The 57,671-nt window shown below is 62.9% G+C and carries 47 protein-coding genes and 1 tRNA gene (1 of these 48 running past the window's edge); 18 read left to right on the top strand and 30 right to left on the bottom strand.

The features are described 5' to 3' along the window. The 8 genes from rfbA to AAAX34_RS07960 form a co-directional block, all read right to left on the bottom strand. Positions 1 to 635: the 5' portion of a glucose-1-phosphate thymidylyltransferase RfbA gene (gene rfbA / locus AAAX34_RS07995; protein ID WP_349110761.1), read on the bottom strand. The gene continues 265 nt to the left of window position 1, outside the view; 635 of the gene's 900 nt are visible here — the first part of the coding sequence; it begins with the start codon at positions 633 to 635; the stop codon falls past the left edge of the window. Between the two features lie 3 nt (positions 636 to 638). Further along, entirely contained in the window at positions 639 to 1,805 is a 1,167-nt protein-coding gene (locus tag AAAX34_RS07990) for a DUF1972 domain-containing protein (RefSeq protein WP_349110760.1), read from the bottom strand. Continuing rightward, the gene (locus AAAX34_RS07985) at positions 1,805 to 2,491 is read right to left on the bottom strand and encodes a sugar transferase (protein ID WP_349110759.1); all 687 of its coding nucleotides are present in this window, start codon (positions 2,489 to 2,491) and stop codon (positions 1,805 to 1,807) included. Before AAAX34_RS07985 ends, AAAX34_RS07990 begins: the two co-directional genes overlap by 1 nt. Positions 2,492 to 2,620: 129 nt before the next feature. Further along, complete coding sequence (locus AAAX34_RS07980; RefSeq protein WP_349110758.1) at positions 2,621 to 2,965, bottom strand: KOW motif-containing protein; 345 nt, start codon at positions 2,963 to 2,965, stop codon at positions 2,621 to 2,623. A gap of 63 nt (positions 2,966 to 3,028) precedes the next feature. Further along, positions 3,029 to 3,166 (bottom strand): hypothetical protein, encoded by a 138-nt coding sequence (locus tag AAAX34_RS07975; protein ID WP_349110757.1) that lies wholly within the window; start codon positions 3,164 to 3,166, stop codon positions 3,029 to 3,031. 778 nt (positions 3,167 to 3,944) lie between these two features. Further along, positions 3,945 to 4,020, bottom strand: a tRNA-Ala gene (locus AAAX34_RS07970). A gap of 69 nt (positions 4,021 to 4,089) precedes the next feature. Beyond that, positions 4,090 to 4,731 (bottom strand): thiamine diphosphokinase, encoded by a 642-nt coding sequence (locus tag AAAX34_RS07965; RefSeq protein WP_349110756.1) that lies wholly within the window; start codon positions 4,729 to 4,731, stop codon positions 4,090 to 4,092. Between the two features lie 9 nt (positions 4,732 to 4,740). Then, entirely contained in the window at positions 4,741 to 5,430 is a 690-nt protein-coding gene (locus tag AAAX34_RS07960) for an HAD family phosphatase (RefSeq protein ID WP_349110754.1), read from the bottom strand. A 454-nt stretch (positions 5,431 to 5,884) separates the two neighbouring features. Between AAAX34_RS07960 and glgB the strand changes: the two genes are divergently transcribed. The 7 genes from glgB (at position 5,885) to AAAX34_RS07925 (ending at position 19,356) form a co-directional block, all read left to right on the top strand. Continuing rightward, positions 5,885 to 8,020 carry a 1,4-alpha-glucan branching protein GlgB gene (glgB, locus tag AAAX34_RS07955; RefSeq protein WP_349110764.1) on the top strand — a complete coding sequence of 712 codons (2,136 nt, stop codon included), beginning with the start codon at positions 5,885 to 5,887 and terminating at the stop codon, positions 8,018 to 8,020. Between the two features lie 94 nt (positions 8,021 to 8,114). Next, the gene (locus AAAX34_RS07950; RefSeq protein WP_349110753.1) at positions 8,115 to 10,541 is read left to right on the top strand and encodes a glycogen/starch/alpha-glucan phosphorylase; all 2,427 of its coding nucleotides are present in this window, start codon (positions 8,115 to 8,117) and stop codon (positions 10,539 to 10,541) included. Positions 10,542 to 10,648: 107 nt separating this feature from the next. Further along, positions 10,649 to 11,797: a glucose-1-phosphate adenylyltransferase gene (locus AAAX34_RS07945; RefSeq protein WP_349110751.1), complete on the top strand. Its 1,149-nt coding sequence runs from the start codon at positions 10,649 to 10,651 to the stop codon at positions 11,795 to 11,797. A gap of 4 nt (positions 11,798 to 11,801) precedes the next feature. Beyond that, positions 11,802 to 12,929: a glucose-1-phosphate adenylyltransferase subunit GlgD gene (glgD, locus tag AAAX34_RS07940; RefSeq protein ID WP_349110750.1), complete on the top strand. Its 1,128-nt coding sequence runs from the start codon at positions 11,802 to 11,804 to the stop codon at positions 12,927 to 12,929. Positions 12,930 to 13,018: 89 nt separating this feature from the next. After that, a complete protein-coding gene (gene glgA, locus AAAX34_RS07935; RefSeq protein ID WP_349110748.1) occupies positions 13,019 to 15,304 on the top strand; it encodes a glycogen synthase GlgA in 2,286 nt (761 codons plus the stop codon). A 430-nt stretch (positions 15,305 to 15,734) separates the two neighbouring features. Next, positions 15,735 to 19,031, top strand: a complete 3,297-nt coding sequence (locus tag AAAX34_RS07930) for a 4-alpha-glucanotransferase (protein ID WP_349110747.1) — start codon at positions 15,735 to 15,737, stop codon at positions 19,029 to 19,031. Between the two features lie 88 nt (positions 19,032 to 19,119). Further along, the gene (locus AAAX34_RS07925) at positions 19,120 to 19,356 is read left to right on the top strand and encodes an FmdB family zinc ribbon protein (RefSeq protein ID WP_099431722.1); all 237 of its coding nucleotides are present in this window, start codon (positions 19,120 to 19,122) and stop codon (positions 19,354 to 19,356) included. 61 nt (positions 19,357 to 19,417) lie between these two features. Here the strand turns inward: AAAX34_RS07925 and AAAX34_RS07920 are convergent, their stop codons facing one another. The 5 genes from AAAX34_RS07920 to gltX all read right to left on the bottom strand — a co-directional run bounded on the left by AAAX34_RS07920 (position 19,418) and on the right by gltX (position 26,642). Next, entirely contained in the window at positions 19,418 to 20,821 is a 1,404-nt protein-coding gene (locus AAAX34_RS07920; RefSeq protein ID WP_349110745.1) for a transcription antitermination factor NusB, read from the bottom strand. Next, a complete protein-coding gene (gene fmt / locus AAAX34_RS07915; RefSeq protein ID WP_349110744.1) occupies positions 20,818 to 21,738 on the bottom strand; it encodes a methionyl-tRNA formyltransferase in 921 nt (306 codons plus the stop codon). The genes AAAX34_RS07920 and fmt overlap by 4 nt, the downstream gene beginning before the upstream one ends. Positions 21,739 to 22,068: 330 nt before the next feature. Beyond that, positions 22,069 to 22,605, bottom strand: a complete 537-nt coding sequence (gene def, locus AAAX34_RS07910) for a peptide deformylase (protein ID WP_349110742.1) — start codon at positions 22,603 to 22,605, stop codon at positions 22,069 to 22,071. A gap of 18 nt (positions 22,606 to 22,623) precedes the next feature. Beyond that, a complete protein-coding gene (gene priA, locus AAAX34_RS07905; protein WP_349110741.1) occupies positions 22,624 to 25,077 on the bottom strand; it encodes a primosomal protein N' in 2,454 nt (817 codons plus the stop codon). Positions 25,078 to 25,166: 89 nt separating this feature from the next. Further along, positions 25,167 to 26,642: a glutamate--tRNA ligase gene (gltX, locus tag AAAX34_RS07900; RefSeq protein ID WP_117746308.1), complete on the bottom strand. Its 1,476-nt coding sequence runs from the start codon at positions 26,640 to 26,642 to the stop codon at positions 25,167 to 25,169. Between the two features lie 283 nt (positions 26,643 to 26,925). On the opposite strand from gltX, the gene metK reads away from it, so the two are divergent. The 6 genes from metK to AAAX34_RS07870 all read left to right on the top strand — a co-directional run bounded on the left by metK (position 26,926) and on the right by AAAX34_RS07870 (position 35,593). After that, entirely contained in the window at positions 26,926 to 28,206 is a 1,281-nt protein-coding gene (gene metK, locus AAAX34_RS07895; RefSeq protein WP_349110740.1) for a methionine adenosyltransferase, read from the top strand. A 343-nt stretch (positions 28,207 to 28,549) separates the two neighbouring features. Beyond that, a complete protein-coding gene (gene sdaAA / locus AAAX34_RS07890; protein WP_343000813.1) occupies positions 28,550 to 30,157 on the top strand; it encodes an L-serine ammonia-lyase, iron-sulfur-dependent, subunit alpha in 1,608 nt (535 codons plus the stop codon). Positions 30,158 to 30,306: 149 nt separating this feature from the next. Beyond that, entirely contained in the window at positions 30,307 to 32,040 is a 1,734-nt protein-coding gene (locus AAAX34_RS07885) for a L,D-transpeptidase (RefSeq protein ID WP_349110738.1), read from the top strand. 132 nt (positions 32,041 to 32,172) lie between these two features. Beyond that, entirely contained in the window at positions 32,173 to 33,609 is a 1,437-nt protein-coding gene (locus AAAX34_RS07880) for an efflux RND transporter periplasmic adaptor subunit (RefSeq protein ID WP_349110736.1), read from the top strand. Beyond that, positions 33,609 to 34,382 (top strand): ABC transporter ATP-binding protein, encoded by a 774-nt coding sequence (locus tag AAAX34_RS07875; protein WP_349110735.1) that lies wholly within the window; start codon positions 33,609 to 33,611, stop codon positions 34,380 to 34,382. The genes AAAX34_RS07880 and AAAX34_RS07875 overlap by 1 nt, the downstream gene beginning before the upstream one ends. Then, on the top strand, positions 34,379 to 35,593 hold the full coding sequence (locus AAAX34_RS07870) for an ABC transporter permease (RefSeq protein ID WP_349110733.1): 1,215 nt from the start codon (positions 34,379 to 34,381) through the stop codon (positions 35,591 to 35,593). Before AAAX34_RS07875 ends, AAAX34_RS07870 begins: the two co-directional genes overlap by 4 nt. Before the next feature lie 211 nt (positions 35,594 to 35,804). Here the strand turns inward: AAAX34_RS07870 and cobK are convergent, their stop codons facing one another. From cobK to cobM, 17 genes are read right to left on the bottom strand one after another with little or no spacing between them, the layout of a single operon-like run. Beyond that, positions 35,805 to 36,578, bottom strand: a complete 774-nt coding sequence (gene cobK / locus AAAX34_RS07865; protein ID WP_195544696.1) for a precorrin-6A reductase — start codon at positions 36,576 to 36,578, stop codon at positions 35,805 to 35,807. Next, positions 36,575 to 37,216, bottom strand: a complete 642-nt coding sequence (locus tag AAAX34_RS07860; protein ID WP_195544695.1) for a precorrin-8X methylmutase — start codon at positions 37,214 to 37,216, stop codon at positions 36,575 to 36,577. Before AAAX34_RS07860 ends, cobK begins: the two co-directional genes overlap by 4 nt. Further along, positions 37,217 to 37,732 carry a cob(I)yrinic acid a,c-diamide adenosyltransferase gene (locus AAAX34_RS07855; RefSeq protein ID WP_035138235.1) on the bottom strand — a complete coding sequence of 172 codons (516 nt, stop codon included), beginning with the start codon at positions 37,730 to 37,732 and terminating at the stop codon, positions 37,217 to 37,219. Beyond that, complete coding sequence (locus AAAX34_RS07850; RefSeq protein ID WP_346976484.1) at positions 37,729 to 39,228, bottom strand: cobyric acid synthase; 1,500 nt, start codon at positions 39,226 to 39,228, stop codon at positions 37,729 to 37,731. The genes AAAX34_RS07855 and AAAX34_RS07850 overlap by 4 nt, the downstream gene beginning before the upstream one ends. After that, positions 39,221 to 40,444: a threonine-phosphate decarboxylase gene (locus AAAX34_RS07845; RefSeq protein WP_250787121.1), complete on the bottom strand. Its 1,224-nt coding sequence runs from the start codon at positions 40,442 to 40,444 to the stop codon at positions 39,221 to 39,223. Before AAAX34_RS07845 ends, AAAX34_RS07850 begins: the two co-directional genes overlap by 8 nt. Then, positions 40,441 to 41,415, bottom strand: a complete 975-nt coding sequence (gene cbiB, locus AAAX34_RS07840) for an adenosylcobinamide-phosphate synthase CbiB (RefSeq protein WP_250787120.1) — start codon at positions 41,413 to 41,415, stop codon at positions 40,441 to 40,443. Before cbiB ends, AAAX34_RS07845 begins: the two co-directional genes overlap by 4 nt. Continuing rightward, positions 41,415 to 42,416: a histidine phosphatase family protein gene (locus tag AAAX34_RS07835; RefSeq protein WP_250787119.1), complete on the bottom strand. Its 1,002-nt coding sequence runs from the start codon at positions 42,414 to 42,416 to the stop codon at positions 41,415 to 41,417. The genes cbiB and AAAX34_RS07835 overlap by 1 nt, the downstream gene beginning before the upstream one ends. Further along, positions 42,413 to 43,180: an adenosylcobinamide-GDP ribazoletransferase gene (locus AAAX34_RS07830; protein ID WP_035138233.1), complete on the bottom strand. Its 768-nt coding sequence runs from the start codon at positions 43,178 to 43,180 to the stop codon at positions 42,413 to 42,415. The genes AAAX34_RS07835 and AAAX34_RS07830 overlap by 4 nt, the downstream gene beginning before the upstream one ends. Next, positions 43,177 to 43,725 carry a bifunctional adenosylcobinamide kinase/adenosylcobinamide-phosphate guanylyltransferase gene (locus AAAX34_RS07825; RefSeq protein ID WP_035138231.1) on the bottom strand — a complete coding sequence of 183 codons (549 nt, stop codon included), beginning with the start codon at positions 43,723 to 43,725 and terminating at the stop codon, positions 43,177 to 43,179. Before AAAX34_RS07825 ends, AAAX34_RS07830 begins: the two co-directional genes overlap by 4 nt. Beyond that, positions 43,722 to 44,864: a nicotinate-nucleotide--dimethylbenzimidazole phosphoribosyltransferase gene (locus AAAX34_RS07820; protein ID WP_349110731.1), complete on the bottom strand. Its 1,143-nt coding sequence runs from the start codon at positions 44,862 to 44,864 to the stop codon at positions 43,722 to 43,724. Before AAAX34_RS07820 ends, AAAX34_RS07825 begins: the two co-directional genes overlap by 4 nt. Continuing rightward, the gene (locus AAAX34_RS07815) at positions 44,857 to 46,239 is read right to left on the bottom strand and encodes a cobyrinate a,c-diamide synthase (RefSeq protein ID WP_233504586.1); all 1,383 of its coding nucleotides are present in this window, start codon (positions 46,237 to 46,239) and stop codon (positions 44,857 to 44,859) included. The genes AAAX34_RS07820 and AAAX34_RS07815 overlap by 8 nt, the downstream gene beginning before the upstream one ends. Beyond that, positions 46,236 to 47,585: a precorrin-6y C5,15-methyltransferase (decarboxylating) subunit CbiE gene (cbiE, locus tag AAAX34_RS07810; RefSeq protein ID WP_349110729.1), complete on the bottom strand. Its 1,350-nt coding sequence runs from the start codon at positions 47,583 to 47,585 to the stop codon at positions 46,236 to 46,238. The genes AAAX34_RS07815 and cbiE overlap by 4 nt, the downstream gene beginning before the upstream one ends. Beyond that, positions 47,573 to 48,316 (bottom strand): precorrin-3B C(17)-methyltransferase, encoded by a 744-nt coding sequence (gene cobJ, locus AAAX34_RS07805; RefSeq protein ID WP_117769633.1) that lies wholly within the window; start codon positions 48,314 to 48,316, stop codon positions 47,573 to 47,575. Before cobJ ends, cbiE begins: the two co-directional genes overlap by 13 nt. Continuing rightward, positions 48,316 to 49,407, bottom strand: coding sequence for a cobalamin biosynthesis protein (locus tag AAAX34_RS07800; RefSeq protein ID WP_233506150.1), 1,092 nt, complete (start codon positions 49,405 to 49,407; stop codon positions 48,316 to 48,318). The genes cobJ and AAAX34_RS07800 overlap by 1 nt, the downstream gene beginning before the upstream one ends. Positions 49,408 to 49,449: 42 nt before the next feature. Beyond that, positions 49,450 to 49,683 (bottom strand): hypothetical protein, encoded by a 234-nt coding sequence (locus tag AAAX34_RS07795; RefSeq protein WP_199576891.1) that lies wholly within the window; start codon positions 49,681 to 49,683, stop codon positions 49,450 to 49,452. After that, positions 49,676 to 50,860 carry a cobalt-precorrin-5B (C(1))-methyltransferase CbiD gene (gene cbiD, locus AAAX34_RS07790; protein ID WP_316365785.1) on the bottom strand — a complete coding sequence of 395 codons (1,185 nt, stop codon included), beginning with the start codon at positions 50,858 to 50,860 and terminating at the stop codon, positions 49,676 to 49,678. Before cbiD ends, AAAX34_RS07795 begins: the two co-directional genes overlap by 8 nt. Position 50,861: 1 nt before the next feature. Next, entirely contained in the window at positions 50,862 to 51,653 is a 792-nt protein-coding gene (gene cobM / locus AAAX34_RS07785; RefSeq protein ID WP_138112457.1) for a precorrin-4 C(11)-methyltransferase, read from the bottom strand. A gap of 458 nt (positions 51,654 to 52,111) precedes the next feature. On the opposite strand from cobM, the gene AAAX34_RS07780 reads away from it, so the two are divergent. The 5 genes from AAAX34_RS07780 to AAAX34_RS07760 all read left to right on the top strand — a co-directional run bounded on the left by AAAX34_RS07780 (position 52,112) and on the right by AAAX34_RS07760 (position 57,574). After that, complete coding sequence (locus AAAX34_RS07780; RefSeq protein ID WP_117837190.1) at positions 52,112 to 53,038, top strand: sirohydrochlorin cobaltochelatase; 927 nt, start codon at positions 52,112 to 52,114, stop codon at positions 53,036 to 53,038. Between the two features lie 145 nt (positions 53,039 to 53,183). Beyond that, a complete protein-coding gene (locus tag AAAX34_RS07775; protein ID WP_035138217.1) occupies positions 53,184 to 53,717 on the top strand; it encodes a hypothetical protein in 534 nt (177 codons plus the stop codon). A gap of 4 nt (positions 53,718 to 53,721) precedes the next feature. After that, positions 53,722 to 55,293 (top strand): ABC transporter substrate-binding protein, encoded by a 1,572-nt coding sequence (locus tag AAAX34_RS07770; RefSeq protein WP_349110727.1) that lies wholly within the window; start codon positions 53,722 to 53,724, stop codon positions 55,291 to 55,293. A 4-nt stretch (positions 55,294 to 55,297) separates the two neighbouring features. Continuing rightward, positions 55,298 to 56,338 (top strand): iron ABC transporter permease, encoded by a 1,041-nt coding sequence (locus AAAX34_RS07765; RefSeq protein ID WP_349110726.1) that lies wholly within the window; start codon positions 55,298 to 55,300, stop codon positions 56,336 to 56,338. Next, positions 56,339 to 57,574 carry an ABC transporter ATP-binding protein gene (locus AAAX34_RS07760; RefSeq protein ID WP_349110725.1) on the top strand — a complete coding sequence of 412 codons (1,236 nt, stop codon included), beginning with the start codon at positions 56,339 to 56,341 and terminating at the stop codon, positions 57,572 to 57,574. The last annotated feature ends 97 nt before the right edge of the window (positions 57,575 to 57,671 follow it).

Below are 57,671 nucleotides of genomic sequence, written 5' to 3'. Positions count from 1 at the left end.
AGCGTCCCCTCCTCCAGGTACATCTGGTTGAGCGTGGTGATCTCCAGCTCGCCTCGGGCCGAGGGCTGCACCCTATGCGCCTTGGCGGCCACGTCGCCCGGGTAGAAATAAAGGCCGGTGACGGCGTAGGAGCTCTTGGGCTCGGCGGGCTTCTCCTCGATGGAGACGGCCCTCCCCTCGCCGTCGAACTCGACGACGCCGAAGCGCTCGGGGTCGTCGACGTGGTAGCCGAAGACCGTGGCGCGGCCCGACTCTGCGTTCTGCACGGCGCGCGTAAGGTGGCGCGACAGGCCGTTGCCGTAGAAGATGTTGTCGCCGAGCACGAGGGCGCACGGCTCGCCGGCGATGAACTCCTCGCCGATGGTGAAGGCCTGCGCCAGGCCGTCCGGCGAGGGCTGCTCGGCGTAGGAGAGGTTCACGCCGTAGCGCGAGCCGTCCCCGAGCAGACGCTCGAAGTTGGGCAGGTCGGTCGACGTGGAGATGACCAGGATGTCCCGGATGCCCGCCAGCATGAGGGTGGATAGCGGGTAGTAGATCATGGGCTTGTCGTAGACCGGCAGCAGCTGCTTGGAGGTCACGAGCGTGAGCGGGTACAGGCGCGTGCCGGACCCGCCTGCGAGGATGATGCCTTTCACTGGTTATCTCCTTCCGAGGAAAAGGTCTTCGTAGCTGTCAGTGATGGACCGCCACGAATACCGGTCGCGGATAACGGAGGTCGATGGCGTATCGAGCTCCTCGATCGACTTCCAATCCATCACGTCGGCGCTATTGATAAGTTCAGCCAAGTCTCCGGATTCCTTGCTCCAATACAGGGCCGAGTCCTCAGCGACCTCGCGGTTGAAACCGACGTCGAGAAGGAGGTTGAGGCGCGTGGACGCCAGCGCCTCCAGGAGGCTCGGGTTGGTGCCGCCGACCTCATGGCCGTGGAAGTAGCCGTAAGCCTGCTCGCGGATCTTCTTCAGGAGCTCCTGGTCGTAGACGGTCCCGACGAACTTGATGCGAGGATCGGACTTGAAGTGCGTCTTCCGCTCGAGCTCCGCGAGGAAGGAGTCGTCCACTCCCGTCACGAGCGCAAAGTCGCGCTTGGAGTCGGAAGCCATGAACTCCCGGATCATGGTCTCGTAGTTGTTCTCGGGCACGAAGCGTCCCACGACCAGGTAGTAGCCGAAGGGCTCGAGGCTCTTCTCGGAGAGCCATCCAGTGAACTTGGGGTCGTCGTCCGCGAGCGCTGAGTGCCTGATGTCGGCCCCGTAGGCGATGAAGGTCGTCTCGGGGTGCAGGTCGGCATACTCCCCTCGAATGTACTTCTCGATGTTCTTGGAGTCGCACACCATCAGGTCGGCGTGCTTGACCATCCCGCGCTCCGAGACTTTCCAGTACCTGCGGACGGGCGCGCTCCACTTGGCGCGCTTCCACTCGTGGCCGTCGGGGTTCACGAAGACCTTGCCACCAAGGGCGTGGATCCTCTTTACGTACTTTCCGAAAAACGGTCCGATGCGACAGGCCAGCACGTAGACGATGGGGTGCTCGACACGGTTATTCTCGATATAGGCGGTGCACCACTTGAGGGCGTCTATGTCGTAGAAGATCGCCCTAGCGGCTCCGACGGGCCTGCGTAGTACCTTGAAGCAATGCGCTCCGTTGTGCTCGAACTCGCCGACCTCCTCGGCGGAGTCCACAGCGCACGCCACGTGGTACTTGATGTCGGGCAATACCTGATTCTCGGTCAGTTTCTCCACGAACGTCTCGTAGCCGCCGTAGTTTGCCGGAATTCCCTTGGATCCGATGATGAAAACATGCTGCATTAGTACGCATCGCTCCCGTTAAAGACCTCCAGAACCGTTAGGAGGATGATCTTGAAGTCCGTGATGACTCCGCGCTTGGCTATGTATTCGAGGTCCCGGCGGACCATGCCGTCGAAACCGGTGGAGTTGCGCTCCGTAACCTGCCAGAGCCCCGTAATACCTGGTTTCACTGCTAGCCTCTGCAGGTCGTACTCGGTGTACTCAGCTACCTCATTCGGCAGCGGCGGACGCGGGCCCACCACGGACATCTGGCCCAGAAACACGTTCAGGAACTGTGGGAACTCGTCAATGGAGTGCTTGCGGATGAACTTGCCGATCCTGGTAACGCGCGGGTCCTCCTTCATCTTGAACATGGCACCGGCGATCTCGTTCTGCTCCTTGAGATCTGCCAGGCGCTCGTCGGCGTCCTTGTACATGGAGCGGAACTTCCACATGCGGAAGGTGGACAGGCTGCCATCGCGGTGGGTCTGGCCCACGCGGATCTGGCTGTAGAAGGGGTTGCCCTCGCTCTCAAGGCGGATGGCCGCGGCAAGCACAAGGCTGGGAACGGCGATGACGGCCAGCACGCAGCCGCTGAACACGACGTCAAAGGCGCGCTTGACGGCGCGGTAGACCAAGCGCGAACGATCCCAGTCCATGATGGACTGCATGGCCTTGTAGCGGCCGGCGCCCTCTCGTCGGTCCATGGCCTGAGCAATAAGCGCTGCCCCCGCAGGCGCATCCGTTGCAAATTGAGTTTTATCCGACACGTTTTCTTCCAAGACTTCGTCCCCGGGTCGGGGATCCTCCCTGTTCTGTGTAGCGATCGCCTTCAATTAGGCGATCGCCTTTTTAAGGTTGCGCATGACGCGCTGCTCGGCCGAAAGCACGGCAAGGCCAACGCGCGTAGTTACGCGTCGACCGCAAAGGTCGAGCTCCAAATAAGCAGTGCTCTTGCGTCTGTTAATGGTTTTGATAAGGCCTTCGTGGCCCAACAGTGGACCTGCCGTCACTATGACCTGGTCACCGTCTTTTAGGGCCTCGCTCATGGGCACTACGCGGTCTCCCCTATGCGTAAAGCCGCCAATAAGCTGGACCTCTTCTTTTGCCAGCGGCACAAACTGACCGTCCTGGGATAACACACGGGCAAAGTCGTCCATACGCAGCAGATACTGCTGCACGGTACGGGGATCTGCCGTATCGCAGATAAGATAACCGGGAAAGAGCGGCTTGGTCGTATTGACCTATTCGCCGTGTACTTTAATCTCGGTTTGAAATTGGGGATAAAAGAGCTCCTGCATGGCGCTCGCCGGCACCATGCGCTCGATGCGCTCGCGCATTACGTCTTCGCGACCGTTAATGACCTGGATCACATACCACACGAGCACCACCCCCTTGTCGTCTTACGTGTGGCTCAAGGGGTTTGGGTATGGCTTCGCCAGGGCGCTCATGCGCGAAGGCGCTCAATATTCAAACCCTGAGCCCAGTCAGACAAGCACGTGGCTCTGCCCCACCGTGAACGGCATGTATGAGTGCAGTTGCTAGAGTCGCGGACGTGTATCGCATAAAAGAACGCGACCCCAGCTGGCTGCGTGCAATCCAGTCAAGCGGGTACAAAACTGAATCGCACGCAAACAGCTGGAAGACTGCTACGTTTTGGCATGCAATCCACTAATTATTTGCACTAGGGAATTAACTCAACACAAATAAACAACGACGCATGACTTCTTTATTGGAGCTCGTGGTGTTTCTGGCACCGCCGTTACGGCCGGATGCTGATCGACCCTGCGTTTTGCGACTTGCTGGAGCCGCGAGCACAGTTGAACTCATGTAACGTTAGGTATCCTAGCACAAGCTGGTAGCGAAACTGATTTGGCTTGTGGTGGTCAACATATCGTTCATTTAGCGTGTTCAAGGGGGTTGTTTTGGGATGTTGTTCACATTGGCGCAGGATATTGGGGTGCTAGCGGAGGTTATGGATGCTCCTGAAGCCCGAATTGACCAGCGAGGCGTACTGGTAATTGCGTTTGTCCAACAAACTATGTACAGAGATGGGAAATAAATTGTGCAACTTTTTGTTGGTGTGGATTGGGTTTATGGCGCGATGTGTATTGGCATGAAAAAAGGCCTTCGGAATTCCGAAGGCCTTTGCATTCACGATGGTGGAGACGAGGGGGATCGAACCCCTGACCTCTTGACTGCCAGTCAAGCGCTCTCCCAGCTGAGCTACGCCCCCGTGACGTGGAGATACTATAGGGGAAGTTGGCGTGACGTGCAAGGACTTTTTTGGTCAGATTCTAAATGCCTAACGATATAGGTAAGCGATGGCGGTGCCGGTGTGGACTTGGATCGTGGCTGTTGACCTGACGACGTTGCTAATGCCCGTATCGGCCAACAGGCCCAAGGGACTGTGATCTAGCTCCCATTCTAGGCCGTGCTCGCTTACAACCGTCCCAGGGGCTATAGCGATTATGGAGAACGTCTGCCCCTCGGCACCTTCGATGATCCAGGATTCGCCTGCGTGAAGGAAGCGAGCGACCACCTTGTCCTCGACAATCCAGACAGGGGCAACCTCGTAGCCCGCGAGCAGCCCCAGCACGGACAGCGCCATGTCCGGACGGCCACCCGTGGCGCAGGTCGCAACCACTTCGGCACCCGGCCAGCGACGGCGGATGGAATCGAGCGCCAACGCAAGATCGGTATAGTCCTTGTACGGGTTGTGGCGCTCAACTTCAAAGTCGGTGGCGGCATCGACCAGCGCACGACCCACATCGCTCACCGTGTCGGCATCCCCCACATAAACGTCGCAGCTCAGTCCCGCGCCCAGCAGTGCGTCGAGGCCGCGGTCCACGGCGACAACGTGGTCGCACTCCCCTGCTAGCCTACGCAACAGATCCGCGCTCGCTACCACGGGCGAGCCGCAGGCCACTAATACCTTGCAAGCCACAGCTCTCGCCTATCCCTCAAACGAAAGAACGCGGGCCAGATCTAGCTCCTCGTAGCTGTCGATAAAGATATCGCAGTTGGCGCGCACATCGTCGCGCTTCATACGGCCGTGCGGGTCATAAATACCCACACGCTTAAAGCCGGCGGAGCCAGAGCTCTTTAGGCCAAAGACGGCATCCTCAAACACCCATGCGCGCTCAAACTTGTGCCCATGGCGCTCCTCCAGGCGGCGCAGCGCAAGCTCGTATACGTCGGGGAATTGCTTGGAGCGTCCCGCCTCGCCCGTCGTGGTAACAAACTCCATGTAAGCGTCGAGCCCCGCACCTGCGAGCGCAGACTGCACCAGCTCGGCCGGCGTGGACGTAGCCACGCACATGGCAATGCCCGCTGCCTTCGCCTGCTCCAAAAATGCCAGGAGCCCCTCGCGCGGCGGCACCTTGGAGTAGCCATCGATCAGAATGTCACTCAGCTCGCGATAGAGCTCCTCGCCATTCGCGCCAATGCCCCACGTGTCGTGGTAGGCCTGGCATTCGTCCTCGAGCGAAAGATGCTCAAACTGGGCAAAATCGTCGACCGTCACGTCGACACCGTGGCGGTGCAATAATTCGGGCTGAGCATAGGCCCAAACGGGGGTGCTATTTACCAGCGTGCCGTCGCAATCGAAAATAAAAGCAACCTTGGGAGCGGCGGTATGGGACATAAACGAACCTTTCGATATCAAATGGTAAACATCCTGCTAAAAACGTTTTACCAAACGTCAGCCAAACAATTTTGAAACCCAAATTGGTAAAACTGTCAAGAGTTTTACCACGGCAATTCTGTCAGTGGTATAAACATGTCGCTTACCGATTAAACGCCCCAGCAAATCCGCTTTCGTCCATAAAACTAACGCACAGGTGTTATCGTAGTTTCTGCCGAAAGTTCCACCGAGCACGCGAGGTGGAACGAATCACAGAAACTTCGCCGTCCCTTCGATTCGTGCAGCCTTGGACCTTTCGCATCTAGTCACCAAGGCAACACGCTGCCGCGTCATGATGGGATCAAACGTGAGCGATACAAAGCTAAAGCCAACGGCTAAAAAGCCCGCAACCCGCAAACCGGCTCCGCACGCACCGGAGCTCTCCAAGGACGATATCTACCTGTTTGGCATTGGTATGTGGGAGCGCAGCTGGGAAAAGATGGGCGCGCATCCCGACACGCAGCAGCGCACGCGCGGCTGGCGCTTTTGCGTTTGGGCGCCCGACGTAAAGAGTGTCCATGTCATTGGCGAATTTAACGACTGGGATGAGGAAGCCAACCCGCTGGTGCCCGTGCATACGAGCGCTATTTGGGAAGGCTTTATTCCTGGTGCCGAGCAGGGCCAGCTCTATAAATACCTTATCGAGACCAACGAGGGCGAAAAGCTCTACAAGGCCGATCCATACGCCTTTAAGGCCGAGTGCCCTCCGGGTACTGCGAGCGTGCTGTGGACACTCGATGGCTACAAGTGGAACGACGCCGCATGGCTCAAGCGCCGCGCCGACCACAACCACATGTCGCAGCCGCTTAACATCTACGAGGTGCATATTGGCTCGTGGAAGCGCCACGGTGACGCGCCGCAGGGCGAGCCCGACGAGTACGGCAACTACCCCGGTCCCATGGATCCCTTCCCCGCGCAGCGCGGCGAGTTCTACACCTACGACGACCTGTCGGTCGAGCTCGTGGACTACGTGCGCGATATGGGCTATACGCATATCGAGGTCATGCCGCTTATGGAGCATCCCTTCGATGGCTCATGGGGCTACCAGACGACCGGCTACTACGCCGCCACGTCGCGCTACGGCAACCCGCAGCAGCTCATGCACTTTATCGATGCGTGCCACGAGGCGGGTATCGGCGTGATCATGGACTGGGTGCCCGGCGGTTTTTGCGCCGATTCCCACGGCCTTGCCACCTTTAACGGCCACATGCTGTTTGAGCACGAGATTCATCCCAACTGGGGCACGCACAAGTTTGACTTCGCCCGCGGCGAGGTCCGCTCCTTCCTGGTCTCAAACGTGCTGTATTGGCTCGAGAACTTCCATGTGGACGGCATCCGCATGGACGGCGTTTCCAGCATGCTGTACCTCAACTTTGGCATCGACGATCCCGGCCAAAAGAAATTCAATAAGTACGGTACCGAGGAAGACTTGGACGCCAGCGCGTTTATCCGCCAGGTCAACTGCGCCGTGGAGGCGCACTACCCCGACGTGATGATGATGGCCGAGGAGTCCACCGCGTGGCCGCTCGTGACCTACCCGCCGCAGGACGGCGGCCTGGGCTTCCACTACAAGTGGGACATGGGCTGGATGAACGACACCCTGCACTACATGCAGACCGATTTTCCGTGGCGCCCCGGCAACCACGGGTTGCTCACGTTCTCTATCATGTACGCCTTTACCGAGAACTTTATCTGCCCGCTGAGCCACGACGAGGTCGTTCACGGCAAGTGTTCGCTGATCGGCCGCATGCCGGGCGACTGGTGGCGCCAGTTTGCCGGCCTGCGCACGCTGGCCTTCTATCAGATGACGCACCCCGGTGCCAAGCTCAACTTTATGGGCAACGAGATCGGCCAGTTTATTGAGTGGCGCTACTACGAGTCCATCCAGTGGTTCCTGACCGAGGAGTACGAGACCCACCGTCATCATCAGGCGTTTATCAAGGCGCTCAACCACCTGTACACCGCCGAGCCCGCCCTGTACGAGCGCGGCTACACCGACGACGGCTTTACCTGGATCGACGCGGACAACTCCAAGCAGTCCATCGTGAGCTTTGTGCGTCAGGGCGAGGACGTCGATGACGACTTGGTGATCCTCATCAACTTTGACCCGGCAAGCTACGAGAGCTTCCGCGTGGGCGTACCGCGTGAGGGTGACTGGGAGGTCATCTTCGATTCTGACCGTCCTGAGTTTGGCGGCAGCGGCTATGCCGGCGAGGAGCCTTACACCTGCTCGAGTGAGCCCTATCCCTGGAACGGGCAGATGGACTCCATTGAGATTAAGGTGCCCGGCCTGGCAGGCGTGGTGCTTAAGCGCCGCGGCCCCAGCAGCTATAAGCCGCCCGTGGTCGATGAGCCCAAGAAGGCGACGCGCAAGCGTGCGTCCTCTGTGAAGCCCAAGCCCGCGGCCGCCAAGAAGGCTCCGGCTAAGGCGAAAGCTGCCAAGCGCGCTGCCAAGGCTTCGGCCAAGACCACGGCCAAGAAGGCAACCACCAAAAAGGCTGCTCCCAAGGCCAAGACAGCTGCTGTTAAGGCTCCTGCCAAGAAAGCGTAACAAAGGCGTTACCACTGTAATTACCCGCCCCGCGGGGGCGTAGGATACATGTCATAACCGTTCCGGGAGATACATCCCCGGGGGAAAGGAACGTATGAATAAGATCTTCGAAAACAAGCAGGAGTTTACCGAGCTCTATCGCGATGCCGTTATGAGCATCAGCGGCAAGAGTGTCGAGGCCGCCAGCGACCTCGACCGCTTTAACGCCCTGGCCAAGCTTGTGGCCGAGAAGGCACGCACCGTTGCCACCAAGAGCGACGCCCGCGCGGCCGCCGAGGGCAAGAAGCGCGTGTACTACTTCTCGATCGAGTTTTTGATCGGCCGCCTGCTCGACAACTATCTGCTCAACTTTGGCGTGCGCGACATGGTCGCCGAGGCGCTCGACGACATGGGTTTCGACCTGTCCGTCATCGAGAACCAGGAGCCCGATCCGGCGCTGGGCAACGGTGGCCTGGGCCGTCTGGCCGCATGCTTTCTGGATTCCATGGCAGCCGAGGGTATTGCCGGCTACGGCAACGGCATGCGCTACCGCTACGGCCTGTTTAAGCAGGAGATCGTCAACGGCAGCCAGGTCGAGGCTACCGACGAGTGGCTCACCCACGGCTATCCCTGGGAGGTCCGCCGTCAGGACAAGGCCGTGACCATTAAGTTTGGTGGCCATGTTGAGGGCTTTGAGGAGAACGGCCGCACGTTCTACCGCACGGTGGACACGCAGGACATCCTGGCCGTCCCCTACGACATCCCCGTTGTGGGCTATGCCGGCGAGACTGTCAACAAGCTGCGCGTCTGGGCTGCCGAGCCGGTCGAGGAGCACTTCGATCTGGAGGCCTTCAACCGCGGCGACTACGCCCTGGCCGATGCCGAGCGTGCCGAGGCCGAGGCCATCAGCGCCATCCTCTACCCCAACGACGCCGGTGAGCACGGCCGTCTGCTGCGCCTGAAGCAGGAGTACCTGTTCGTCTCGGCCGGCATCTACAGCCTGCTCGACACCTTTGAGAAGGAACACGGCGCTAACTGGGAGCTGCTGCCGCAGTTTGTGGCCATCCACACCAACGATACCCACCCCGCCATGTGCGGCCCCGAGCTCATGCGTATCCTCATCGACGAGAAGAAGCTCGAGTGGGATGACGCCTGGAATATCGTGACGCAGGTCGTGAGCTACACCAACCACACCATCCTGCCCGAAGCCCTGGAGAAGTGGCCCATTGGCACGTTCTCCAAACTCCTCCCCCGCGTGTACCAGATCATCGACGAGATCAGCCGTCGTTGGCACGAGTCGTTCGACACTACGCAGGAGGGCTGGCAAGAGCGTTTGCGCCAGACCGCCATCCTGTGGGACGGCGAGATTCGCATGGCCAACCTGTCCGTGATCTGCAGCCACAGCGTCAACGGCGTGGCCAAGATCCACTCTGACATCATCAAGAACATCGTGCTTAAGGACTTCTATGCCTTAACGCCCGAGAAGTTCAACAACAAGACCAACGGCATCTCGCACCGTCGCTTCTTTGCCGAGGCCAACCCCACCTACGCTAAGCTCGTGACCGAGGCCATTGGCGATGGCTGGCTCAAGAACGCCTTTGAGCTGGAAAAGCTCAAAGAGTTCCAGAACGACACCGAGTTCCTGAAGGCCGTGGGTACCTCCAAGCGCGCAAACAAGGAACGTCTGGCCGCCTACGTCAAGGCCGAGACCGGTCTGGTCATCGACCCCAACACCGTCTTCGATGTTCAGGTGAAGCGCTTCCACGCCTACAAGCGACAGCTCATGAACATCATGAAGGTAATGGACATCTACAACCGTCGCATCGCCAATCCCAACTTCCACGTGACGCCGACGACCTTCATCTTTAGCGGCAAGGCTGCCTCGAGCTACACCTTTGCCAAGGAGACCATCCGCCTCATTAACTCCGTGGCCGACGTCATCAACAACGACCCACGCGTCAACGAGGTCATGAAGGTCTGCTTTATCCCCAACTTCCGCGTGAGCAACGCCCAGCTCATCTACCCTGCCGCCGAGATCTCGGAGCAGATTTCCACGGCCGGCAAGGAGGCCTCGGGCACGTCCAACATGAAGCTCATGATGAACGGCGCCATTACGCTGGGCACCCTCGACGGCGCCAACATCGAGATCGCCGACCTGGCCGGTCGCGAGAACGAGGCCATCTTTGGCCTGACCGCTCCCGAGGTCGAGGAGCTCTGGGCATCCAACAGCTACTTTGCATGGGATACCCTCAACGGCGACCGCGAGCGCCTGGGCCGCGTGATGGACGAGCTCAAGGACAACACCTTTGCGGGTCTTTCGGGTAACTTCGAGAGCATTTACAACGAGCTCATGAACAACAACGACCTCGACCTGGTCATGGCCGATTTCCGCAGCTACGTGGATGCATGGGAAAAGCTTACCGGCAGCTACGGCGACCAGGAGACCTGGAACCGCAAGGCCCTGCTCAACACCGCCTCGAGCGGCTGGTTCTCGAGCGACCGCACCATTCGCGAGTACCGCGACGAGATCTGGCACGCGTAAAGGCCGCGAGCTCCCTTATGCCAGCACGGCATTACTCGACGGGCGCAACGTTGCGCTGCGCCCGTCGCTAATGGGTTTAAGAACATCGATGACAGAAGGAGAAATCGATGAGTAAGAAAGAATGTATCGCGATGCTCCTCGCAGGAGGACAGGGCAGCCGATTGGGGGCACTCACCCAAAAGATCGCCAAGCCGGCGGTTAGCTTTGGTGGCAAGTTCCGCATTATCGACTTCTCGCTCTCCAACTGCTCCAACTCGGGCATCGACACGGTGGGCGTTCTGACGCAGTATCGCCCCTACCTGCTGCATGCTTATGTGGGCTCCGGCGAGGCATGGGATCTGGACAGCCGCGACGGCGGTGTGTCGATCCTGCCGCCGTACGAGACGCAGACCGGTGGCGCCTGGTATGCGGGCACGGCCGACGCCATTACGCAGAACCTGGACTACATCAAGGCCAACGACCCCAAGTACGTCCTGATTCTTTCGGGCGATCACCTGTATCGCATGGACTACCGCAAGATGCTCAAGACGCACATTGAGAACAACGCCGACCTCACGGTGAGCGTTATGCCCGTGCCGTGGGAGGAGGCCAGTCGCTTTGGTATCCTGACCACTGACCCCGAGGACGGCCGCATCACCAAGTTCACCGAGAAGCCCGATAAGCCCGATTCGAACCTCGCGTCCATGGGCATCTACATCTTCTCGGCCGACGTGCTGATCGAGGCGCTCGAGGAGGACGCTCTGGACCAGCGCTCGAGCCACGACTTTGGCAAGGACATCATCCCCAAGCTGCTCGGCGAGGGCAAGCGCCTGTACAGCTACGAGTTCCACGGCTTTTGGAAGGATGTCGGCACCATCGCCAGCTTCCACGAGACCTCGATGGACCTGCTGGGCAACAACCCCGAGTTCGATCTGTTCGACAAGCACTTCCCCATCATGTCCAACATCACCACGCGTCCGCCGCACTACATTGGACCGGACGGCCGTCTGGACGACTGCCTGGTCTCCAACGGCTGCAAGATCTACGGCACCGCTCGCCACTCGATCCTTTCGACCGACGTCATCATCGAGGAGCGCGCCGTGGTAGAGGACTCCGTGCTGCTGCCGGGTGCGCACGTTAAGAGCGGCGCGCACATCTGCCGCGCTATTTTGGGCGAGAACTCCACGGTCGAAGAGGGCGTGAAGCTCGGCTCTGTCGATACCACCAAGGATGCGGCCGTCGTTGGAAATGACGTCGTTATCGGGAAGGGGGAATGATCCGATGATCAATCGCAAGGCCATCGGTTATATCACCGCTAACTACTCTTCGACCTACGGCAGCGTACTGCTCAAGGACCGCCCCATCGCGTCCGTCCCGTTTTTGGGCCGCTACCGCCTGATCGACTTCCCGCTGTCCAACATGATGAATGCCGGCATCAAGACCGTCGGCGTCGTCATGCCGGGTAACTACCGCTCGCTGATCGACCACGTGGGCTCGGGCAAGGACTGGGGCCTGGACCGCAAGAAGGGCGGCCTGTTCATGGTGCCCGGCAATGCGTATGGCACCACCAAGGGCGGCATGCGCTTCCTGCTTCGCGACATCATCTCCAACAAGACGCTGTTCCAGCGCTCGGACAAGCCCTATGTCGTGATGATGGGCACCAACATCATCTTTAACATGGACCTCAACACCATCATCGACGCGCACGAGAACTCCGGTGCCCAGATGACCGTGGTGTACTGCAAGGCCACGCACAACGTCGATGACGAGACCAAACTCGAAATTAACGAGAACGGCCGCCTGACGGGCGTGAGCGCCGGCGTCGTGTACGGCGACAACGCCTCTATGGACTGCTGCATCGTCAACCGCGAGACGCTGCTCGAGATCATCGACCACTACCAGGCCGCCGACTATCTGGACCTGCTCGAGGCACTCCAGGGCGACTTTGGCAACATCGACGTTTGCAGCTACGAGTACAAGGGCGAGGTCGTGGGCGTGTTTAGCGAGAAGTCGCTGTATCGCCGCAGCATGGACCTGCTCGACCAGACCGTGGCCGACCAGCTCTTTGACCCCGAGCGCCCGATTCTGACCAAGGCTCACGACGTGCCGCCTTCGCGCTATGCGACCGGCAGCCACGCGTGCAACTCGATCATCTCGGCCGGCTGCATCATCAAGGGCACCGTGCGCAACTCGATCCTGTCGCGTGGCGTCGTGGTCGAGGAAGGCGCCTCGGTGACGAACTCGATCATCAACCAGAGCTGCGTCATCAAGAGCGGCGCCCGCGTTGAGAATGCCATCCTGGACAAGAACAACGTGGTTCCCACCAACACCGAGCTTCGCGGCACGCGCGAGAACATTCTGGTGCTGGGAAAGGCCCCGTTAACTTCTGATATCACCAACGCGAGCTAGCTTTGGCACCGCAACATCGCTCGTGACACGTAGAATAGCCGCCCGGTTTGCGCCAGGCGGCTATTCTCGAATTGCAACAGGGAGACAATATGGCTGATTCCAGCAAAAAGATGCAGATCGTGTTTGCCTCGGCCGAGTGCGCGCCGTTTGTGAAGACCGGTGGCCTGGGCGACGTAGCGGGCTCGCTACCTGCGGCGCTTGTGCGCGCCGGCGCCGAAGTCATCGTGATGGTGCCCAAGTACGCCACCATCAAGGACGAGTACAAGGCGCAGATGGAGCACTTCTCCGACTTTTACGTGAGCCTGGGCTGGCGTAACGAGTACTGCGGTCTCGAGAAGCTCGAGCACGACGGCGTCACCTATATGTTCATCGACAACGAGCGCTACTTTGCGCGCGACTATCCGTACGGCTTCTTTGACGACGGCGAGCGCTTTGCGTTCTTCTCCAAGGCCATCACCGAGAGCCTGCAGCACCTGCCGGCCGGCTTTGAGTGCGACATCCTGCACTGCAACGACTGGCAGACGGCGCTGGCGCCCGTGTTTTTGCGCGAGTTCTACCAGGGCCTGCCGCTGTACGACCGCGTTAAGACCGTCTTCTCGATTCACAACGTGGCGTTCCAGGGCCAGTTTAGCGACACCGTGATGGAGGACATCCTGGGTGTGGCGCATATTCCGGCGGCCGCCTCGCAGCTGCGTTGCGACGCCTGCAGCATTAACTACATGCTGGGCGCGCTGCACTATGCCGATGCCATCACCACCGTGAGCCCCACCTACGCGGGCGAGATCCAAACGCCCGAGTTTGGCGAAGGCCTGGACGGCGTGCTGCGCGAGCGTTCCTACGCGCTGCAGGGTATCCTCAACGGTATTGATGTGGCGGGCTTTGACCCGGCGACCGACAAGCGCATTGCAGCCAACTACACGGTTGACGACCGTTCCGGCAAGGCCGTGTGCAAGGCCAAGCTGCAGGAGGAGCTGGGCCTCGAGGTTCGCGACGACCGTCCGCTCATGGTGATGGTCACGCGCCTGACACGCCAGAAGGGCATGGACCTGGTCATGTACGCGCTCGACCGCATCCTGTCCGGCGGCGTGCAGGTGGCCGTGCTGGGTACCGGCGACCGCGATTACGAGGACGGCCTGCGCTACTTCCAGGACAAGTACCCCGGCACCATGGCCGCACGCATCGAGTTCGATCCGGCGCTGTCGCAGCGCATGTATGCCGCCGCCGACATGTTCCTGATGCCGTCGAAGTTTGAGCCCTGCGGCCTGTCGCAGATCATCGCCATGCGCTACGGCACCCTGCCCATCGTGCGCGAGACCGGTGGCCTGAAGGACACCGTGCAGCCGTACAACGAGTTTACCGGCGAGGGCACGGGCTTCTCGTTTACCAACTTTAACGGCGACGAGATGGGCGACGCGGTGTTCCGCGCAGCACGCCTGTTCTGGGACAACCGCGATGCCTGGAACCAGCTGGTCACGCAGGCCATGAGTCAGGACTTTAGCTGGACGCGCTCGGCCGACAAGTATCTGGACCTGTACTTCTTTATGCACCCGGAGATTGAGAGGCCGGTGGCGGTTGTCGAGGAGCCTGAGGCTGTTGCTGAGCCGGTGGCCGCTGAGGAGCCCAAGGCCGAAGAGAAGCCGGTTGAGGCTAAGCCCGCAAAGGCCGAGCCTGAGGTGAAGCCCGCAGCAAAGCCTGCGGCTAAGAAGACCACGACTCGCAAGACGACCGCTAAGAAGCCCACTGCGACTAAGGCAGCGGCAACCAAGACCACCGTTGCCAAGGCAACGACCACGCGTAAGCGTACCACCGCAGCTGCCAAGAAGGCCGCCGAGGCCGAGGCTGCTCCCGAGGTAAAGGCCGACGCCACCGAGGATAAGCCTGCGGTAAAGACTCCGGCCAAGACCGCTGCCAAGAAGAGGACCGCGACCACCAAGAAGGCAACGGCAGCCAAGAAGACCACGACAACGAAGTCGACGACCAAAGCCGCCACGACCAAGGCAGCCGCAAAACCGGTCGCCAAGCTTGAGGAGACGTCCGCCGAGTCCAAGGCCGAGGCAACCGTCGAGGGCAAGCCGGCCGCCAAGACCACCACACGCAAGCGCACTACAACGACGACCAAAAAGACCACGACCACAGCTGCTGCTCCCGAGGGGGAGGCTAAGGTCGAGGACAAGCCCGCAGTAAAGGCCAAGCCGGCCCCGAAGGCATCCGAGACCAAGTCCGCTGCCGTCAAAGAGGAACCCAAGGCCGAGGTAAAGGCCAAGACCGAGCCCGCCAAGGAGACGCCGGTCTCCCCCGCCGCCGCAACCGAGAAAAAGACGCCGTCGAAGAAAACATCCGTCCGCAAGGCAACGGCCACCCGCAAGCGCCGCTAATCCGGACGATTAAAACTTAATCCTTAACGCAAAAGAGGGCGCCCCAACCAGGCGCCCTCTTCTTGGTTGAACTTCTCTATTAAAAAGAGGGCCGGTTTACTACGACAAAATGGCTCCTGCCGACCACGGAGATTAATATACGAAATTGGCAACACCTCTACCTGCGGTTTTAATATCACCAAAATGACCGTGGCTGAGATCTTTCAATTTGTCGTAGTAAACCGAAGTACTTTTGTTTGACTACAAATAGTATCGGTATAGGCGTTTTCGAATATCGCTATAATTTGGATGGTAAAACGATTTTCTAGGACAACCGTTCGCCGATGGTAAACGGATGTTGTTTATACAGCCTGTGTACAACAGATATACTTACATCCTGTGCGTAAAGCCATGGCCCGCAGGCCATGATTCTATTGAACTGGACCGTACTATGAGATTGATACACAACAGCCGTCTACCGCAGTTTCGCACTCCGTTTGGCGCTGTGACCACTGGAACTATCCTTTCACTCTCCGTGATTCTGGAGGATGCCGATCCAGCGCAGGCAACGCTTACGCTGCGCACCTGGGTCGATGAGATCGGCGAATCTCGATATCCCATGACGCACGAAGGCGACGGCATATTTACCGTAGAGATCGAGTGCGCCGAGCCTTGTCTTATCTGGTACAGCTTTATCTGCAATATCGAGGGCCAGCCCGAGGTTCGCCTGGGTGCACCGCAGGGCCGCACCGGCGGCGAGGGCGTAACCTACGACTACGCCGAGGTGCCGTCGTTCCAGGTCACCGTCTACAAGCACCGCGAAGTTCGACCCGAGTGGTACGAGCACGGCATGGTCTACCAGATCTTCCCCGATCGCTACGCCCGCGACGAGCACTGGCGCGAGCGCACGCTGGCTCAGGTCGAAAAGCCGCGCAACGGAATCCAACGCCGCATGATCGAGGACTGGAACGAACCGCCCGTATACGAGCGCGCCGAGGACGGCTCCATCAAAACCTGGGACTTTTACGGCGGATCGCTCAAGGGCATCCAAGAAGACCTGCCTCGTATCGCCGAGCTGGGCTTTACAGCCATCTACCTCAACCCCATTTTCGAAGCCGCGAGCAACCACCGCTACGACACGGCCGATTACAGCAAGATCGACCCGATTCTGGGCACCGAGCAGGACTTTACGGAGCTGTGCGAGGCGGCCGAGAAGCTCGGCATTTCCATCATCCTGGACGGTGTGTTCAACCACACGGGCGACGATTCGATCTACTTCAACCGCTACGGTAACTACCCCGGCGTGGGCGCATGGCAAAGCGAAGATTCGCCGTGGCGCGATGCGTTCTATTTCCACGAGGACGGCTCGTACGACTGCTGGTGGGGCGTGGGCAATATGCCCGCCATCAATGAGAGCTCCGAGCTGGTGCGCGAGCGACTCCTGGGGAAGGACGGTATCATACGCAAATGGCTGCGCGCCGGCGCTCACGGCTGGCGCCTAGATGTGGCCGACGAGCTTTCTGACGACTTCCTGGCCGAGATCAAAAAGGCCGTACTCGCCGAGAAGCCCGACGCACTGCTGCTCGGCGAGGTCTGGGAAGACGCCTCCAACAAGATCAGCTATGGCCACCTGCGTCGTTACCTGCAGGGATCCGAGCTTGACTCGGCTATGGATTATCCCTTCCGCGACATGGTCATCGGCTTTTTGATGGGCTATAAGAACGCCTACCAGGCAGCCGAGGATATCGAAACCCTGCGCGAGAATTATCCTCGCGAGGCCCTGTCCTGCGCACTCAACCTGCTGTCGAGCCACGACCGTCCGCGTATCATCTCGGTGCTCGGCGGCGGCCCCGACGAGTCACAGCTACCCGAGTGCGAGCGCAGCAAGTGGCGCCTGGACGAAAACTCAATGGGCCTGGCCAAAAGCCGTTTTTGGCTTGCAACGCTCATGCAGATGACGTTCCCCGGCGTGCCCTCGATTTACTATGGCGACGAGTACGGCCTTGAGGGCCTGACGGATCCGGGCAATCGCCGCACGCTGCCTTTAAAGGAAGACCTGCACGACTTCGATACACTCGCCATCCTTAAAAACGCCTCGGCCGTGCGCCGCGCCCTGCCGTTTATGGTTGACGGCGAGATCAAGGCCTTCGCGCTCAACGACGAGGTACTCGCCTATACGCGCACCGGTAAAGACGGTGAAGCCGCGACGGTTATCATCAACCGCAGCCTGCGCAATTCGCACTGTGTGACGATTCCGGCGCTCGGCGAATGTGCGAGCGACGTGATCAGCGGCCACGAGTGCGAAATCCACAACGGTACCGTCACGCTCGATTTGTATCCGCTGGGGTCATCGATCATCTATCACCACGCCGAGCAGCGTCTGCAAGAGCCGCTCGATCACGGCGCGGGCGTCGTTTGCCACATCACCTCGGTACCGACTGACGATGGCAAGCCGGGTACGATCGGCGCACCCACGCGTCGCTTTATCGACCATCTGGCCGCCATGGGCATGCGCTACTGGCAGGTCCTGCCCGTCAACCCGACGGATTTCTTCCGCTCCCCCTATGCCGGGCCCTCGGCTTTTGCGGGCAATATCGACCTACTGCCCGAGAGCCACGAGGAGCTGGCCGCCGACTTCGCCGTCTGGAAGACCCGCGGCGGCGAGGATGCCGATCCGCTGTACACCGCGTTTAAACATCGCAATGCCGATTGGCTCGAGAAGTACTGCGTCTACATGGCCGTTAAGAAGTACTTTGAGGGCGAGTCGCGGCACGATTGGCCGGCGGATGTCGCGCGCTACAACGAGCATCTGATCGACGACAAGCGCTTCCACGACGAGGCCGAGCTTCAGGCGTACATGCAGTACCGCTTTGACCTGGCTTGGTGCGAGCTCATGAACTACGCGCACAAGAAGGGCATCGAGGTTATCGGCGATATTCCCATGTACGTGTCCGACGATTCGGCCGACGCGTGGAGCGAGCCCGAAAACTTCTGGCTGTCCGACACCGGTAAGGCGATTGAGATTTCGGGCGCGCCGCCCGACAACTTTGCGCCCGAGGGCCAGGTGTGGGGAAACCCCACCTTCCGCTGGGATCACATGAAGGAAAACGGCTATAGCTGGTGGATGGATCGCCTGCGTCGTGCGTTTTCGCTCTACGACCGCGTACGCCTGGATCACTTCCTGGGCTTCCACAGCTACTTTAGCATCCCTGCCGGCAAGGCCTGTGCCGACGGCCGCTGGCTGGCTGGCCCGGGCAAGGACCTGTTCCAGACCGCCTACGACGAGCTGGGTCCGCTTAACTTTATCGCCGAGGACCTAGGCTATTTGACGCCCGGTGTTCGCGCGATGGCTTCGACCTGTGGCTTCCCTGGCATGGACGTGCTGGAGTTCAGCGATTACGACGTTCGTTGCGGTGTGCATCCCACGCCTGGCAAGATTCTGTACACCTCGACGCACGATACGTCGACGCTGGCCGGTTGGTGCACGCATTCCTTTGCGGGCGGCGATGAGCCGAGTGGCGTTGAGGTGGCGGCCAAGCTAATGGGCGACGCGCTGGCAAGCGACGCTCCCCTGGTGATGATGCCGCTGCAGGATCTCCTGGGGCTTGGCGACGACGCGCGCATGAACGTACCGGGCGTGGCCACGGGCAACTGGACCTGGCAGGCTGACGAGGCCGACGTTGCGGCCGCCGAGGGCAAAACTGCGCAGCTCCTGCGCAACACCCATAGATTCTGGGGCGAGGCGTGATAAAACGCCCGATATAGGGTACAGTTACAGACGTTTGAATTTTTGCGGGCAGAGCGATCTGCCCGCTTTGTGCTGAAAAGGAAGTATTATGGCACGCTACGATTACAAGTGCTCGAGCTGCGGCAACGTGTTTGAGGTTGAGCACCCCATGTCCGAGAGTCCCGAGGTCGTGTGCCCCAGCTGCGGTGCCCCAGCCGCCAAGACGTTTTCGGCCAGCGGTATTAAGTTCGAAGGCAGCGGTTTCTACAACACCGACCAGCGAAGCGGCGGCTCCAGCACCAGCGCCACCAGCGGCTGCTGCGCCAACTGTCCGCATAGCCACTAGTGACAAGCGGCCCCGCGATCAAGCCCGATCGCGGGGCTATTTCTTTGCGCTATGAGTAGCTCTATGAGTTGCGGACCAGTCTGGCGCAGAAGTGGCCGTCGTAGGAATCCGCGTTTACCGGCACGCTTTGGAAGAGGCCTCGGTCGTTTTGGCGGACGGCTACCAACTTCTTGGCCTGCGCGAAATCGGGCAGTTGCAGAATCTGTGCATCGGAAAGCGGCGCCACGGTAAAGCCTGCACCCTCGGGAGAGGCCAAGAAGGCATCCACAACCTGCGTGTTCTCTTCATCAAACACCGAGCACGTCGCGTACATGAGTTCACCGCCCACAGCCACGCGCGCGGCGGCTTCCTTGAGCATCGTCAACTGCAACTTGGGCAGCTCAACCGTCACATCGTTTTCGGTCAGACGCCACGGAATCTCGGGATGACGACGCATGGTCCCTGTACCCGAGCACGGGGCATCGATAAAAACTGTATCGAACAGGGCAGGTTTGCCAAGCATGGCATCAAAAGACGTCAGCACCTCGTCGAGCTCGCAGGCATCGCCCGAGACCGTGCGAACACCCTTAATATCAGCCTTGTGCAGGCGCGCGAGATTCTGATCACATTTACGATCATGCAGGTCGAGCGCGGTATGCTGGTGCTCGTACCCAGCACGTTTGGCCTGACACATCATCACATAGGTCTTGGTTCCGCGACCGGCACCAATCTCCAGGCAGTGCCCGGGACGGGTCGCCGCGGTAGCGATGAGCTGGGCGTTAAGGTCCGAGGCAACGGCAGCAGCGCGCTCAAACACGCCGGACGCAACCGTGACCTGCGCATCGACCGGTGCATGGCAGCCCGGGAACACGGGCGCAACAAGCTGCGAGATATACGGGTCGGGTTTGGTCGCAAAGGCGTTCTCGTGCAAAGCGAGCGGCGCAGGTGCCAAGTTGCCGGCAAAGTTGAGCGCGCCCTCGGGTGTGTCGAACGATGCCATAATGCGAGCACAAAGCCAACGCGGCAGACCCATCAGGCGCGACAGGCGAACAAGACGACGTTCGGACTCATCGGCATCCGCGGCGGCGCCAAAATCCTCGACGTTGTCCGCAACCTTATGCAGCACGGCATTGGCCAAACCGGCGGCCGATTTAGCTCCGCAGCGAACCAGCTCAACGCCCTGACTTACGGCAACGCGACCCGGCGTATGCAGATAGAGCATCTCGAAGGCCGAGATACGAAGTGCCATGCGCACACGAGGAGCGACCTTTTTTGGCTTATCGAGAAACTGGTCGAGCAGCTCATCCAAAATGCCCTGGGTGGCCGCAACGCCAAGTGCCAAACGAGCGGCAAAAGCAGAATCGCGCTGGTCAATGGCTTTGGCCGAAGCACGGGACGAGAGCACGTCGCGCGCGTACATGCCGCGGCGATCGGCCTCCATCAAAACATCAAGCGCGAGCTTGCGCGCGGGAGACAGCTTACTCATGAAAGAACACCCCACGTAAGATCGGCACCCTGCAGGCCGGCAGCCCAGGCAGAAGCAGCCATAGCACGCTTGCCATCGGGCTTAACCTCGAGCAGCTCAACTGCACCATCGGAAAGTCCCAGGTATACACGCTTGTCCTTGACGGCAACAGCGCCTTCGCCAAGCGACACATCAGCCGGCTCAGCATCGAGCACGCGAACTGACTTGCCGGCAATCACACAACGGGCAGGCGCGGTATCGGACGAGGCAAGCACATGACGCACGCAATCAAGCACCGCCATCTGAGGATCCAGACGCATCTTCTGCTTAGAAATCTTGGCGGCGTGAGTGACGAGCGACTCATCCTGTTCAGTCCACACGGCGGTACCATCGGCAAGCAAAGGAAGCGTATCGGCAAGCAGTTTGCCGCCAAGCTCAGCAAGCTCCATGGTCAGTGCCTCGGCATGCTTACCGGCAACCGACGTGGAAGCCTGAGCACAATAAGCACCAGTATCCACGCCATGCCCGATGCGCATAATGGAAACGCCAGCAACCTCGTCACCAGCGAGAATCGCACGCTGAATAGGAGCAGCCCCACGCCAACGAGGCAGCAGCGAAGCATGAACATTCACAATGCCGAGCGGTGCCATATGCAGCACCTCATCGGGCAAAATGCAGCCATAAGCAGCCACACAGAAAATGTCAGCCTGGGCAGCCTGAAGCGTCTCAACAACCTCAGGCGTCATACGATTAGCCTCAACAACCGGCAGGCCAAGCTCGAGCGCCTTGGCCTTAACAGGAGACGGCACAAGCTTCTTACCACGCCCGCGAACAGCATCAGGACGAGTAACAACAAGCGCAATCTCATTCCCAGCCTCGACGAGCGAAGTCAACGAAGGCACAGCAAAATCAGGCGTACCCATAAACACAATACGCATAAAGAACGTCTCCCCTCAACCAAAGCCGAGACGGCTACAAATAACAGCGGAAAGCCAAGTCACCAGCCCATCCGCAATAACAATTCAACAAGAACAAATATACCCAAAACCAAAGAAAGAGCCGCAATAAAAGCAGCTCTTCCAACAAAGCAATTATCAGCGAAGACGCCCATCCCTGGCCCGACGGCACCCGGGCGAAAAGGAGAGCGACAACGTAGTCCCTGGGATGGGGCCCACACATATCGTCCCGCGCGCAGTTTCGCAGCAAAGCGAGAATGTTTGAGCACGGGATGATATGTGTGGGCCCCATCCCAGGGACGGACAATTAACCTATTCAGTCTCGCCCGGTCGAGCGCCGCGGGCCAGCGCGTCCTGGTACTCCTTGACTGCCTTGAGCCTCTGCATTGGGTTCAGTCGCTCGAACATGGTGTTGCCGTGCAGGTGATCGATCTCATGCTGCAGGCACACGCAGAACAGGTCGCCCGAGGCCTCGTAGCGAATCAGGTTGGCGTCCAAGTCGTACGCCTCGACAACGACATGGTCAGGACGCTCAATCTCGCAGCTAATGCCGGGGATGGACAGGCAGCCCTCGCTAAAGGGCACCAGATGGTCGCTCTGCTCCACGATCACGGGGTTAATGAGCACGTACGGGTCGTAGTCGCTCTTGTCGCTGTAGCCGCAGTCGATGGTGACGAGCTGAATGAGCTCGCCAATCTGCGGGGCAGCCAGGCCGCAGCCGCCGTTCTCGAACATCATCTTCTTCATCTTCTCGGCAAGCGCCTCGATCGCCGGGGTGATCTCCTCGATGACGGCGCACTCCTGGCGCAGACGAGGGTCGGGCGACAGTACGATTCCGTTGGCTTCCATGGCCATCCTTTCGGGTTGTTACATCAAATCATAGGCATCGACGTCAACGCTCACGCTCACGCCGCGCATGGAGCCCGCCTCTTTGAGGCAGGCGTCGATATCATCAGAGACATGGTACCCCACAGGCGACTTCACAAGCAGATGGAAGCGGTAACGGTCCTTGGCTCTCTCGATTACACATGAAGCCGGGCCCAGCACCTGCGGCACGGCACTCCCCGCCCGCAAAAAGTCTGGCGCGGCAGCATGCCAGCGGCGCTTGAGGAGCTTTGCGATGCGCGCGATGTAGTCCTGCGCGTCGTCTCGGTTCGCCGACCACACCAAGATGTTGACCAGGCGAACAAACGGCGGGTACACCGCGTCGCGGCGCTGATCCAGGTCGTAGTCGGTAAAGATCGAACGGTCATGCTCAGCGACGGCGCGGATGACCGGGTCCTCGGGCAGGTAGGTCTGGATGACGACCTCGCCGGGGCGATCACCACGACCGGCACGGCCGGCGACTTGCTCCAGCAGATCGTAGGCGCGCTCCCCTGCGCGAAAGTCGGGCAGCTTGAGGGCGAAGTCGGCATTGACCACGCCTACCAGCGTGACCTCGGGAAAATCGAGACCCTTTGCGATCATTTGGGTGCCCAGCAACACGGCGCAATCGGCCGCATCGAACTGCTCGAGCAGCTTTTTGTGCGCATCCTTGCCGCGCGTGGAATCGGCATCCATGCGAATAATGGCGACGTCCTCGGGAAGCATCTGGTGCAGTGCGTCCTCGATTTGCTGCGTACCTAGACCCATTTTTGCCAGATAGCGGCTGCCGCACTTGGGGCAACGGCTCGTGGGCGCGGGATAGGGCTGCACGCGCCAAGACGAACCGCATGTGTGACACTGCAGCGCGTGCGTGCGCTCGTGATACGTAAGCGCGGTGGAGCAGTGGTTGCAGGTGGGGACGCAGCCGCACTCGCGGCACATCAGGAACGGCGCAAAGCCACGGCGGTTGTGCAACAGCACGGCCTTTTCGCGGCGCTCAACCACGCGCTCCAGGCCTTCCATCAGCGGTTTTGAGAACATAGAGCGGCTGCCGTGCGAGAACTCGCGGCGCAGGTCGGCAATGCGGACTGTCGGCAGCACGGCGTGTCCCGGGCGCTCGGGCATCTCGACGCGCGTCCAGGTGGCACCGTTATACGTGCCACGGCGGCAACGGTCGAGGGCCTCGGCAGAAGGCGTGGCGGAGCCCAACACGAGCGGGCAGCGGTAGCGTCGCGCCATCTCGGCCGCCACCTCGCGCGCGTGGTAGCGCGGGCTGGAACCCTGCTTGTAACTGGTCTCGTGCTCCTCGTCGATGATGATGAGGCCCAAGTCGCTGAGCGGGCAAAAGAGCGCCGAGCGGGCGCCGACAACCACGCGGGCCGCACCGCTGGCGACCATATCCCACTGGTCCAGGCGCTCGCCAGCCGAAAGGCGCGAATGGAACACGGCAACCGTCTCGCCAAAGCGCGAGCGGAAGCGACCGACGGTTTGGGCCGTCAACGAGATCTCGGGCACAAGCACGCACGCCGAGCGGCCGGCCGCGAGCACGCGCTCGATGGCAGAGAGGTAGACCTCGGTTTTACCAGATCCGGTGACGCCGTCGACAAGAACCACGTCGCCGTGGGCGTCAAGGCAGGCGCGCTCAATTTGCGCAAGCGCCTGCTGCTGGCCGTTCGTGAGCGCGACCGGCGCCTTGCCGCTTGCCGAGGACAGCGTGGTCCGCTCGCAGCAGCCACGCCAGGCTCGGCGCTCCTCCACCAGCACAACTCCGCGTTTTTCGAGCGCCTTGATGGTCGCCGACATGCTGTTATAAAGCAGGTTGAGGTCGCGCGTCGTGACCGGTCCGCACTGGAGCGCCTCGATGAGCTGACGCTGGCGGACCGCCGTCTTGGGAGGCGTATAGTCGAAGCCCTCGGGTGTGAGCATGACCCAACGGTTTTGGATAGGCTTGACGGCGGGGCGCTCAACCGTCCACACGCCGTCATCGCCCTTGACCACGCGCGGGCTTCCACCCGGTGGCAAGAACAGGCGCAGGCACTCGGAAAGCGTCGCGACATACTCGCGGCTCATCCAGCGTGCGATACGGGCGGCCTCTGCGGTAAAGAGTGGCTTGCTGAGGATAGCCTCGAGAGGCTTGATACGCGCGGGATCGAGGGCGTTGTTGCCTTGCAGGTCGCCCAGCTCAAACGCAATGTCGACGATGTAGCCCGCGGCAGCACGGTTACCAAAGTGGACCAGGACCGTGGATCCGATCTGCGCCTCGTCGGCAAGGAGTTGAGGAATGCCATAAGCAAACGGCTCGGACAGCGCACGCGTCGGGATGTCGAGAACCACGCTCGCATAGGCGGCGATGGGCTCAGGTGCAGGCTCGGGCTTGGCCTGCTCGACCGTGCGGCCGTCCTTTACGGGAGCCTGCTCAGGTTCAGGTGAACCAAACAGCGACAGTTGCTCGGCCATGGTCCCTGTACCTCCCATCCCATACGTCTACAGAAACAAGAGCCCCGCTCGGGGTGAACGGGGCTCGGATACATACGTTTGCGCAGCGATTACAGCGCCATCGTGCGGGCGCGGTCGATGCGCGCCAGGCAGTCGTCGCGACCGACGAGCGCCATGGTCTCGCCCAGCGGAGGGCTCACCATATTGCCGCAGACGGCGACGCGCACGGCCTGGAACACCACGCGCTTCTTAAGGTCCATCTGTTCGGGCAGCGGCTCAAGTGCGGCGTCGATGTTGGCGGCCGTCCACTCGGTAACACCCTCGAGCGCGGCCTTGGCGGCGTCCAGAATGGCACCCATGCCCTCCTTGGCCAGGCCCTTGTTGACGGACTTCTCGTCATACTCGAGCGTCTCGGCCGTGGCAAAGATGGGAGCGGCGACGGTCACGGCGTCGGCCGGCATCTTGGTGCGCGGCTTGACGATGGCGGCAAGTGCGTCGATCCAGTCCTCGCCGTACTCGACATTACCCTCGATAAGACCCGCCTCGTGCAGCTCGGGAACCATGATCTCGTCGGCAAACTGAGCATCGGACATGCCGTTGATGTACTCGGCATTGACCCAGTCGAGCTTCTTGGGGTCGAAGGTCGCCGGGTTCTTGGAGATGCGGTCGAGCGAGAACTTGCTTGCCAGGACATCGCGCGGGATGATGGTGGTCTCGCCGTCGAGCGACCAGCCGAGCAGCGCCAGGTAGTTGACGAAGGCGTCGGACAGGTAGCCGGCGTCGCGATACTCCTCCACCGAGGTGGCGCCGTGGCGCTTGGAGAGCTTTTTGCCGTCGGCGCCCAGGATCATGGAGATGTGGGCGAACGTGGGCACGGGCGCGCCGAGGGCCTCGTAGACCATGACCTGGCGCGGGGTGTTGGACAGGTGGTCGTCGCCGCGGATGACATGGGTGATCTTCATCATGGCGTCGTCGACGACGGTCGCGAAGTTGTACGTGGGCGTGCCGTCGGAGCGGAAGATGACAAAGTCGTCGAGCTCCTTGGCGTCGAAGGTTACCTCGCCGTGGACGGCGTCGTGGATGACGACGTCGCCGCGGTCCTCGGGCACCTTGATGCGCAGGACGTAGGACTCGCCGGCCTCGATGCGGCGGCGGGCCTCTTCGGGATCAAGATCGCGGCAACGGCGCTGATAGCCCTGGAAGGGGTCCTTGCGCTCCTGCGCGGCCTTGCGGTCGGCGTCGAGCTGCTCCTTGGTGCAGAAGCAGGGATAGGCCTTGCCCTCGTCCCAAAGCTTCTGGGCGGCCTGCTTGTACAGGTCCAGGCGCTCGGTCTGGGCGTAGGGGCCAAAGTCGCCGCCCACCTCGGGACCCTCGTCCCAGTCCAGGCCCAGCCAACGCATGGCGCGCAGGATGATCTGCGTGTTCTCGTCGGTGGAGCGGGTGGGGTCGGTGTCGTCGATGCGCAGGATGAACGTGCCGCCGTTTGCGCGGGCGAAAGCCCAGTTATAGATAGCGGTGCGGGCGCCGCCGATGTGCAGCTTGCCCGTCGGTGAGGGTGCAAAGCGGACGCGAACGTCTGATGCCATGGAAATCTCCTCGATTGCAGGATGGATGTCTAACCGCACCAGTATAAAGCATCAAAGCAACCTCCGCACAAAGGGCACCGACCTACTCATTGGGGACAGACTTAAATGACCATTCTTTGGACAACCTGTCGGCACTTAGGCAAGGCTGGTCATTTATGTCTGTCCCCAATGAGTAGGTGCGGAAAGGGTGTGAATGTTTGATTTACGCGCTATGATGTGCCCTTGCATAGAGAGCCCGGCGGAATGGTAACGGTCGCCGGGACACGTTTTTGAAAGGACAATCATGTCAGAAGAACTTCGTTCCATCCCGCCCCAACACGGGTCCTTTGTTTTTACGTCGGAGTCGGTGACCGAAGGTCATCCCGATAAGATCGCTGACCAGATCAGCGACGCCGTCCTCGACGCAATCCTCGCCAAAGAAATAGAGCTCCAGGAGCAGGGCTACATCGCCCCCAACGGCGTGCCTGCCAACGTGGAGAACGTCCGCTGCGCCTGCGAGACCCTCGTGACCACCGGCACCGTCATCGTCGCCGGCGAGATTCGCACCCAGGCCTACGTAGACGTTCAGGAAATCGCCCGTGGCGTTATCCGCCGCATTGGCTACAACCGTGCCAAGTTCGGTTTTGACTGCGACACCTGCGGCGTCATGAGCCTCATCCACGAGCAGTCGCCCGATATCGCCCAAGGCGTTGACGAGTCCTTCGAGACCCAGACCGGCGCTACCACCGACCCGATCGACCTGATCGGTGCCGGCGACCAGGGCATGATGTTCGGATATGCCTCCAACGAGACCAAGACCCTCATGCCCATGCCGCACTACCTGGCAAGCCGCCTGGCCGAGCGCCTGGCCGCCGTGCGCCACGACGGTACCCTGCCCTATCTGCGTCCCGACGGCAAGACCCAGGTCACCGTGCGCTACGAGGAAGGCAAGCCCGTCGAGGTCACGACCATCGTCATCTCCACGCAGCACGCTGCCGAGATCGAGGACATGGGCAAGATCAAGGCCGACCTCATCGAGCACGTCATCACCCCGGTCATGGCCGCTGAGAACATGCCGTGGGATAACGCGGACATCTACGTGAACCCCACCGGTCGCTTTGTCGTGGGCGGCCCCATGGGCGACACGGGCCTCACCGGCCGCAAGATCATCGTCGACACCTACGGCGGCTACGGTCGTCACGGCGGCGGTGCCTTTAGCGGAAAGGACTGCACCAAGGTTGACCGCTCCGCCGCGTATGCCGCGCGCTGGGTCGCCAAGAACGTGGTCGCCGCCGGTCTGGCCGACCGCTGCGAAGTCGAGCTTGCCTACGCCATCGGCGTTTCCAAGCCCCTCTCAATCATGGTCGACACCTTCGGTACCGCGCATGTTGCCGAGGACAAGATCGTCGAGGCCGTAGAGAAGACCTTCGACCTGCGCCCAGGTGCCATCATCCGCGACCTAGACCTGCGTCGCCCCATCTACGAAAAGACGGCAGCCTACGGTCACTTCGGCCGCGAAGACCCCGACTTCACCTGGGAGAAAACCGACCGAGTCGAAGAACTCAAAGCAGCCTGCGGCCTGTAAGCTAACTCGAAAAGCTACAGCCAAATAACAACGCACCAAAAGAAGTACCGGCCCCAACCGGTACTTCTTTTTTATTTAAAGGTGGTGAAGATGAGCCTACCTGGGACATGGAATAAATCACAGGCCTATAAATTTTGCAGCAGAGCGACTCCAACCATGTATCCTAAGTTCCGAGGGCTTTAGTATTTGGTCGATCGCGAGTTCCGCACGAGCCGGAGGCCACTTAATGTGGCCTCCGTGCGAGCAGGACTGTCCGAGCAGGCGACCAAATACTAAAGCCCTCGGAACGGCGGGACAGAGTATGCCCCGCCCCTCGGGACGACGGGATAGATAAGGAGCATCCATGGCAGGCAAGCCGCAAACACTAGCTACGACCTCGGCATTCGAGATCTTGGGCCCCGTCATGGTCGGCCCCAGCTCATCGCACACCGCCGGCGCCCTCCGCTGCGCCCAAGTTGCCGCCAGCCTGTTGGAAGGTCGCATCACCAAGGTCACCTTTGGCCTGTGGAACTCCTTCGCCCACACCTACCGCGGCCACGGCACCGACCGTGCGCTCGTCGCGGGCATACTGGGCCTCGACACCGATGACGAGAACATCAAGCAGGCCTTCGACCTCGCACGCGAGCAGGGCCTCGAATATCACTTTGACATCAAGGGCGACGACGCGTCCATCCACCCCAACACCGTCGACATTGACATGGTCGACGACACGGGCGCCACGGCACAGGTCCGCGGCGAGAGCCTGGGCGGCGGCAAGATGCGCATCAGCCGCATTAACGGCGTCGGCGTCGACATCTCGGGCATGTATTCCACGCTCTTCGTGGCGCACAAGGACGTCCCCGGTGTACTCGCCGCGCTCACCAACCTGCTCGCCTACGCCCATGTAAACATCGCCTTCTGCCGCACCTACCGCACCGAAGTGGGCGGCCAGGCCTACTCCGTCTTTGAGACCGACGGCGCGCCCGACGACACCGTCGTCCCCATGCTGCGCAAGCTCGACAATGTCGATTACGCAACGTTTATCGAACTCCCCGGTTCTGCCTCGTCGCTCTCCCCCGGCGTCTCGGCCAAGGAAATCTTCGACGACGGCGAGCAGTTGCTCGATGCGTGTGAGGAACTGGGGCTCAGCATCGGCGCCGTCATGGCCGTTCGCGAGGCGCGTCTGACCGGCGAGGCCCACGCCGTCGCTGCCATGCGCCGCGTGCTCGACGTCATGCGCGAGGAGACCACGGCCCCCATCGCCAATCCGCAGCGTTCGCTCGGCGGGCTTATCGGCGGCGAGGCCAAGCTTGTCGAAGCCACCGGCCGCAACGATTTGAGCGCAAGCCTGATGGGCCCCGTTCAGACCGATGCCGTGGCCCGCGCGATGGCCGTGCTCGAACGCTCCGCCACCATGGGCGTGATCGTCGCCGCCCCCACGGCAGGCTCAGCGGGTGTTGTGCCCGGCTGCGTGCTTGCACTCGCCGATCGCCTGCAGCTCGACGACGAGCAGGTCATGGACGCGCTCTACTGCGCAGCCGCCATCGGCCTCAACCTCACCACGAGCGCCTGCGTCGCCGGCGCCGAGGGCGGATGCCAGGCCGAGGTGGGAAGCGCCGCCGCCATGGCAGCCGCCGCGCTGGTGCAGATGCTCGGCGGCACGCCCGAGCAGGCGCTCGACGCCAGTTCCATCGCGCTGAGTAACCTGCTGGGCCTCGTTTGTGACCCCGTCGGTGGCCTCGTGGAGGTGCCCTGCCAAAACCGCAACGCCATCGGCGTAGCAGCGGCCTTTAGCTCGGCACAACTCGCCCTCGCAGGCATTAAGAGCTTGGTGCCGTTTGACCAGATGGCACATGTAATGCTCTCGGTGGGCCACGCGTTGCCAGCCACGCTGCGCGAGACGGCAAAGGGCGGCATCGCGCAGGCTCCGGCCGCACTTTCGGCCTGTGCAAAATGCGGTGTGTGCGGATAGCGACTAAGAACGACTCAAAGGTGGGACATTTGTCCCAGCTCTTTCGAATGCCACCGTTTCCGTACCACAAACAGCAGGGCAATCGCTATAATGCAAGCCCAGTAAAAACACGATGAACCGCAAGGCGAAAATCGAAGGATATGCATACGATGTCGCAAAACGATCGAACTCAACTGATTCCCGATCCGCAGCAGCCGAGCAGGCACACCGGCGGCGTTCAGTCGCCGCGTCCTATCACGCCGAGCCACGGTCAGCAGCGTAGTGCAGCAAACGCTTCCCAACGCCCGAACCAACAGCGACAGCAGCGTCAACAACGTCAGCAGCGCCAGGCAAACGGCAATGCGCCCAAGCAGCCCCACACGCACGCTCGAGGCGATCGTGGCCCCGCGCGCAAACCCGCCGAGAACAATAAGTCGGGCAAAAAGACGACGCTCTTTGTCGTCCTGGGTCTAATCGTCATTGTCTATATCGTAGGCGTCGTAGCATTTTCGCAGGTAGCCTACCCCAACACCACCATCGCCGGCGTCGACGTCTCGTTCTCCAACGCTTCGTCTGCCGCCACCAAGGTCAATTCGGCATGGAAGCACTATAAGCTCGCCGTGACAGGCGATGACTTTAGCTGGACCTATCAGCCCGAGTCCGATGAACCCATCGTCGATGGCGAAGCTGCCGCAAAAGAGATCATCAACCACAACGAAGCCTTTATTTGGCCGGTCCGCCTTGTGGAATCCTTAAGCGGCAAGACCAAAACAACCGCTACCTCCAACGAAGTCGATCTTGATCAAGACGTCGACCTGTCCATGCTCTCCGACACCTTTGACCAAAAGAAGTTTGAGAAGGATCTGGGCGCCGCCATCAACGAGTTTAACGAGGGCCGTTCGGGCACGTTCGAGGCCAATAGCTCCTATGACGAACAGGCCGGCAAGTTTACCGTCGAGAAGGCGCGCTCCAACGAAAAACTCAACCGCGAGCATGCCATTAAATATGCCGAGCTCGAGCTTGCCTCGCTGGCCGAAACCGTAGATCTTTCCAAGCTTGGCAACGATGCCTATGAGCCGCTCAATGGAACGCTGACCGATGATCAGATTCAGGCTGCATGTGATGCCGCCAACAACTTCCTGGGCGTCAACGTGACCCTTAAACTCAACGGCGAGGATGCCGGAAAGGTTGATGGCAGCTCCGTGTTGCAGTGGATCAGCTTTGCCGATCCGGCCAACCCCACGCTCGATACGTCGCAGATCAGTAGCTGGGCAGCCGAGCTCGCCAACGGCTTTAATACCGTGGGCTCCACTCGCTGGTGGACGCGCGCCGATGGCAAGCAGTGCGCCGTCGAAGGCGGTGACTTTGGTTGGTCCATCGACAGCAGCTCGCTCGCCAAGCAGGTCGAAGACGCTATTAACAACAAGCAGACCGGCGAGATCGAGATCAAGTACTCCCAGAAGGCCGACACCTTTACCGCAAAGGGAGAGCCCGACTGGAAGGCATACATCGACGTCGACCTGTCCGAGCAGCACGCGCGCTACTATGACGAGAACGCCAATATCGTGTGGGAGGCCAACTTTATTTCCGGCAAACCGGGCGAAGACGCCACCCCCGAGGGCGTGTGGCAGATCAACAGCAACGACGGCGGCAGCACCCTGATCGGAGCCAAGGACCCCGAGACCGGTAAGCCCAAATACGAGAGCCCGGTGAGCTACTGGATGCCGTTCGAGGGCAATATGATCGGCTTCCACGATGCCACCTGGCAAAACGACAAGAGCTTTGATAATGCCGAGTCGTACAAGTGGTGCGGCAGCCACGGCTGCATCAACCTGCGCCTGGCCGATGCAAAGGCACTGCACGATTGCATCAAAGTCGGCCTGTGCGTGGTTGTCCACTCGTAGTGCAACGCGCGCATTCCTACAACATGGAGCTGCTGCGACCAATCTAACAGTTCCGAAAGAAACCGTCCCATGCGCCCGCCCCAACCGGTGGGCGCATATAATTATCGAGGTTCTTTCTATAAAGGAGACGCTATGCCGAATGTCCCCACCATCACCCCGGGCCCGGATGATAACGAGAACACGCCCGAAGGTGCCACCGAAACGATTCCTCTGATTACAAACGTACATGCCGATAAGCAGAACAGACGCACGAACGATACGGCCGAGATTTCCGATGAAGAGGCATATGCCAAGCTCAAGGCAAAACGTGCCGAACGTCGACGCAAAAAGCTCATCCGACGCGGCATTGCGGCCGGCGTCGTGGCCGCCATTGTGCTCATCGCCGTTGTCGTGACCTTAGCCATCAACGCACGGCCCGCAGGCAACAACGGGCCGGTGACCGACATGGTGACCGAGGGCACGTTTACCACAACGGTCGAGGCAAAAGGCCAGCTCAAACCCATTTCGTCCTCAGTGGTCTCCCCTTCTGTCGACGGCACGGTCGATTCTATCAACGTGCAGGCAGGCCAATCCGTCAACGAGGGCGACGTGCTTATGACCATTAAAAACGACGAGCTCGATCGCAACGTTGCCGAGGCGCAACGTGCAGTTGCAGCCGCTCAGGAAGACCTCGCCAACGCGCAGAAAGCCGCAGCTGCCGCGCAGGCCACCCCAACGACGGACGTCGAGGGAGCTTCCGCAGCGGCTGGCGTCTCCGCCGCATCAGCGGACACGAACGCCGTATCGGCCGCGCAGCGCAGCCTCGCATCAGCCCAGGCAAACCTCGACCAGGCGAACGCCAAGGCCTCCAGTCGCACGGTCACGGCCCCGAGCTCGGGTAGCATCGTGGAGCTCAATGCCAAAGTGGGCGCCACGGTAACAGGCGGCATGATCATGGGCGAAAGCGATACGAGTGGCGGCAAGCAGTGCATGCAGATCGCCGACCTATCTAAGATGAAGGTGACCGTGCAGGTGGGCGAAAAGGACATCGCCAAGATCGCTGTTGGGCAGAGCGCCAACGTCACGTATCCCGCGTTTCCCGATATCGTGAGCCAGGGCACCGTCACGGCTATCGCGTCGGTGGCAAACTCCGACGCCGCCAACGGAGGCGGCGGCAGCGTAACCTTTAACGTCGACATTCTCATCGAGGCGCCCGACGCGCGCCTGAAGCCGGGCATGACGGCCGAGGTATCGGTGGTGACCGAGCAGCTCGACGACGTGGTAATGGTGCCGACGATGGCACTCATGACCGAAGACGGCGAACACTATTACGTCAACGTGGCGACTGATGACGAGGGCAAGCAAACCCGTCGCGTGAAGGTGACCGTCGTGACGCAAAACGACAACGAAGCCGTAGTCGGCAAGACACAGGTCAAGCGCGACGACCAGGGCAACGAGATCAATCCCAACGTGCCGGTTACCAAGCTGCGCGATGGCGACACCCTCGTCATGGACACCGGAGCGGACGCAACGGCTGACGGCGGCTACGGCGCGGATTCGGGCAGTATGTCTGCCGACGAGGGCATGTAATGCGTCCCGTTATCGACATCCGCAACGTGCACCGCATCTTTGAGAGCGAGGCAGGTTGCGCCCACATCCTGCATAACGTGAGCCTGGCGGTAGATCCCGGCGAGTTCGTCGCCATTACCGGCCCCTCGGGCTCGGGAAAATCAACGCTCATGAACATCCTAGGCTGTCTGGATAAGCCGACGGCGGGCGACTATTACCTGCAAGGGCTCAACGTGGCCGAGCTTGACGATGACGAGCTCACCGAAGTTCGCGCTCTGAGCATTGGCTTTGTCTTTCAGAGCTTCAACCTGCTGCCGCGCCTGTCGGTTATCGAAAACGTCATGCTGCCGCTGGCCTACACCAATGTGCCCCGTAGCCAGCGCAAAATGCGCGCCGTGCACGCGCTGCAGGCCGTCACGCTACCGGTCGACCACTGGGACCACCGCATATCCGAGCTCTCGGGCGGCCAGATGCAGCGCGTCGCAATCGCGCGTGCCCTCGTCAATGACCCGCCCATCATCCTAGCCGATGAGCCAACGGGAAACCTGGACTCCGCTACTGGAGCGCTTGTGATGGAGACCTTCCATAAGCTCCAGAAGCGCGGCAAAACCATCGTGCTTATCACACATGACCCCGGCATCGCCGCCGAGGCTGACCGTGCCGTGACCATCCGCGACGGTCGCATTCACGACGGCGCGTATATTCCACATGCACCGCGGACCCTACGCAGCGCTGTAGATAACCTGCCCATGATTTCCGCCTCCGCCAACCCGCCGAAAGGAGTGGTGGCATGAACGCCCGCGATCTCATCCAGGAAGCCCTTCACTCGCTCGAAGCCAACAAGGGGCGCAGCCTGCTCACCATCCTGGGCATTGTCATCGGCATCGCCTCGGTTATCGCCATGACGTCGCTCATCGGCGGCATCCAAAACAGCCTGGTCAACAGTCTGGGCCTCAATGCGGCACGCATGGTGCAAATCTATTCGTCGCAAGAAATCACCGAGTCGGACATCGAGAAGCTTCAAAAACTGGTGCCGCAGATAGAGCAGATCGGCATTGTCGACAGCGCGTACACCGAGTACAAGACCGGCGATAAAAGCTATACCGTCATGGCACAGGGTGTCGATAGCGACATGCTCGACGCCGTGGGGGCCAGCAAGCTCGTTGCGGGGCGCACCTATTCCCAGGCCGAGTCCCAATCAGGCTCGCGCGTGGCGCTCATCAGCCGCGGCGGCGCCGATCAGCTTTACGGCAACGAACAGGATGCGCTGGGGAAAACCATCAAGGTGTCCAACGGCGAGGTGCAGATTGTAGGTGTGATTGATGGCGGCAACGACTCCATGGGCTCGCTCACGCTGTATATGCCGCGCGAAACCATCTCAGGCCTGTTTGGCGACGAAAATCCTTCATTCCCCAGCGTGACGGCTCTTGCCGCCGAGGGCACAGACATGGATGAGCTCTGCAAAACCATCGAGTCCAAGGTGCGCGCGATGAAGGGCATCGAGGAGGAGGACGAGTACGACAGTGTATCGGCGACCTCCATGAAAAGCGCCATCGATGCACTCAACTCCTTTATGGGCGCGTTCTCGCTCATCATGGGCGCTGTCGCCAGCATCTCGCTGCTTGTCGGCGGTATCGGCATTATGAATATGATGCTCACCAACGTGACTGAGCGCATCCGTGAGATCGGCATTCGCCGTGCCCTGGGCGCAAGTCGTCGCGATATCACCGCGCAGTTTTTGGCCGAGTCCTCGGCGCTGTGCGTCACCGGCGGACTGTTGGGTGTCCTGATTGGCTATCTGCTGGCATGGGGACTCACGTTCTTTGCCGCAAGCTCGGGCATCATGAGCGAGTTTGGAGCTACCGGGACGATCACGCCAAGCTTCTCCATTACAACAGTATTGATCGCGTTTGCCGTATCGGTCGGCATCGGCGTAATCTTTGGCTTCTACCCCGCTCGCCGTGCAGCAAAGCTCGACCCGGTGGAATGCCTACGCTACCAGTAAGCCACCACCAACAAGTTGCGGTGAATTAGGGACTGAATATGCTATTTAGCAGCAAAAACAGACGCTATTTCACCGCAACTTATTGAAGGGCTGCTTGCGCCAGTTCCGTGCGTCGTCCTCGAGCGATTGGCGGATGACAGGCTTGTACGGGTCGAGCTTGCTCGGGGCGCTCCTCCTCGCAGGCGGGAGGGCACGCATGCGCGGCGAGCGCCTAGCGCGCGAACTCCCGTAAGAGCGCGTCTTCCACTTCCCTAAGCGAAAGGGCCCCGCCTCCCTCGGCGGGACGGGCGACCACGATACAGCGCGCTCCCACGTCGCGCGCGGAGGCGATCTTCTCGGCCGTGCCGCCTACGGTTCCCGAGTCCTTGGTCACAAGCCACTGGGCGCCCACCTGCCGAAGCATCGCCTCGTTGAGCTCGCGGGTGAAGGGCCCCTGCATGCCGATGACGTGCGACGGCGAAAACCCCGCGTCGATGCACTTCGTTATAGCACCGGGCAGAGGGAGCACACGCACGAAGAAGCGCTCCGCGAAATCGGCGACGCGCGTGTAGGGAGCAAGCTCCTTGCTCCCCGTCGTGAGAAGCGCGCGACCCGGGTTCTCGGAGAGAAAGCGCGCCGCGCAGGCGATCGACGCGACCGACACGACGCCTTTGGGCAGCACCTCGACCGGGCGCGCAAGGCGCAGGCATCGTGCACCCACGGCGAGCGAAGCGGCCCGGATGTTGCCGCTTGCGAGCGTAGCGAAGGGGTGCGTGGCGTCGACGACGATGCGCGCGCCGGAAAGCTCACGCTCCATGTCGGCCTCGTCGAGCCTGCCCGCATGCACCTCGATGCCCGGAAGCTCGCCCAAAAGCTCGCCTCCGTACTCGGTTGCCGCGTAGGCACGGGCGGGGATTCCCGCCCCGCTCGCCCATTCGCACAGGAGGCGGCCCTCGGTGGTGCCGGCGAAGATGCGCAGCGCCGGCGCGGATGCGGGGGCCGTCACTTCGGGCCGCCTGGGCGCGTGATCTGGTAGAGCAGCGCGTTCATAATGGCGGCCGCCACGGTCGAGCCGCCCTTGCGACCCCTCGCGACGATGGCCGGCACGCGTCGCGCGAGTAGCTCCTCTTTCGCCTCGACCACGTTCACAAACCCAACCGGCACCCCAACGACGAGCGCGGGCGCGATCTTCCCCGCGTCCATGAGCTCGGCGAGGCGCAGAAGTGCTGTGGGAGCGTTGCCGACGGCCACGATGAGCGGACCCTCGATGCCGCAAGCTTTGTCCATGCTCGCAACGGCGCGAGTCGTGCCCGCGGCGCGCGCCGTTGCGGCGACATCCGGGTCGGCCATAAAGCACACGGCCTGGCAGCCGATCTTCGCGAGCGCGGGCTTGCTTATGCCTGCGAGCGCCATGTTCGTGTCGGTGAGCACCGTGGCCCCTGCGCGCAGTGCGTCGAGCGCACAGTGCGCGGCGTCATGGGTGAACACGAGGGAATCGGCGTACGAGAAGTCGGCAGTGGTGTGGATGACGCGCTTCACGACGGGCTCTTCGAGCGGCGGGAACGTGCGGCCGCCGAGCTCTTCGGTGATGATTTCAAAGCTGCGCCGCTCGATGTCGCCGGGCGCCATCTCCTTGGAATCCATCTAGTACTCCACTCCTTCCCTTGCACATATCCCCTGCTCGTAGGGGTGTTTCTCGCACCGCATCTCGGTTATGTAGTCGGCCTTCTCCACGATCTTGCGGGAAGGCGCGCGCCCGGTGAGCGCTACTTCGACGCCGCGCGCGGACATATCGAGCGCGCGGTCCACGAGCGCCTCGTCGACAAGCCCCTTCGAAAGCGCGTCGAGCGCCTCGTCGAGCACGAGCAGCCCCTCCTGCGCGCCCTCGAGCTCGGCGAGCGCGGAAGCGAGGTTCCCATCGTGCAACTCGCGCGTCGCGGCAAGTTCTTCCGACGTCATGGACCAGGTAAACTTGTCCGACGCCTTCCCCGCGAACACGGGCACGCCGAAATGCTCGGCGAGCAGGCGCGCCTCCCCGCTTTCGCCGTCTTTCAGGAACTGCACAACGACGACGCGGCGGCCTGCGGCGAGCATGCGAAGGGCGAGCCCCATCGCCGCCGTGGTCTTGCCTTTGCCGTCGCCATGATACACGTGGATCATACGCCCTCCTCGATAATGCGGTAGACATACTCCATGTCGAGCGCCCCGCGCACGGAGTCGGCCAGGCGGTCGAACTCGCGCGCACGGTGATCGGCCGCGGACACCGCGCCCTCAGCACCCACGACGCTCTCGGGCAGGCCGCGCATGCGCGCGAGCGAGCGCGCGAGGGCGAGTGCCACCCCCGGTTCGTCGAACAGGCCGTGGAGATAGGTTCCGAACACGTTTCCGCAGGCCGCGCCTTCTGGTTTGCCGCCAATCGTGCCCGCAGGGGCGCAGGAGACGGTCGTATCGCCGTCGTGAATCTCGTACCCGCGCGCCGTCATGCCGTTCCACACCGAGAACGCGCCTTGGGCGCCCGTGATGCGCAGCTCCGACTGGGCGAGGCGCTTTTCCTCCTTGAACACCGTATTTGCAGGGATGAGCCCGAGCCCGCGCGCGGTGCCAGCGCCTTCCCTGCCGTGCGGGTCGGAAAGCTCGTCTCCCAAAAGCTGGTAGCCTCCGCATATGCCGAGCACCGGCGTGCCCGCGCCCGAAAGCGCGCGTACACAGGCTCCGATGCCGCTAGCCGCAAGCCAGCGCGCGTCGTCGAGCGTGGACTTCGAGCCGGGAAGCACCACCAGGTCGGGTCGGCCCAGATCGGTCGTCGAGGAAACGTAGCGCACGCCCATGCCGGGCACGCGCGAAAGCGGGTCGAAGTCGGTGAAGTTCGACAGATGCGGAAGGCGCACGACGGCGACGTCGATGACGCCGCGCGCCTCGCGGGCAGATAGGCGCGGCGCGAGCGAGTCCTCGTCGTCCAGGTCGAGCGTAAGAAACGGCACGACCCCCACGACGGGAACCCCGCACATCTTCTCGAGCGGGGCCAAACCCGGGCGGAGGATTTCCACATCGCCGCGGAACTTGTTCACAACAAGCCCCCGCAAAAGCGCGCGATCCTCGGGCGCAAAGAGCGCGACCGTGCCGTAGAGCTGGGCAAATACCCCGCCTGGGTCGATGTCGCCCGCGAGCAGCACGGGGGAGGACACGGCGCGCGCGAGCCCCATGTTGACGATGTCGTTTTCGGCAAGGTTGATTTCGGCGGGGCTGCCGGCGCCCTCGATGACGATGACGTCGTTTTCCTCCGCGAGCGAATCGAACGACTCCAAAATCTGCGGCATGAGCGCCTTCTTTCGCGCGAAGTAGTCCCTCGCAGCGAAGGCTCCCTGCGCCTTGCCGGCCACGATGAGCTGGCTTCGGTGGTCGCTTTCGGGCTTGAGCAGGATGGGGTTCATACGCACGTCGGGCACGATGCCACACGCCTCGGCCTGCATGATCTGGGCGCGCCCCATCTCGAGCCCGTCGGCCGTGACACCGCTGTTGAGCGCCATGTTCTGGCTCTTGAAGGGAGCCACGCGCAGGCCGTCCTGCGAAAGCACACGGCACAGCCCCGCCGCAAGCAGGCTCTTCCCCGCGTTCGACATGGTGCCCTGGATCATGATGGGCTTCGCCCTACCCACGGGTATCGACCTCCTTCGTCGAGCCTCGGCCATACGCGCCCGCCATAGCGCCGCTGCAAGAAGCGCAGCCCCGTTTGTCGGGTTCGCCTTCGCCCGATGCGCCTTCCACCCGAAGCGCGCGGCCGAACGCCATCGCAAGCCGGGCATTCTCCTTGCGCGTGCGCACCGCGACGCGGCACCAGAAACGGGACAGTACCGAAAACGAGTCGCACGTGCGGACCAAAACCCCCTGTTTATACAGGCGCTCGGGGATGTCTTTCGCCGGTGTCCGGACTAAAAGGAAGTTCGCATCCGACGGCACGACGGAAAGCCCGAGCGAGGAGAGCTCGTGGGAAAGCCACGCTCGCTCGCCCGCCAATACATCGCGCGTGCGCGAGACGTATTCGACGTCTTCCAGGGCGGCGATACCCGCGGCCTCGGCGACCGAGGAGACGGGCCACGCCTGCCCCGCCCGGCGAATCCCCTCGAGGAGTTGGGCGTTTCCGCTGATCAGATATCCTAACCGCAACCCCGCCATTCCGTAGAGCTTGGTGAATGCGGAGAGCACGGCCACATGGCGCGAACACGCGGCGCGTGCGGCCACGCTCCTTTCGCGGGCGTCGGGCGCAAATCCGAGGAAGCACTCGTCCACGACGAGCAGCGCGCCCACCTGCTCGCAGCGGCAAGCCGCGGCATCGATCACGCGGGGGTCGACGAGGCGCCCCGTCGGGTTGTTCGGATTGCAGATGTACGCCACGTCTCCCGGCCCCTCGATCGCGCGGGCGAAGGAGGCGGGCACGTCGAAGTCGTCCGCTTCGGAGAGCGGGAACTCCTGCACGCATGCGCCGTAGTACGATGCCGCCTCCGCATATTCAGAGAACGTCGGCGCGCACACGACGATGCGTTTCGGGCGCACCGCCGCGGCGAGCCGCCAAATGATGTCGGACGCGCCCGCGCCGCAGACGATAGTATCTTCGGGAATGCCCTGGGCACGCGCTAGGGCGCGAACGAGGGCGAGGCTTTCCCTATCGGGGTAGGCGTCGATTCGAGAAAGCGCCTTGCAAGCTGCGGCAACGGCGCGCGGCGAGGGGCCTGCCGGATTCACGTTCACCGAGAAGTCAATGAGGTCGGAGGCGCCCCCTTCGCAAGCGATGCCGAGCGATTGCGTGCTACCCCCATGCGCACGGGCGCGCAGGATTCCCCCGGCAGCCCGGGACGCGGCGTGGTCTTCCCTCATACCATCGCCCCCACGGCGAGCACGACCGCCGCGCGTGCGGCACCGAAGACGACGAGCGCGCATACGGACGCGGCGAGCATGAGCCTAGTCGCCCGGGCGATGTCGCCCCACTCGATTTCGCGGGACGCGTCGCCTATCGTCGGTTTCTCAACGAGCTTGCCGAAATACACCGCGGGTCCTGCCAGGCGCAGCCCGAGCGCGCCCGCACACGCTGACTCGGTCTGCGCCGAGTTGGGGCTCGCATGGCGACGCCTGTCGCGGCGCCAGATGCGCGCCGCCCCGCGAGCATCGAGCCCGACGATCGGGCACACGGCGATCATGAGCAGGGCCGATAAGCGCGAGGGAATCCAGTTCACCGCATCGTCGAGGCGCGCCGAGGCGCAGCCGAAGTCGATGTAGCGCTCGTTTTTGTAGCCCACCATGCTGTCGAGCGTGTTCACCGCCTTGTACGCCATGCCCAAGGGCGCACCCCCGATCATAAGGTAGAAAAGCGGCGCGATGACGCCGTCGCTCGCGTTCTCCGCCACCGTTTCCACGGCGGCGCGCGCAACGCCCTGCTCGTCGAGAACAGACGTGTCGCGTCCCACGATGAGCCCGACGGCTTCGCGAGCCGCGACAAGGCCGCCCTTCGAGAACGCGCGGGCCACGGCCAGGCTCTGGCGGCGCAGCTCGCATGCCGCGAGAATCTGATAGCTCGCCCATGCCTCGGCCACGAAGCGCAAGCCGGGGTGAACCATGCCGCAAAGATGCAGGATTCCCAAGGTCAAAAGCCCACACGCAAGCGGAAGCGCCACGGCAAGCACAAGCCCTGCGGCGCGCGTGCCCGCGGACGTTTGCGGGAATGAGCCCCGCAGGCGGCCTTCGGCCCACGTGATCGCGCGCCCCATGGCGACAACGGGATGGGGAAGCCAGCGCGGGTCGCCGAAGGCAAGGTCGGCTGCGAACCCGGCGGCGGCGGCAAGAATCGTCATCACCGGGCATCGCCCCCCGAAGCGGGGCGAACGTCGCGAAGGCAGCGCCCATCCCAGGTGGCGGCCCATGCGCCGCCCGGCTCGGTATGCACGTCGAAATATCCCATTTTCGGGACAGCTAGCTCGGAGAGCAGCGCTTTCACGGTACCCGCGTGAACGACGAAGACGGCGCGCCCACTCCCCTGGGCGCGCTCCGATTCGCACGCCTCCCGAAACGCCGCGACGACGCGGCGGGTGAAATCGCTCTTGCCCTCGCCATGCGGGCAGCGCGTCTCGCACCAAGAGTCTACCCAGGCGCGGTAGCGCACATCCTCTTTAAGCTCGGCGGCGCTTCGCCCCTCGAAGTCACCGAAATCCATCTCGCGCAGACCGGGGCACGCCATAAGCTCCGCGTTCGGGAAGAGGATGCGCGCCGTCTGGTCGGTGCGGGCCATGCCGCTCGTGATAACACGGAACACGTCACGATCGCACGCGAGGTCGCGCAAAGCGCGCTCGCCCGCGCTCGACAGGGGCTCGTCGGTGCCCGCCCCGCTGTAGCGATGGTCTTCCGTGCCCGCCGTGGCACCATGGCGCACGAAGACGACCTCCAAAGGCGCGCCCGCGCCCTGCGTCCCTCGAGGAGCATCGGCAAGGTTTCCTTTGATGACCTGGGGAATCCCGCACGTCATGCGCACGACGACGTCGGCGCGCGCAGCGAGCGCGCATCCCAGGCGCCCCGCGCGCTCGCGCCATTGGGCGTCTTCCGCATGCATAGGGACGACCCCCGAGCCGACCAAGGACAGAATCACTGCGTCGAAGCCGATCAGCCGCTCGAGCGCCCGGTCAGCGTCGAGCGCGCGTACGAGTTCCTCAGCATGGTACGCGACGCGGCCGGCAAAAGCCGCGGGCACGCCGCCCTCCGCAAGCTGCGCCGCGTCGACGAAATCGTCCGCCGCGAACCCGAGCTTTTCGCGCACGAAGGTCCTCTTCCCCGAATGCGCGCCGCCTACCACGAGAATCATAGGAGCATACCCCCCGCCACCAGCATGGCAAGCATCGCGAGCTCGGCCCATTGCAGAAACCATCCGGCCAAATCCCCCGTCACCCCGCCGAAGCGGGACAGGGCAACATGACGGTACCACGCGAGCGCCAAAAGCCCCGCCACCGCCATAAGGGCGCCGACGGCCCGAGCGCACGCGACCATCCCTGCAGCCGAAGCCGCAGCGAAAGCGCAAAGCGGCACGACGATCGCCGCGCGCTTCTTAGCAGGCGAGAGTCCCGCGGCCATGCCGTCCGCCCGCGCGGCAGGCCAGCATTCTACGGCGAGCCCCGAAAGCGCGCGGGAGAACACGAGCGAGCACAGAAGCGCGAGGAACGCCCCCGCCGTAAGCGGCAGCGCGGTGAACAGGGAAAACTGCAGAATAAGGTACATGACAACACCGATGACCCCGAAGGCGCCTGCCCGCGGGTCGTGCATGATCTCGAGCTTTCGCTCGCGCGGGGTCCAACTTGCAAGCGCATCGGAGGTGTCGCAGAGCCCGTCTAGGTGAATGCCTCCCGTCACCGCCACAGGCAGCGCCACGAGCACAGCCGCGACGATGGTCGCGGGCACGCCGAGCAGGTTCGCCACGTGCCCCCATGCCGTCATGAGGAAGCCTTCCGCAAGGCCCACCAGGGGAAACGCGGCAAGCGCATGGGTTGATCCGAAATCGGTCCAGGCCGATTTCGGGACGGGGATGCGCGAGAACGTTCCGAACGCCGCGCCGATTGCCTCTGCTATCTTCACCTTGTAGGTCCTTCGCCTTTCATCCACACGGGAATCCCGCATACCACTTCGACTGCGCGGTCGGCCAGCGCCGCCACGCCCGCGTTCACGCGCGCGAGCGCGCGCCTCCATGCCTCGGTCCCCTCATCGTAGCGCATCCCATCGGCGAACACGTCGACGGTGACCACCACCGTATACGCAGCGGCCTGAGCGAGCCGTTCGATGCCTCCGAGCACCTCGCGCGCCGCAGCGTCGGGGTCACGTGGGGACAAGCCGCCTTCCGCGAAAAGCTCGTTTGCAACCAGGTTGCCCACGTCCTCCAAAAGAAGCGTGCAGCCGCGCGGAAGCCCGGACACTGCGGCGCCCACGTCACGCGTGCGCTCGAGGGTGGAAAACCCCTTGCCCTCGCGCAGCGCCCGATGGCGCGCGATGCGGCGGGCGCCCTCTTCCCCGAAGGGCTCCATCGTTGCCAGGTACACGCGAGGGCCATCGTGCCCGAGGCACAGGGACTCGGCGTAGGCGCTCTTGCCGCTCGCGGCGGCGCCGATGACGAGCGTCACCGTCATTTCCCGGCCTCGAAATGCTCGTAAGCAGCCATGCCAGTCGCCGTGAACGTCTTCCCATCCCGGTACACGCGCAGCGCCGAATCCAGAAGGGGCAGATACGCCATGGCGCCCGCGCCCTCGCCCAAGTGCATGCCTGCGTCGAGGGGTGCCTTAATGCCGATCTCGCGAAGGAGCTCCTGGCTTGCGGGTTCGCTTGATGCGTGGGTGCCCACGAGGTAGCCCAAGGCGTTAGGGCACAGGCGCGCCGCGCACAGGGCCGCCGTGCAGGATATGGCCCCGTCGAGGAGCGCCGGCGCCTTCGAGGCCGCGGCCCCCAGGTAGAAGCCGCACATCGCCGCGATGTCGAAGCCGCCCACCTTCGAGAGCACGTCGATCGGGTCGGCGGGATCGGGAGAGTTCGCGTCGATAGCGCGCTCGACCACGTCGCGCTTGCGCGCGAACGAGGCGTCCGAGAGCCCCGCGCCGCGCCCGACGAGGCTCCGTGCGTCCGCCCGGAGGAGCACTGCGGCCACCGCCGCCGAGGTGGTCGTGTTGCCGATGCCCATCTCGCCCGCGGCGAGAAGGCGCACGCCGGCGCGGGCAAGCCCGCACGCGACGGCGATTCCGACTTCGATCGCGCGCACGGCCCCATCGCGAGACATAGCGGAACCGTGCGCGATATTACCGCTCCCCCGCCGCACGTTCGCGAGCACCATGCGCGCGTCTTCTATGCCCCGGGCCATACCCACGTCGACGGGCACGACCTCGGCACCCGCGAACGCCGCCATGCGGCAGGCACTCGTGGCCCCCTCGCACATGTTGCGCGCGACGGCTCGCGTCACGTCTTGTCCGCTTTGCGACACGCCTTCGGCAACGACCCCATTGTCGGAGAAGAATACCGCGAGCGCACGGGGAAACTCGGCCACCTCGGCGCTCCCCTGAGCTGCGGCGATACACGCGACGGCGTCTTCAAAGTCGCCCAATCCCCCCAAGGGGTGCGCGATGGAGTCCCACGCGGCGTACGCGGCGGCGCGGGCGCACTCGTCTGCGGGCGCGATCCGGGAGAGCGCGGCTTCGAGCACGGCGCCCGGCGCCGACGAGAACGCGCGCTCGACTTCCTCGCGGATGCAGGCAAGCGCGGTTTCGGTTGCTTCAGCCATGCCGTCTCCTCTCTGCGAACGACGCTGCGGCAGATGCAAACGCGCGCACAACGTCGGGGTTCGCAGGATAGTACACATGCGGGAAGCCCGCAACCAGGGACGGGGTGGTCGTCATGCACGGCCAGCCCTTGTCGCGCCGGGGCTTCTGCGCCCAGAAGTCGCCGCCCGGGCAGGTGGACTGCCAGTAGTGGAACTCGTGCGCGCGGATGCGTGTGCCGCGCGGCCCGTAGAGCCCGTCGCGTTGAGAAGTGAGCTCCACGTACCCGAAATGGGACAGCCTTCCCCCGTTCTCGCTTGCGCCCTCAAGGGCGCCCGCAACAGGCCAGCGCCGCCCCTCGCTATCGGCGATTTCGCGCTGCAGATACAGAAACCCACCGCATTCGGCGACCGTCGGCATGCCGGATTCCACCGCGCGCCGCACCGCCTCGCGCATCGGCGCGTTCTCGGAGAGCTGCCGCGCATGGAGCTCCGGGTAGCCGCCCCCCAGATAGAGGGCGCTTGTCCCCCGGGGCAACTCGCTATCACACAGAGGGCTGAAAAAGGCCAGCTCGCAACCCAGGTCCTCGAGCGCGCGCAGGTTCTCCTCGTAGTAGAACGAGAACGCCTCGTCACGCGCGACGGCGACGATGGGCCGCGCTCCCGCGATCGGCTCCAACCGGTATGGTTCCTCGCGGATATCGGGTGCCGTCGCCGCTATTTCGAGCAAGCGGTCGACGTCGACGCTCTTTTCCACCAGCTCGGCCATCTTGTCGATGCGCGCGGAGAGCTGCTTGACTTCGTCGGCGGTCACAAGCCCCAGATGCCGGCTTTCGAGCGAGAACGCCTCGTCGGCGGGGATATTACCCAAAACCGCGACGCCCGTGTGCTTCTCGATCGCAGGCTTCGCGTAGGCGCAGGCAGCGGCGCTCGTCTTGTTCAGCACGACGCCGCGCACGTTCGCACAAGGCAGGAACTCGGCGATGCCGCGGATTACGGCGGCGAGCGATAAAGACGCCCCGCGCCCGTTCACCACTAAAACGACCGGCGTTTCCGTGTCGCGCGCAACCTGGTAGCTGCTCGCGTAGGCCACGCCGGGCGCCATGCCGTCGTAGAAGCCCATGACCCCCTCGAGCACCGCGACATCCGCGCCCGCGGCGCCGCGTGCGAGCAGGGCGCGCAGCGTCGGGGCGTCGGTGAAGAAACCGTCTAAGTTGCCCGAGCGCGCACCCACGACGCGGCGATGAAAGAGCGGGTCAATGTAGTCGGGGCCGCATTTGAAGGCCGCGCATGCAAGGCCGCGGCGCGCGAGCGCGCGCAGGAGCGCACACGTTACGACCGTCTTGCCGCTCCCGCTCGAGGGCGCAGCGACCATGAAGCGCGGGATGGACGTGCTCACCGGGCACCGCCTTCCCCACCTGCACCACGCGCGCTGACGAGGAACACGGGGTTTTGCGCCTTCATAAGATGATGCGAGCCTACAGCCTCGGCGCGGGCGGCCGACAACTGGCACGCCTCGAACCCCTTAAAGCGCGAACCCGAGAGGAGCGCGCACGCCTCAGTGAGTGTCTCAATGGTGACGCATGGCACACACAGGCGAACCTGCGAATTCTTCTCGAGCGCCGCCTCCACGATGGAGGGAAGCTCGCCCGCGCTCCCGCCGACGAACACGGCGTCGGGGACGGGCAGTTTCGCGAGCGCTTCGGGAGCGACGCCGGGGACCGCATACACGTTGCCGCACCCGAATGCATCCGCGTTCTCTCGGATGAGCCGCACGCCGGTCGCGTTGCGCTCGACCGCCCATACCGACCCCGCTCGCGCGACGAGCGCCGCCTCGATCGACACGCTCCCCGTGCCGGCGCCGACGTCCCACACGGTGTCGGTCGCGGTAAGGCGCAGCTTCGCGAGCGCGACGGCTCGCACCTCCTGCTTGGTCATGGGAACGTCACCGCGGATGAAGAGCTCGTCGGGAATGCCCGAGGAAGCGTACGGCCAGCGGGAGCTCGCGGCGCGGGATGCGCCCGCAGAGTCCACCACGGAAGAAGTCGCCGCGGGCGCAGACGCGCCGGCCGGCGCCTCGGAGGCTGCGCTAGAGCCCGCAGGCGACCCGGCGCCGCCTGCGAAATCGATAAGCATCACGTTCAAGTCGTCGAACGTCTGACCTGCGATTTCACTTGCGGTCGCACAGATGATGCGCTCGTCGGGGTACGACAGGCGCTCGGCCACCGTCACGCGCGCGTCCCCGAAGCCCGCCTGCACAAGCTCGCCGGAAAGCCGCGAGGGGTCTTCCCCGCCCGACGTGACGAGGAAGAGCTCACCTGCGCGCTCGCCCTCGGCCACGATGTCGCACGCCACGCCGTGAGCGCTCGCAAAGCGCCAATCGTGCCATGGACGCGCGAGGCGCGCGGCGAGATACGACGCTGAACTTATGCCGGGAATGACGCGCACGTCCACCTGCGCGTTGCCGGAGAGCGCCTCCACCAGGCGGCGCGCGCCGCTGAACAGCCCCACATCGCCCGTCATCACGACCACGGCGCGCTGCCACGACGCCGCATCGGTGAGCGCGGCGACGATGTCCGCCGTCTTCACGAGCTCGCATCTCACCACGTCGGGCGGCACGTCGATGCCGGCAAGCGCGCGATGAGCGCCGATGACCACATCGGCGATGTCGATCGCGTCGAGCGCCGCGCGCGAGAGCAAGTCGGGGTTTCCGGGCCCCGCCCCGATGATCGTTACCTTTCGCATGGAATCTCCCGATACCCGCGCGGCGTGACCATACGGCCGCCTACGAGCTTCGTGTCCGCGTTGCCGACGAACACGGTGGTGAACATGTCGGCGTCGATCTCCCCCAGCTCGGAGAGCCTGCACATGCCCGACTGCTGCCCCTCGCGCCCGATGTTGCGTACCCAGCCGCAGAGCGTGTCGGGGGCCTTCCATTCGAGCATAATCTTCGCCGCGCGTGAGAGCCTGTCGGCGCGCTTTCTGCTGCGCGGGTTGTACAAACAGATGCAGAAGTCGGCGCTCGCCACGGCGGCGAGCCTGCGCTCGATGACCTCCCACGGCGTGAGCAGGTCGGAGAGCGACACGACCGCGAAGTCGTGGGCAAGCGGGGCGCCGAGCACCGCCGACCCGCTCTGAGCCGCGGTGGCCCCGGCGATAACTTCCACGTCTACATCGGGGTAGTCCTCCGCAAGCTCCAGCACGGGGCTCGCCATGCCGTACACGCCCGCGTCACCGCTGCACACGAGCGCCACGGCTTCTCCGCTCTGCGCGCGCGAAAGCGCCAGGCGGCACCGTTCGACCTCGTGCATCATCGGCGTCGCGAGATGCGCCGCGTCGGGCACGGCGGCGAGCGCGAGCTCCACGTATTTCGTGTACCCCACAACGATGTCGGCCGCCTCGAGCGCGCGCCGGGCCGCAATCGTCATGCCGTCGGGGCCGCCCGGGCCGATCCCCACCACGAAGAGCTTTCCCATCACCGCTCCTTAAACGAAAGTTCGATAGTTACCTTGGAAAACGCGACGGTCACGCCGCCATGAGCGAGCTTCGGGAAGATAAGTTTGCCCCCGTCCGCGAGCGCCGCGCGCTCGCACACGTTGTCAACCCCCACCGTCGCGCGCACGAAATCAGATGGCGAAACGCTGCCTTCGACTTGCGACAACTCATCTGCGGAATACGTCGCAAGCGGAATGTTGCGCGCGCGGCAGAAGGCGAGCAGACCCTCCTCGTGCGCCTTCACGTCAATCGTCGCCGCCTTGCGCACGGCCGAAGGCGAGATACCCGCCTGCCCGCACGCGAGAAGAAACGCCTCCTCGATCGCTTCGGCGCACGCACCGCGACGGCACCCAATGCCCGCAACGATGCAGGGCACGACAAGGCGAAGCGGCTCGGGCGCAGGCGCCTGCGCCCGCACGCCCGCCGGCTTCCCCGTCTCACCGGCGGGCACGACCTTGCCCGTTGTCTCCGCCACGCGAACGGACGCACCTTCATTCGCGCCAGCAAACGGCGACACGACGATATCGGCCCGAGCGCGGTCGGACGCAATGTCAACTCCCTCAGGCGGTTGTCCCGAAATCGGCATGTCGGAATAGAGCGCCACGCGCCCGCCAGAAAGCAGCCGCGCCGACACTCGCTTGATGGCCTCGGGATTCGAAACGGGGAGCCCCGCACAGCGCGCCCACGTATCCACCGCCCACACGCCGCGGACGTCGGTCGCCGTGGTGATGACGGGGATGGCCCCTGCCGCGCGTGCCACAGTTTGCGCAAGCTCGTTCGCACCGCCCAAATGCCCCGACAAAAGCGGGACGGCAAAGCGCCCCGCCTCGTCGATCGCCACAACCGCGGGATCGTTTACCTTCGAGGCGACATGCGGCGCGATCGCCCGCACGGCGATGCCCGCCGCGCCCACGAACAGAAGCGCGTCCGACGCTTCCCACGTGAGCGCCGTCCATGCGCGCAGGTCGGCCTTCCCCTCGCCGAACCCGCGCGAAACGGAAACGTCCCAGCCAGGGTCATCTTCACCTGTCTGCGCGCAATCGGAAAGCGCGCGTGCGGTGCGCTCCGCCAACGCATACCCCCTCTCAGTGAACGCTATGCAGGAAACCCTCATCTAGCGCACCACCATCGTCGAGAAGTAGCTGCCCCGATCGGGCACATCGTCGAGCGAGCGGTACACGCGCTCGCCCGGAAGCCCACAGTCCTCTACGAGCTCGGCACCGTCGAAGGTGCCCTCCTCGCGAAGGATACGCTTCGTGTCCGCAAGCGAGCGGCGCGCCTTCATAGCCACCTTCGTCCCTGGCCAGCCGATTGCGCGGCCCACCCCATACAGCACGCCTTTACTCATACGTCGCCCCCAATTCCCCGATAACTGCATCGGCGCCCGACGTGCGGAAAAGCTCACGGCGCTCCGCGTCGAACACGACCGCGGCGATGTCGCATGCGCCCGCCGCGCGGCGGCGCAACCTGTCCTCGATTGCCGCAGCGAGCGAGGCGCGCGCAGCGTCCCCCACGCCGGCGGCCTCGATTACCTCGAGCGCCACCGTGGTCGTGACGGACGTCATGATCTCGCGCACGGTCTTCGCGCCCGCGCCGGCCATGGCCGCGTGGGCGGCCAGAATCTCCGCGCGGCAGTCGGCGGTACGCGAATGGGTGTCCATGATGCCGCCCGCGACCTTCACCAATTTGCCGATGTGTCCCACAAGAAGGACATTGGTGAATCCCTCGCGAACGCAGCAATCAATCGCATCGCCCACAAAGTTGGAGATGAAGACCACCGGCGCACCGTTTAGGTGGAAATGCCCCGAGATGAACTGCCCGCCGTAGTTGCCGGGCGTGAGCACGACTCCGCGCCGCCCCATAGCCGCATGCTGCCGGATCTCGAGCTCGATGCTGTCGCGCAAGGCAGCGAGACTGCGAGGCTCGACGATGCCCGTCGTGCCCAGGATGGAGATGCCGCCCTCTATCCCCAGGTGCGGGTTGAAGGTCTTTTCGGCTAGGGAAACGCCCTCGGGTACCGAAATCGTCACAGCAATATTTCCAGAAAAGCCGTGCGCGGCGCACACCTCGCGCACCGCCGAAGTGATCATCGCGCGCGGCGTCGCGTTGATGGCGGCCGCCCCCACCGGCTGCTCGAGCCCGGGCAACGTCACGCGCCCCACGCCCACGCCGCCATCGACGGAAACTTCCGATTCGTGCGCGGGCACGTCCTTGCTGTCCGCAGCACCCGTGCCCGACCCCGAATGTTCCACGCGCGCGTACACGAGCACGCCGTCGGTCACATCGGCATCGTCGCCCGCGTCCTTACGCACGGCGCACTGGGCGCACCCCTCGCCGATGCATGCGTCGACCACGTCCGTCTCGACGGGCAGCCCGCCGGGGGTGACGATCGACACGAGGCCGACGGGCTTTCGTGACAAGAGCATCTCGCAGGCTGCCTTCGCCGCGAGCGCGGCGCAGCTCCCCGTGGTGTAGCCGCAGCGCAGGCGGGTCGTCCCGGTATATATGTAGTGCTCGAAGGCCACGCTAACTGCTCGCCTTCCGATACCCCGTGGCAAACGAAGGGTCGTAAAGCTTGCTGCGCTCGTACGACTCCGCTTGCGCGCCGTTGTGCGCAAGCCCGCCGCGAGCCCCGAGCACGCGGCCCACCACCACGAGCGCCGTGCGGTCGATGCCCTCTCGCGCGCCCGCATCGGCGAGCGTGCCCACTGTGCATCGCACCACGCGCTCCTCAGGCCAGGTCGCCTTGTACACGAGCGCCGCCGGCTCGTCGGAGCTGCGGCCCGCGGCCAAAAGCTCGGCGGAAAGCTCGGCGAGCATACCCGAGCTCAGGAAGATGACCATAGTCGAGCCGCTTTCCGCCATGGTGCGCATGCCCTCGCCCGCGGGCATGGGGGTACGTCCGGAAAGTCGCGTGATCACGACCGACTGGCTGATTCCCGGCAGCGTGTATTCCTGGCGAAGCGCCGCCGCGGCACCGCAAAAGCTCGACACGCCGGGCACCACCTCGTAGTCCACGCCGCGCGCGTCGAGCGCGTCCATCTGCTCCTGGATGGCGCCGTACAGGCACGGGTCGCCCGTGTGCAGGCGCACCACTTCCTCGCCCCGCGCATCTGCCGCGCACATCACGTCGAGCACTTCCTCCAAGGTCATGTGCGCGCTGTCGTAGACGATGCAGGATTCCTTGCACTCAGCGAGCAGCTCGGGGTTCACAAGGCTTCCCGCCCAAACGACCACGTCGGCCGCGCGCAGAAGGCGCGCCCCGCGCAGCGTGATAAGGTCGGCGGCGCCCGAGCCTGCGCCAACGATATGAATCATCCGAGCCTTCCCTTCCCGTTTCTCATCGCAACCGTTTACGCCGCCATTCGCGCAGCGGGCAAAACACGGCGCCTGCGGCGGCAATCGGCGCAAATACGCAGGCAGGAGGCGCAATGCCGCCCGCCCTGGCTTTGACACGTTCACAAGTGCCCACTATCATAGTAAAAGATTCGGCAACGAGCATATGACAATCGGATAAAAGGAAATGACCGGCGCGGCGCCCGCACAGCCCGCGCTGGCTTGCGGAGGGAACCAGGTGGGAATCCTGGGCAAGGGACATTACTGTATAGGACGCGCGGGCGAACCGCCTCGCGCCCCAAGCCAGACTGCTTCGCCTTTTCCTCACGGCATCGCCGTGGCGTTAGCTCCTTGTGAACCCCGAGGGGTGCGCTTTTCTTTCGCTTGTGCCGACAAGCAACTGTCGCCGGGGGACCGGCAAACCGAGGAAAGGAAAAACCATGTCCGACCAGATGTCACGCCGCGGCTTCATGGGCGCCGCAGCAACCGGAGCCGTCGCGCTCGCCGGAGTCGCGCTCGCGGGCTGCTCCAACACCTCCGCGAGTTCCGAGAAATCGAGTGAAAAGGAGAAGGCCGTGAAGCCGGTCATCCTCGTCACGAGCTTCGGCACGAGCTACAACGACTCGCGCCACATCACCATCGGCGCCATCGAAGACGCTATCCGCGAGAAGTACTGGCAGGACTACGACATCCGCCGCGCCTTCACCGCGCAGATCATCATCGATAAGCTGAAGAAGCGCGACGGCATCACGATCGACAACATGACCGAGGCGCTCGACCGCTGCGTGGAAGACGGCGTGAAGGAAATCGTCGTGCAGCCGACGCATCTCATGGGTGGCCTGGAATACACCGACGTGAAAGACGAGCTCGACAAGTACGCCGACAAGTTCGACAAAATCTCGCTCGGCGACCCGCTGCTCACCTCCGACGACGACTACAAGAAGGTGGCCGCAGCCATTAAGGAGAACATGGCGTCCTTCGACGACGGCAAGACGGCGCTGTGCCTCATGGGTCACGGCACCGAAGCCGATTCCAACGCCGACTATGCCAAGATGCAGGAAGTGTTTAAGAACGAGGGCTTGACGCAGTTCTTCGTCGGCACCGTCGAGGCTGAACCGACCTGCGAGGATGTTATCGCCGCCGCGAGCGCCGCAGGCTACAAGAAGGCCGTGCTCGCGCCGTTCATGGTGGTCGCGGGCGACCACGCGAACAACGACATGGCAGACGAGACCGACCCCGACAGCTGGGCTGCGAAGTTCGTGGCCGCCGGCTTCGAAGTGACGTGCCTGCTCCAGGGTCTGGGACAGAACGTCGCGGTCGACGAAATCTACGTCTCGCACGTGGACGACGCCATCGCCAAGCTGTAAACTCGCCGCGCACGGGGGCGCCGGTCGCGTCCCCGTGCAACGGGCATGCGCCTTCCCCGACTGACGGCGCATGCCCGTTGCATTCGCATCCCGCCCGCCCACCGCACGGCGCGGGCGGTCGAAGCGATTGAAAGGAACCCCCTCCATGTTGAAGAAAACCCTCGCCTTCGCCCTGTCAGCGGCGCTTTTCGCGTTCTCGCTCGCCGGCTGCGGCGGAAATTCAATCGACAGCGCAAAGGCAAGCGATGCCGATTCCCAGGAAAAGACCGAACAGGCGGCCGATGCGCCCGAGGGCGCAAGCGCTGCCCCCATCACCGCCGACAAGGTGGCCGACGGCACCTATCCGATCACCGTAGATTCCAGCTCGAACATGTTCAGGATTGTGGACGCCCAGCTCATCGTGGAAAACGGCTCCATGCACTGCGTGATGACGCTTTCCGGCACGGGCTACGGCAAGCTCTTCATGGGCACGGGCGACGAGGCTGCCGCCGCGAGCGAGGCCGACTTCATCCCCTATGTGGAAAACGCGGAAGGCAAGTACACCTACGACGTGCCCGTTGAAGCGCTCGACGAGGACACCGCCTGCGCCGCGTGGAGTATTAGAAAAGAGCAGTGGTACGACCGCACGCTCGTGTTCGAATCCGCCGGCGTCGATCTGCGCGCCGACGCACTGAAGTAACGCCATGCGGTCGATTCTTCCCAAGGGGGAAAGCAGGAAGCGTCGCAGCATCGCGGTGCGCGCGATCGCCTGCGTTCTCGTCGCCCTGCTCGCGCTTCCCTTCGCGGGGTGCAGTGCGAGCCCGAACGCGACCGGTGGCACGGCAGGCTCTCAGGAATACACTGTGAGCGTCTCGCTCTCCGGCGGGTCAGGGCGCGCAAGCATCGCCTCACCCACCACAATTGTGAAGGATGGCGACACCTACACCGCGACCATCACCTGGTCGAGTTCGAACTACGACAAGATGACCGTCGACGGCGTGGACTACGCGCCCGTAAACGACGGCGGCAACTCCACGTTCGAGATACCCGTCACGCTCGACGAGGACATCGCCGTGTCGGCCGAGACCGTCGCCATGTCGACGCCGCACACCATCGACTACACGCTCTACTTCGACTCATCCACCATGAAGGAGAAATCGGGCGACGAAGCAAGCGGCGGCTCCCCTGCGGGAACGGCTTCAAGCGCCGCGGCCGACTTCCACAACGCCGATTTGGGCTGCGGCTGGAAGCCGACGGGGACGCTTCAGCTTGAATACGCCGAGCACTTCACTGTCGACGAGTTCGAAGGCGGCCTGCGGCTTATCTGCATTTCGAACGGGGAGCGCTTCCTCGTGGTGCCGCAAGATGCGAAGGTACCTGATGGGTTGAGCTCCGACATCGCGGTCATAAGGCGCCCCGCCGACAAGGTGTACCTCGTGTCGTCGGCGACGATGTGCCTGGTCGACGCGCTCGATGCGAACGACAATATCCTCATGTCGGGCACGAAGGCCGACGATTGCTCGGTCGCGGGCTTCAAAAGCGCGCTCGAAAGTGGGGCGATCGCCTACGGCGGCAAGTACAGCGCGCCCGATTACGAGCAAATATCGGCCTCGGGCTGCACGCTCGCCATCGAGAACACCATGATCAACCACACGCCCGATGTGAAGAAAAAGCTGCAGAAGCTCGGGCTCGTCGTGCTCACCGAACAGTCGTCGAGCGAGCCCGAAGCACTCGGGCGCGTCGAGTGGATTAAGCTTTTCGGCGTCCTATTCGACAAGGAAGACGAGGCCGCGCACCTGTTCAACGAGCAGAAGGCTCGCGTCGAGCAAACGTCGGGGCTCGCGTCGTCAGGTAAAACCGTGGCGTATTTCTACATTAACTCGAACGGGGCCGCCGTCACGCGGCGGGCGGGCGACTACGTGGCGCAGATGATCGAGCTTGCAGGCGGCAGCTACGCGCTCGATGACGCGCAGACGGCATCGACGTCAGGTTCGTCAGTAACGCTCGAAATGGAGCGCTTCTACGCGACGGCGAAGGATGCCGACATCATCGTCTACAACGGCACCATCGACGAATCGGTTGCCACCTTGAAAGACTTCGTAGGCAAAAACGCGCTATTGTCGCAGTTCAAAGCCGTAAAGAACGGCAACGTCTGGGTCACAAGCGCCGACATGTACCAGCAGATGACTTCTACCGCCGACATTATCGACGAGCTGCACGGGGCGTTCACCGGCGATGACGCGAGCGACTTCCATTATCTGAGGAAGCTTGGCTAGCGTCATGAGAAGCCGGCTTTCCATGACATACGACGAATCGGGGCGCGCCGCGCGGTGTCGAGTCGTGACGGCGCTGCTCGCTGTTGTCATCATCGTGCTCGTCGGGGCCAACCTGTGCATCGGGAGCGTGCTCGTGCCCGCAGACCACATCCCCGGCATCCTTTCGGGCGGCGCGGCCAATTCCATGGAAAGCCAAGTCATCTGGGAGATTCGCCTGCCGCGCGTGCTTTCAGCCGTGCTTCTCGGCGGGGCACTTTCGCTCTCCGGGTTCCTGCTGCAGACGTTTTTCAACAACCCCATCGCCGACCCGTTCATCTTGGGCGTCTCCTCGGGCGCAAAGTTCGTCGTCGCGCTTACGATGATCGTGCTTCTGGGCGCGAACCAGGCCATGTCCTCGCCGGCCATGGTGGCCGCAGCGTTTCTGGGATCGCTTATCACCATCGGCTTCGTGCTCCTCATCGCACGGCGCATAAGTTCCATGGCCATGCTTATCGTGGCGGGCGTCATGGTGGGATACATCTGCTCGGCGGCGACGAACTTCCTCATCGCCTTCGCCGACGACCAGTCCATCGTGAACCTGCACAACTGGTCTTTGGGTAGCTTCTCGGGTTCGGGCTGGGACGACGTCGCGGTCATCACGGTCGTGGTGATCGCCATGAGCGCATGCGTATTCGCGATATCGAAGCCCCTTTCCGCCTTCCAGCTAGGAGAAGCCTACGCGAAAAGCGTCGGCGTGAACGTCGCACGCTTCCGCGTGGTGCTCGTCCTTCTAGCGAGCATGCTCTCCGCCTGCGTGACCGCGTTCGCTGGTCCGGTGTCGTTCGTAGGCATCGCGGTTCCACATCTCGTGAAGTCGGCGCTGAAGTCGTCGAAGCCCATCAGCGTGATTCCTGCGTGCTTCTTGGGAGGCGCCATCTTCTGCGCGGGCTGCGATTTGATCGCGCGCACGCTGTTCTCTCCCGTCGAGCTTTCCATCAGCGCCGTCACCGCCATCTTCGGCGCGCCGGTGGTTATCGCGCTCATGCTGAAGAAGCGGGTGAGGTAGATGGGGGAATTCATGCCGCGGCCCAAAACGCTCCGAGCGGAGTCGAACCTCGAAACCCCGGTCGAAACGCAGGCTGACGGAGCGCCGCTTTTCCGCATAAGCGACCTGTCGGCGGGCTACGACAAGAAGATCGTAGTCGAAGGTGTCAATCTGGAGGTTCGCGCGGGCGACGTCGTGGCGCTCATCGGGCCGAACGGCTCGGGCAAGTCGACCATCTTGAAAACCATCACACGCCATCTTGCACCGCTTGCCGGCGCGGTAGAGCTCGACGGACGGGAGATTTCCCGATGGAAGACGGCGGAGTTCGCAAGGAACCTTGCCGTTATGCTGACAGATCGCCCCCGGACCGAGCTCCTCACCTGCCGCGATATCGTAGAGGCGGGAAGACATCCCTACACCGGGCGAATGGGCACACTCTCGCCCGACGACCATAGTCGGGTCGACGAGGCAATGAAAACCGCACATGTGGAAGAGCTCGCCGAGCGCGACTTCATGCAGATAAGCGATGGGCAACGCCAGCGCGTCATGCTCGCACGCGCCATCGCGCAGGATCCGCGTGTGCTCGTGCTCGACGAGCCCACGTCGTATCTCGATATCCGCTACCAGATCGACCTGCTGCGAATACTTCGCCACCTTGCGAAATCGCGGAATGTGGCTGTCATCATGTCCATCCACGAACTCGAGCTCGCGCAGAAAAGCGCCGACAAGGTGATTTGCGTGAAGGACGGCCGGGTCTTTCGCGCCGGCGCACCCGAGGACATATTCACGCGCGAGACAATTGGCGAGCTCTACGGCCTTCAGCATGGCACCTTCAACGAGCGCTTCGGCAGCGTGGAAATTGGGCGCCCACACGGTGATGCGCACACGTTCGTCATCGCCGGCGCAGGTACGGGGTCGGCTGTGTTTCGCCAGCTCATCCGGCAGGGCAAGGCGTTCTACGCGGGCGTTCTGCACGAAGGGGACATCGACTGCGAGCTCGCGCGCGACCTGGCGACGGAATGCGTGGCCGAGCGCGCCTTCGAGCCGATCGGGGATAAAACCATAGCCCGCGCCAAAGAGCTCCTCGTCCACTGTGCGCGCCTTATTGTGTGCCCCGCCGCCTTCGGCACCATAAACGCCCGCAACGCAGAGCTCGTCGAGTTCGCACGCTCGCATGGTATCGAGGTCGTGCGAGCGTGCGAAGGCGCATCGGAAGATTCCCAATTGTGGAGTGGGTATGATGAATTGGACACCTAGTTAAGAGCGAAAGGTGTTCAAGATGACCCAAAGAAGAAAGCGATACGACAGGCAGTTCAAGGTCTCGGCGGCAAAGGTGGTCCTGTCCGGGGAAATG

Origin of the sequence: Collinsella sp. CLA-ER-H4 (assembly GCF_040092395.1) — a bacterium.
In the GTDB taxonomy this organism is placed as follows: Bacteria; Actinomycetota; Coriobacteriia; order Coriobacteriales; family Coriobacteriaceae; genus Collinsella.
Note: the sequence above shows the minus strand (reverse complement) of the source record. Positions and strands in the feature narration are given on the sequence as shown.

What these genes read in the sequence shown, in the direction of transcription:
- AAAX34_RS07990 (WP_349110760.1), bottom strand. Translation starts at nt 1,805, where the DNA reads ATGCAGCATGTTTTCATCATCGGATCCAAGGGAATTCCGGCAAACTAC.
- AAAX34_RS07985 (WP_349110759.1), bottom strand. Translation starts at nt 2,491, where the DNA reads ATGGACCGACGAGAGGGCGCCGGCCGCTACAAGGCCATGCAGTCCATC.
- AAAX34_RS07960 (WP_349110754.1), bottom strand. Translation starts at nt 5,430, where the DNA reads ATGTCCCATACCGCCGCTCCCAAGGTTGCTTTTATTTTCGATTGCGAC.
- glgB (WP_349110764.1), top strand. Translation starts at nt 5,885, where the DNA reads ATGTGGGAGCGCAGCTGGGAAAAGATGGGCGCGCATCCCGACACGCAG.
- AAAX34_RS07950 (WP_349110753.1), top strand. Translation starts at nt 8,115, where the DNA reads ATGAATAAGATCTTCGAAAACAAGCAGGAGTTTACCGAGCTCTATCGC.
- AAAX34_RS07945 (WP_349110751.1), top strand. Translation starts at nt 10,649, where the DNA reads ATGAGTAAGAAAGAATGTATCGCGATGCTCCTCGCAGGAGGACAGGGC.
- glgD (WP_349110750.1), top strand. Translation starts at nt 11,802, where the DNA reads ATGATCAATCGCAAGGCCATCGGTTATATCACCGCTAACTACTCTTCG.
- glgA (WP_349110748.1), top strand. Translation starts at nt 13,019, where the DNA reads ATGGCTGATTCCAGCAAAAAGATGCAGATCGTGTTTGCCTCGGCCGAG.
- AAAX34_RS07930 (WP_349110747.1), top strand. Translation starts at nt 15,735, where the DNA reads ATGAGATTGATACACAACAGCCGTCTACCGCAGTTTCGCACTCCGTTT.
- AAAX34_RS07925 (WP_099431722.1), top strand. Translation starts at nt 19,120, where the DNA reads ATGGCACGCTACGATTACAAGTGCTCGAGCTGCGGCAACGTGTTTGAG.
- AAAX34_RS07920 (WP_349110745.1), bottom strand. Translation starts at nt 20,821, where the DNA reads ATGAGTAAGCTGTCTCCCGCGCGCAAGCTCGCGCTTGATGTTTTGATG.
- fmt (WP_349110744.1), bottom strand. Translation starts at nt 21,738, where the DNA reads ATGCGTATTGTGTTTATGGGTACGCCTGATTTTGCTGTGCCTTCGTTG.
- def (WP_349110742.1), bottom strand. Translation starts at nt 22,605, where the DNA reads ATGGAAGCCAACGGAATCGTACTGTCGCCCGACCCTCGTCTGCGCCAG.
- priA (WP_349110741.1), bottom strand. Translation starts at nt 25,077, where the DNA reads ATGGCCGAGCAACTGTCGCTGTTTGGTTCACCTGAACCTGAGCAGGCT.
- gltX (WP_117746308.1), bottom strand. Translation starts at nt 26,642, where the DNA reads ATGGCATCAGACGTTCGCGTCCGCTTTGCACCCTCACCGACGGGCAAG.
- metK (WP_349110740.1), top strand. Translation starts at nt 26,926, where the DNA reads ATGTCAGAAGAACTTCGTTCCATCCCGCCCCAACACGGGTCCTTTGTT.
- sdaAA (WP_343000813.1), top strand. Translation starts at nt 28,550, where the DNA reads ATGGCAGGCAAGCCGCAAACACTAGCTACGACCTCGGCATTCGAGATC.
- AAAX34_RS07885 (WP_349110738.1), top strand. Translation starts at nt 30,307, where the DNA reads ATGTCGCAAAACGATCGAACTCAACTGATTCCCGATCCGCAGCAGCCG.
- AAAX34_RS07880 (WP_349110736.1), top strand. Translation starts at nt 32,173, where the DNA reads ATGCCGAATGTCCCCACCATCACCCCGGGCCCGGATGATAACGAGAAC.
- AAAX34_RS07875 (WP_349110735.1), top strand. Translation starts at nt 33,609, where the DNA reads ATGCGTCCCGTTATCGACATCCGCAACGTGCACCGCATCTTTGAGAGC.
- AAAX34_RS07870 (WP_349110733.1), top strand. Translation starts at nt 34,379, where the DNA reads ATGAACGCCCGCGATCTCATCCAGGAAGCCCTTCACTCGCTCGAAGCC.
- AAAX34_RS07860 (WP_195544695.1), bottom strand. Translation starts at nt 37,216, where the DNA reads ATGGATTCCAAGGAGATGGCGCCCGGCGACATCGAGCGGCGCAGCTTT.
- AAAX34_RS07855 (WP_035138235.1), bottom strand. Translation starts at nt 37,732, where the DNA reads ATGATCCACGTGTATCATGGCGACGGCAAAGGCAAGACCACGGCGGCG.
- AAAX34_RS07845 (WP_250787121.1), bottom strand. Translation starts at nt 40,444, where the DNA reads ATGAGGGAAGACCACGCCGCGTCCCGGGCTGCCGGGGGAATCCTGCGC.
- cbiB (WP_250787120.1), bottom strand. Translation starts at nt 41,415, where the DNA reads ATGACGATTCTTGCCGCCGCCGCCGGGTTCGCAGCCGACCTTGCCTTC.
- AAAX34_RS07835 (WP_250787119.1), bottom strand. Translation starts at nt 42,416, where the DNA reads ATGATTCTCGTGGTAGGCGGCGCGCATTCGGGGAAGAGGACCTTCGTG.
- AAAX34_RS07825 (WP_035138231.1), bottom strand. Translation starts at nt 43,725, where the DNA reads ATGACGGTGACGCTCGTCATCGGCGCCGCCGCGAGCGGCAAGAGCGCC.
- AAAX34_RS07820 (WP_349110731.1), bottom strand. Translation starts at nt 44,864, where the DNA reads ATGGCTGAAGCAACCGAAACCGCGCTTGCCTGCATCCGCGAGGAAGTC.
- cbiE (WP_349110729.1), bottom strand. Translation starts at nt 47,585, where the DNA reads ATGCGAAAGGTAACGATCATCGGGGCGGGGCCCGGAAACCCCGACTTG.
- cobJ (WP_117769633.1), bottom strand. Translation starts at nt 48,316, where the DNA reads ATGGGAAAGCTCTTCGTGGTGGGGATCGGCCCGGGCGGCCCCGACGGC.
- AAAX34_RS07795 (WP_199576891.1), bottom strand. Translation starts at nt 49,683, where the DNA reads ATGAGTAAAGGCGTGCTGTATGGGGTGGGCCGCGCAATCGGCTGGCCA.
- cobM (WP_138112457.1), bottom strand. Translation starts at nt 51,653, where the DNA reads ATGATTCATATCGTTGGCGCAGGCTCGGGCGCCGCCGACCTTATCACG.
- AAAX34_RS07780 (WP_117837190.1), top strand. Translation starts at nt 52,112, where the DNA reads ATGTCCGACCAGATGTCACGCCGCGGCTTCATGGGCGCCGCAGCAACC.
- AAAX34_RS07775 (WP_035138217.1), top strand. Translation starts at nt 53,184, where the DNA reads ATGTTGAAGAAAACCCTCGCCTTCGCCCTGTCAGCGGCGCTTTTCGCG.
- AAAX34_RS07770 (WP_349110727.1), top strand. Translation starts at nt 53,722, where the DNA reads ATGCGGTCGATTCTTCCCAAGGGGGAAAGCAGGAAGCGTCGCAGCATC.
- AAAX34_RS07765 (WP_349110726.1), top strand. Translation starts at nt 55,298, where the DNA reads ATGAGAAGCCGGCTTTCCATGACATACGACGAATCGGGGCGCGCCGCG.
- AAAX34_RS07760 (WP_349110725.1), top strand. Translation starts at nt 56,339, where the DNA reads ATGGGGGAATTCATGCCGCGGCCCAAAACGCTCCGAGCGGAGTCGAAC.